Here is a 40,813-nt window from a genome sequence, read left to right as displayed (position 1 = left end):
GGAAGATGAGGCCGCAGCCCGTGCGATCATTGATGCTATCGTCTGGCCTTCCGCACAGGTGCAGTCATGACGGCGGTTGTGGGCGTCTTGCTTGACGAACTGCGCGGCCTGATGTCGGTCGAGCATGACGGCACGATCACATGGGATGAGCTTCAGGCGTTGAAAAATGAGCATTTCGGCCCTGATGCGGTTGCGATCGAAGTTTATCCACCTAACAGCCATGTCGTAAACAGCCTGCCTATGCGGCACCTGTGGAAGCTTGGCGCTGGCGAATATTGGCCCGATCTGACCGGCCAAAAGCTGGTTGGCGATCTAACCTTACGTGATCGGGAAATACTCACACGAACCGAACTGGAGTTTCTTGGCCGAAGGCCGAGCTAGGGACGGCCACGTCAATTCGTGGCAGCGGGCCGATCCGGCAAGATAGAACCCGCCCGACAGCCATCCGAGATAACCGTCGCATCCGTGCCCTTTCGGGCAATTGGTTTGTGACCGATTCTCTTAGGAACGTACATGAGCCAGAAGGCCGATTTCACTGCCGTTGTTCCAGTTTCGCCTCCCGCCGCCTATATCGGTGGGAAACGCCAGCTTGCAACGCGCATTTGCCAGAAGATCGATACTATCCCGCATTCGCTCTATGCCGAGCCGTTTGTCGGCATGGGCGGAGTGTTTTTCAGACGTAAAGCCGCGCCCCGCGCCGAGTTCATCAATGATCGTTCGAAACGACGTGGCAAACCTGTTTCGCATTCTCCAGCGTCATTATCCGCAACTGATGGACACGCTTCGGTTCCAAATTACTAGTCGCTCGGACTTCGAACGCCTGACCACTACCGATCCGAATACACTCACTGATCTGGAGCGGGCGGCACGCTTTATCTATCTTCAGCGTCTGACGTTCGGAGGCAAAGTGGCCGGACGATCATTCGGCGTCAATTACAGCGGCTCATCGCGCTTTAACCTGACGACGCTTGCCCCATTGCTTCAGGAGGTTCATGAGCGGCTTGCCTCGGTCGTCATCGAGAACCTGGACTGGCACGCTTTCATCGATCGATACGATCGGCCAGAAACGCTGTTTTATCTTGATCCGCCCTATTGGGGCACGGAAGGCGTATATGGGAAGGAACTCTTCGGCCGGGATCAGTTTGAAATTCTTGCTGAGCGCCTTGGACGCATCAAGGGACGTTTTGTCCTGTCGATCAATGATGTTCCAGAGATACGAACCATGTTCTCCGCTTTCGCTATCGAAGGTGCTGAACTGACCTATTCTGTTTCAGGAGGGAAGGGAAAACAGGCGCGGGAACTGATCATCAGCAACGCTCCTTAATCCACCCTTTAAAATGCATTTAATGAGCCTCAAGCTCAGTTCTTTGACATTGTAAAACTGTTGCCACTCGATCTTGCGCGCGCTGCCACGCGATTTTGCGCGCTACATGAAGATGTTCGAAGGGAGGATTTTATTTCTCTTTTTCCAGCAGCTTTGCGCAGGAATGGCGGGACTGCCCGTCGGTAGAGATAGAAACCGTTATGTTCGTAAAGATATGGAATATCAGCAGAAACTTTTTTCAATTGTACCTTTCCTTGTACCACCAGCGCATACAGCCAATGGGAAAACCTATTAAAATCAAGAACTTAAAATATAAAAAGCCTGACTGACTGGAGCGGGCGAAGGGATTCGAACCCTCGACCCCAACCTTGGCAAGGTTGTGCTCTACCCCTGAGCTACACCCGCTCGCGCCAGTCGTTTCCGTCAGGCAGGCGCTATATGAACTAACGCCCCGGAGATTGCAACAGGGAAATTACAGGAAAATGTCGTTTCAACGAAATTAGCTGCCGGTTAATTGATAAACATCTGTAAATATTATGCTTTCCAGAGTGTGTGTCGTGTTCTCTGCTGCGTTTTATCGTCAAAGCAAGAAAAATGAGTTTCCACGGATAATGGAATCGGCTGTCAGAGGCGTGAGCGAGGCTGGTGCGTTTTGAGCGAACAATCCAATTTGCTTTGCATGGTTTCTAAGCCCGTATCCATGGTCTATAAGCGCTGTTGCAAGTCGTCGAAGCGTGAGGAGCGCGATGACATGCTCAACATATTCAATGCCGAACAGAATGGGGTGGAATCATGCCTTTGTCGCCGAGCGAACTTCACGATTATCTTCAGAAACTCGGTATCGAAGTGAAAACTGTCGAACATCCTCCCTTGTTCACGGTCGCGGATTCCCAAAGCCTGCGTGGTGAAATCCCGGGCGGCCATACGAAAAATCTCTTCCTGAAAGACAAGAAAGACAATTTCTTTCTCGTGACAGTCGAGGAGGACGCGGTGGTCGATCTGAAGTCGATCCATCAGCTGATTGGTGCGGCGAGCCGTGTTTCGTTCGGCAAACCGGAAAAGCTGATGGAATATCTCGGTGTGATTCCGGGTGCAGTTACGGTGTTTGGCGCGGTCAACGATACTGCACATAATGTGCAGGTCATTCTTGATGCCGATCTGATGAAATATGACGTCATCAACGGCCATCCGCTGACCAATGAAGCCACGACTTCCATCAAGCGCGAAGACCTCGTCGCTTTCCTCACTTCCACCGGACATGAACCGCGCATTCTCGCCGTTTCCGAAGGTGCGAAAGCGGACACTTCGGTATAAACTGATTTTCAAAACGGGCGGCTTTCTTGCACACGGCAATTGGCAATTGAAGTGAGAGGCGGGAGCGCTAAGTTACAGCGCAACTTGCTGAATCGACCGTCTTGAAATTGGCTTTTGAAGATACGAACTGAAAGAACGACACCGGCTTGTATGCGGACCGTCGCATCGGTCGGAAAATACGAAGGAATTTCTTATGACCAGCCAGAACAATCCTTATGCCGGTGCAGGTGGCCAGATGACGGCAAATGTTTCTTTCGGTTCGGCACCAGCCGCTGCCGGAGGAACTGATCTCGTCAAGGACACGACGACGGCAGGTTTCCAGGCGGATGTAATTACCGAATCCCGCAATCAGCCCGTGCTGGTGGATTTCTGGGCGCCATGGTGCGGACCTTGCAAGCAGCTGACACCGATCATTGAAAAGGCCGTGCGGGACGCTGGTGGCGCCGTCAAACTGGTCAAGATGAATATCGACGATCATCCGGCCATTGCTGGTCAGCTTGGTATTCAGTCCATTCCGGCGGTCATTGCTTTCGTCAATGGCCAGCCGGTCGATGGTTTCATGGGGGCCGTCCCTGAATCGAAGGTGAAGGAATTCATCGCCAAAATCGGTGGGCCGAGCGACGCGGAAGCGGCGCTTGCCGAAGCCATCACAGCCGCGAATGAGCTGATCGAAGCCGGTGATTTCGTTCAGGCGTCGGAGATTTTCTCGTCCATCCTTCATGCCGTTCCAGATAATGTCGATGCGATTGTCGGTCTTGCGACCTGCCTTCTGGAATCCGGCGATGCGGAAAAGGCGCGGGAAATTCTGGCCCAGCTTCCGGCTGACAAACAGAATGCGCCTGCCGTTCGAGCGCTGGAAGCGCGCCTTGCACTGGCTGATCAGGTCAAGCTCATCGGTGATCCGATTGCGCTTGAGAAGCGAATTCAGGCTGATCCGAAGGATTATCACGCCCGGTTTGATCTTGCGCAGGTGCGTAATGCACAGGGGCGGCGTGAAGATGCGGCTAGTGAGCTGCTTTTCATCATGAAGTCCGACCGCGAATGGAATGAAGACGGCGCACGCAAGCAGCTGCTCCAGTTTTTCGAGGCATGGGGCAATGCCGATCCGGCGACGCTCGGCGCGCGGCGCAAGCTTTCGTCGCTTCTGTTCTCCTGATCGCGAGCGGTCGGGAGCATGGCGGGCAAATTATGCATTGTGCGCCATGCGGATTCCAACTGTTAGGACACATGTTTCGTGAGTCCTAATGCATGTCTCCCAAAAGTGGGAACCGGTTTTGGGATAAAGACATGCATGAAAACAAAAGCTTAAAGCGTATTGTAAGAGTACGATAAAACGCGATACGCTTTTGAGGAGGTTGTAATGCAGGTGGGCAATGCCCGTTACAGAACGGGCGCCGATATACCCGAGACCGTGCCGGTTTTCCCGTTGAAAGGGGCGCTGCTTCTGCCCGGAGGCCAGCTTCCGCTCAATATTTTCGAACCGCGCTATCTGGCGATGATCGAAAATGCCCTGGCGGGCAAGCGCATCATCGGCATGATCCAGCCGAAAATCGATGGCGACGATGACGAGACGATCGATGAGCTGGATGAAAGCCTCCGTCCGCAATTGAGTAATGTCGGCTGTCTTGGCCGTATCACGACCTTTGCCGAAACGGGTGACGGTCGCCTGCTGATTACCTTGCAGGGTATCTGCCGATTTCGCGTGCGTGAAGAAGTACATTGCCGTCAGCCTTACCGGCAATGCCGGATCATGCCGTTTCTGGCCGATCTGGAGGAGGCGCGGGATTCGTCGGAAATCGACCGGGATGCTTTGCTGGGTGCTTTCCGCGATTATCTCGAAGCGCACAATCTGGAAGCCGACTGGGACAGTATTGCACGGGCAAACAATGAAACCCTCGTCAACGCGCTCTCCATCATGTCGCCTTTTGGCCCTGCAGAAAAACAGGCCCTTCTGGAAGCGCCCGATTTGAAGACGCGTGCAGCAACTTTGATTGCCATTACCGAAATGGTATTGGCCAGAGTAAAGGACGACGATTTCGGATCGCGGCTGCAATAAACTTCGGGAATAAGATAATGGACGACAAGACGCAAACCGGCAATATCGACGTACGTCTGCTGGAACTTCTCGTATGCCCGCTTACCAAAGGGCCGTTGGAATATGACGCGGAACATGGCGAGTTGATCTCGCGCAAGGCAAAGCTTGCCTATCCGGTCCGGGGTGGAATCCCGATCATGCTGCCATCCGAAGCGCGCAGTTTGACGGAGTGACCGCAGGCCGATTTGCAGATTGTGGGAACTCTGAAACGTCGAACTGTGTCTGCTTTATCGGCTGTTATATAATTTCTGCATAAGCCTCTATCTTTTTCATAAGTTTCAGCCATGCGCATTATTGCTTGTCGGACAACAGGGCTCTATAACCCTCGCGGAACTAGATAAAGATGGTTTCGGACGGCGTCATGCCATTCGTTACTGTCGTGAATTTGAACGCAATATTCTCGGCGAAACGGCTCCCTATTCTCCCGAATATGCGAAACAAAACAGAGGCTTGGCATTATGGCATCCAGAAAACTCCTTCTCCTGCCCGGCGACGGCATCGGTCCAGAGGCGATGGCGGAAGTCCGCAAGATCATCGCTTTCCTCAACTCAGGCCTCAATCTCGGCTTTGAAACTGAAGAAGGTCTGGTTGGCGGCTGCGCTTACGACGCGCACGGTCAGGCGATTTCCGATGCTGATATGGAGAAGGCGCTGGCCGCTGATGCCACGCTGTTCGGCGCTGTCGGCGGTCCGAAGTGGGATAGCGTACCTTACGAAGTGCGCCCGGAAGCTGGTCTTCTGCGTCTGCGCAAGGACATGCAGCTTTATGCAAATCTGCGTCCGGCCATCTGCTACCCGGCGCTGGCTCATTCTTCGTCGCTGAAGCCGGAAGTGATCGAGGGTCTCGACATCCTTATCCTGCGTGAGCTGACCGGCGGCGTTTACTTCGGGGAGCCGAAGGAAATCATCGACCTCGGCAATGGCCAGAAGCGCGGTATCGATACGCAGGTCTATGACACCTACGAGATTGAGCGCATCGCCGATGTCGCCTTTGAGCTGGCGCGCACGCGCCGCAACAAGGTTACGTCGATGGAAAAGCGCAATGTGATGAAGTCGGGCGTCCTGTGGAATCAGGTCGTCACCGCGCGTCACAAGGAAAAGCACGCCGACGTTGAACTTGAGCATATGCTGGCTGACGCTGGCGGCATGCAGCTTGTGCGTTGGCCGAAGCAGTTCGACGTTATTGTGACGGACAATCTTTTCGGCGACATGCTGTCTGACGTTGCCGCAATGCTGACCGGTTCGCTCGGAATGCTGCCGTCCGCTTCGCTCGGTGCGGTCGATTCCAAAACCGGCAAGCGCAAGGCGCTTTATGAGCCGGTACACGGTTCCGCGCCGGACATCGCTGGCAAGGGCGTTGCCAATCCGATTGCAATGATTGCTTCGCTTGCCATGTGCCTGCGTTATTCGTTCAACCTCGTTGAAGAAGCGGATCGCCTGGAAGCGGCAATCGCACAGGTTCTGGATGATGGTCTGCGCACTGCCGACATCTGGTCGGAAGGTAAGACCAAGATTGGCACCGTCGAAATGGGCGATGCCATCCTCGACAAGTTTTCGAAGCTTTCCGCTCAATAAGCGTGACAAGACCGCTTGCTGAAAGCCCGCCATGCACTTCGCATGGCGGGCTTTTCTTTTTTGAATAAGTGCCCGATTTGAGGCTGTAAATTCATGCTGTGCTGCATAAGAATAGCGGCATGTTGTTCACGCTCCCAGATCAAAACAAACTCTACGACGCACTTGTCGCCCGTGATGCCGCTTATGAGGGCAGGGCCTATGTCGGTGTTGTCTCAACCGGAATTTTCTGCCGCCTGACTTGTCCGGCGCGGAAACCGAAACAGGAAAACTGCCGCTTCTTCGCATCGGTCGCCGAATGCATGGCCGACGGTTTCCGGCCCTGCAAAAGATGCCATCCGCTACAGCCCGCTGCGGAGGCGGAGCCTTCCGTCAAGAAGCTTCTCGACGCGCTTGAGGCCGATCCGGAACGGCGCTGGAGCGAAGAGGATGTTGCCCGGATGGGGCTTGATGTCTCGACTGTCCGTCGCAGTTTCCGCCGTCATTTCGGAATGACATTTCTGGAAATGGCGCGGCAGGAACGTTTGCGGCATGGTTTTCAGGCGCTTGCCGATGGTGGGCGCGTGATCGATGCCCAGATTGATGCGGGTTTTGAATCTCCCGAAGCTTTTCGCAATGCCTTTGCGCGCATTCTTGGACTTCCACCCGGCAAATTGCGGGGTGATGGCTTGTTGCGTGCCGACTGGATAAAGACACCACTTGGCACGATGATTGCGATCTGCGATGCACGAAGCCTGCATCTTCTCGAATTCGCTGATCGCAAGGCGCTATCTGCGGAACTGAAGAAGCTTTATGCTACCTGTCGCGGTGATCTGGTGATCGGTCGTTTCATTACCCATGATCTTGTCGAGCAGCAGTTGAATGCCTTCTTCGACGGCAATTCTCCGACGTTCGATTTGCCGCTGGTGCTGCATGGCAGTGCATTTACGCAAGGGGTCTGGCGTGAACTTCAGAACATCCGGGCAGGGGAGACGCGTAGCTATAGTGAACTCGCGCAGGCCATGGAAAAACCGCTTGCCGTGCGTGCAGTCGCGCGGGCCAACGGAGCGAACCAGATTGCCATCATCATTCCGTGCCATCGTGTGATCGGTGCGGACGGATCGCTGACCGGTTATGGCGGCGGTCTTTGGCGGAAGCAGAAGCTGATCGAAATCGAAGCGCAATATCGAAACAAGTAACGCTTTCTCCAGGAGTACGTGTTGGAAATGAAAACGCCGCCCTTTCGGGCGGCGTTTTGTTTCGATTAACAGGCGATTACTCAACCTTGTGCAGATCGACATCCTTGGTGTCGCGAACAAAGATCAGGCCGATAATCAGCGTCATGAGCGCGATGATGATCGGATACCAAAGACCATAGTAAATATCTCCCTTCGCCGCGCTCATTGCAAAGACGGTTGCCGGTAGCAGGCCACCGAACCAGCCATTGCCGATGTGATAAGGCAGCGACATGCCCGTGTAACGGATACGGGTCGGGAACATTTCCACCAGAATAGCAGCAATTGGACCGTAAACCATCGTCACATAGATCACGAGGATCGTCAGAATGAGGATGGTGAAAGGCCAGTTGATTTCATCCGGATGGGCAATCATCTTGAACGCACCCGCATCAGGAATGGTGAAAACCTGCTGGTCGCCAATGGTGGCGGCCTCTGCTGCGGGAATGATCTTTGCGGCAACCATTTCATCTGCTGTCATGGATGTCGCGGCACCGGCACGAACTGCAGCTGCATCCAGAGCCAGTTCCGGGTTGGCGGCGATGAATGCATCAAGTTTCGCGTCCGGAACTTTTGCCGGGCTGCGAACCAGCGGGAAACCAGCCTTTTGTAAGGCGAGATTTACATCGTGAGCAAAGGCTGGTGTGCGTACCGCAGCATCCGCCGCGGTTGCGTCATACGATGTGATGACGGAATCACCCAGCGTAATGGTTGCAGTTGAACCAGCAGGGCCTTCAACGACCGTATAAGGCACGGACGAACGCGACAGGAACGACGTTGCCACATCGCAAGACGTGGTGAACTTCGCAGTGCCGACAGGGTTGAACTGGAACGTGCAGTCACCCGGTGCAGCGGTCACGGTTGCGTTGACGGTTGCTTCGGCGCGGGCAAGCGCTGGATTGGCACTATGCGTGAGCGCTTTGAACAACGGGAAGTATGTCACGATGGCAAGGGCAAGACCCGCCATGATGATTGGCTTGCGGCCGACTTTGTCGGAGAGCCAGCCCCAGAACAGGAAGAACGGGGTGGCGATCAGAAGTGCTATCGCAATCATAATGTTCGCGGAGATGCTTTCGACCTTCAGAACGTTTTGAAGGAAGAAGAGGGTGTAGAACTGACCGGAATACCAGACAACAGCCTGACCCGCAGTAAGACCGAACAGTGCGATCAATGCGATCTTCGCATTTTTCCATTGGCCGAAAGCTTCCTTGAGTGGCGCCTTGGACTGTTTGCCTTCTTCCTTCATCCGCTTGAATGCAGGCGATTCACTCATCTGCATACGGATCCAGACGGAAATACCGAGCAGGAACACGGAAATAAGGAAAGGAATACGCCAACCCCAGCGCGCAAAATCCTCAGCCGTCATCGAATTCTGGATCAGGAGAATTACGATCAGGGACAGAAACAGACCGAAGGTAGCGGTAGTCTGAATCCACGACGTATAGAAACCACGACGACCGTTGGGCGCATGTTCCGCCACATAAGTAGCCGCGCCGCCATATTCGCCACCAAGAGCCAGACCCTGGAGCATGCGCAGGCCAACCAGAATGATCGGGGCCGCGATGCCGATGGAGGCCGAGCCGGGAAGAACACCAACGAGGAACGTCGAAAGGCCCATCACCACGATTGTGACGAGGAACGTATATTTACGACCGACAAGGTCACCGATACGCCCGAAGAAGAGTGCTCCGAACGGGCGCACAAGTAAACCGGCAGCAAAGGCCAAAAGGGCGAAGATGTTGCGGGTCGTTTCCGGATATTCGCTGAAGAAAACAGCGCCGATATAGATAGCCAGTGAACCGTAGAGATAGAAATCGTACCATTCAAAGACGGTACCCAGCGAAGATGCAAAGATAACCTTGCGCTCCTCACTCGTCATTTTAGGCGCGCGCACATCGGCGCTCGACGAAACTGCCATGAATCTGTCCTCCCAAACAGAGCTATATAGGGACGGTCATCTTTCACCGGGAAAGTGAAAACCATCCGTTGCACCTCGACAGGTTCCTCTCAACCTTCAAGGCGCTCTCCTCACACTTGTATGATGAACTGAAAAAGGGGATTCGTGCAGTAGTCTTTAGTATGAGATAGAATTGTCAGCTTGAAATACTATCAAAGACGGCAAGAGCCTTAAAAAATGCGCTTCTTGAAGAGGTAGAGAATTGACTCCATCTATAAACCGCGTAAAAGCAGTGGCGAACGAAGGAGAACCCGCGTGGATCGCGTCAACGTAGCGTCAGTTTCGCTTGGAACTGCCGGCATTTTTGCCGGGGCAGCGCGCATGCCTTCGATTTCCAAAACACTCACGGCCATTACTAAAACGACCACGAAAACGGTCTGATTCCCTTGGCCTGCTCGCCCTCTCCCCGGGTCTGGCCCGGGGGCGGAAGTCCCGCGTGGCCTGCGGGGTTCCGAATCTGGAAGCGGAGAGGGACAGGAGACGAAAAATGGGTTTCAAGGTTGCAGTTGTCGGCGCCACCGGAAATGTCGGGCGCGAAATGCTCAATATCCTCGAAGAACGCGGCTTTCCGGCTGACGAAGTTGTTGCGCTTGCATCGCGCCGCAGCCAGGGCACGGAAGTGTCCTATGGCGACCGGACGCTGAAGGTCAAGGCGCTCGACACGTATGATTTCTCCGATACGGACATCTGCCTGATGTCTGCTGGCGGCGAGATTTCCAAGGAATGGTCGCCGAAGATCGGCAAGCAGGGCTGCGTCGTCATCGATAATTCCTCGGCCTGGCGTTATGACTCGGAAGTGCCGCTGATCGTGCCGGAAGTGAACCCGGATGCAGTCGAAGGCTTCCGCAAGAAGAACATCATTGCCAATCCGAACTGCTCGACGGCTCAGCTCGTCGTGGCTCTGAAGCCTTTGCACGATGTTGCCAAGATCAAGCGCGTCGTCGTCTCGACCTATCAGTCGGTTTCGGGTGCAGGCAAGGAAGGTATGGATGAGCTGTTCGAACAGTCGCGCGCTGTTTTCGTCGCCGACCCTGTCTCAGCGAAGAAGTTCACCAAGCGCATCGCGTTCAACGTGATCCCGCATATCGATGTCTTCATGGAAGACGGCTACACCAAGGAAGAATGGAAGATGGTGGCCGAAACCAAGAAGATGCTTGATCCTAAGATCAAGCTGACGGCAACTGCCGTTCGCGTTCCGGTCTTCATCGGTCACTCCGAAGCGGTCAATATCGAGTTCGAAAACCCGATCACGCCGGAAGAAGCACGCGAGATTCTGCGCGAAGCTCCAGGCTGCCAGGTTGTCGACAAGCATGAGAACGGCGGCTACATCACGCCTTACGAATCCGCTGGCGAAGATGCGACTTATATCAGCCGTATCCGTGAAGACATCACCGTCGAGAACGGTCTGGCTCTGTGGGTTGTTTCCGACAATCTGCGCAAGGGCGCTGCTCTCAACACGATCCAGATCGCTGAATTGCTGGTCGCGCGCGGCCTTATCAAGCCAAAGGCGCTTGCTGCCTGATCTACTGTACTCAATACTGATATTAAAAAGCGCCGGTCACCCGGCGCTTTTTTGTTAGCGGGAAATGCTATCTGAAAGATTGCCGCGTATATTGAGCAATCGCGTGCGTAAATCCTGCAACTCATCGATTGGCTGACCAAGTGCGCAGAACACCTGTTCGGGGATGCTCTCGGCTTCCATGCGCAGTGCCTTGCCTTCGTCAGTCAGTGTGATGCGGACTTGTCGCTCGTCCTGCGGGTCACGCCGCCGCGTAATGCGTCCGGCGGCTTCAAGGCGCTTCAGCAGTGGGGTCAGGGTTCCTGAATCGAGATTGAGCTTTGCGCCGATCTCCGAGACCGTCCGGTCGTCTTGTTCCCAGAGCACGATCATCACCAGAAACTGCGGATAGGTCAGATCAAGTTTGCTCAGAATTGGCTGGTAGGCGCGCGTCAGTGCATTCGCGGTCGAGTAGATCGCAAAGCAGACCATGTTGGAAAGACCGAGATTGGAATCCTGATCGTCGCGCTTCATCATGATAAATCCTTGGCGAATATATACATCATGCGCAATTGGATTGCGCGTCACATAATTGTGAAATTAAATTTTGCAAAATTATATTGTGCACAATTTAATTATCTGCAAGTTTGGCTACGGAGATAAACCAAAGGAGAAGCCCAAATGCCAATTCTGTACACAACCCAATCCTCAGCAACCGGCGGCCGCACCGGCAGCGCCAAGACTGCCGACGGACGGCTCAGTGTCGTTCTCGATACGCCGAAGGAACTCGGCGGTTCGGGCGGCGAAGGCACCAATCCTGAGCAGCTTTTCGCTTCTGGCTATGCGGCATGCTTCCTGGGCGCGTTGAAATTCGTTGCCGCCAAGGAAAAGGTTGCCATTTCGGCTGATAGCACCGTGACTGCGACGGTTGGCATAGGTCCGCGTGAAGATGGCACTGGCTTCGGGCTTGATGTGGCGCTGCAAGTGGCACTTCCGGGCGTGGACAAGGCGAAGGCCGAAAAGCTTGTTCAGGCTGCACATATCGTCTGCCCATACTCGCATGCAACACGCGGCAATATCGATGTTCGTCTGAGCGTCGCTTGACAAAGAAATGCAAAAGGCGCCCGATGAGGGCGCCTTTGTTTTATGGTATCTTCCGAATTTTAGTAGGAAGTCATACGATGACTATAATGCCTGATACTCGTGAGCTTCGCTCCACTTGCGAGCAAATGGAGGAGCGCTACCTTATAAATCCGACTATAGACGCCTCGTATCGTCGACTTGCTGATCGTTTTGCTGCGGACCTTACAGTCGAACGAGACATCTTGCTCAGTCGTTGTGCCGCGCTTATGGCGATCAAATTCTTGAGCGAGGATGGGGCGCTTTAAGTCAGTTCTCTATTTCCCTCAGGTGCTCAAGTGCAGCCTCAACCTGCCCGTATGCTTCGGTTCCTAACGGCAGGATCGGACGTGGTGGCTCGATTTTCGCGAGACCGAGAAGGTCGGCAATGGCATACATGACGCGGAAACTGCTGTGGGTTTTGAACAGGTCCCAAAGCGGTGTGAAAGCTGCATTTATGCGTTCCACCTCAGTATTGTTTCCGCTTTGCGCAGCGCGCGTCAACGCCAGAGCGGGGTCGGGAAGAAGTCCCGCAACCACGCTGTACCAGGCATCGGCACCAGCCAGCAGTGCATCCGCAGCACCCCAGTCACCACTATAGCCGATCGCGAAGCTTGGCGGAGTTTCGGCACGCAGCTTTGACATTGCGCCTTCGTAATCGCCATTTGCGGGCAGAGGCATCTTGATCGCGCTGATATTCTTCACACTGGCAAGCCGTGCAATCAGTTCGTCGTTGAAGATGAACTTTGTCGTGCCGGGATTATTGTAGATGCACAGGGGAAGATCGGTCGTCTCGGCAACGGTCTTGAAGTGCTGGAAAACCTCGTCTTGCGTCAGCGGTGTATAGGAAACAGGCGCCAGCAACAGCCCGTCTGCACCGGCATCTGCGGCATCCCGCGCCAGTGCCTGCGCGTCATCCGTCCGCAACGCGCCGACGCCGACGATGATCGGTATTCTGCCGCCGATAGATCTGACGGCGGTATTGATCGTATGCAACCGCTGTTCCCGCGTGAGAAAGGCATAGCCGCCAGTGCTTCCCAGAAGACCGATAGAATCCGCTCCCGCCTCGTGAATGCGCTCAAGAAAAACGCAGAGCGTATCCTCCATGAGTTTGCCATCGGTGTCGTTTGGTGTCAGCGGAAAGGCTGAAAGACCTTTGAAGAGTTCCATTGTGCTCTTTCTCAATCAGGTTAGCGCGACAGAAGCAGGCGGATACCGGCAAGGCCGAAGACAGCCGCGAGGACGCCTTCGATCCAGCGACGCGCACGACGATAGAGGCGCACCATTGGCATAGTGGAAAATATGATGGCATAGCCGCAGAAAATGGTGATGCTGAGCACGATGCAGCCACCCAGAAACGCTGCCAGATGTGGCCATGAAGAGTTGGCGCCAAGTCCCAGCGTAACCAATGCGATCCAGGACAGGATGGATTTCGGGTTTGACAGATGCATCAGAAGACCACGGCGATAAAGCTCGCCATGGGACAGAATTGCTTTGCTGCTGGAAGCTCGCGTGGCCAATGCTTTGTCTGATGTCATGGCCGCGCGTCCGGCCTTGAAGGCAAGATAAAGCAGATAAAGTCCACCGAAGATTTTCAGGATGAACAGAGCTTCGGCAAATCGTGTGAGGATGGCCGAAACGCCGGTCGCGGCCATCACGCCCCAAAAGATGGAGCCCGTAACGACACCGGCAGCAAAGGCAAGCCCTGATTTGCGACCTTGGTCCATGGCTACGCCCATGATCCGCATCGTACTCGGACCGGGGCTGCCAGCTGCAATGATGTAAGTCACATATACGAGGAGGAGCTGGTAGATGGCGGGGGAAATGCTCATATCGCTACTCTAGTGGATTGAATTTGACGTTTGATACCCGTCCGATATAGATATCGTTTCAAACGTCAAATTCGAAAAATCCACTAGATTCATAGGGTTACTAGTGGTCTTTTTGATTTCGACATTTGCTCGGCGCTCATATCCCAAGGATGCAATGTCGGAATCAGACCGCTAGTTGCATCAAGAGAATCCATAGCATTCTCTCCATGCAATATCTGTAAGCGATTGTGCCAGAATCCGAGGAAGAACTGCCAGAACTGCCGATGGTTTTGTCGAAAACGACAAATTCGGACAGTCATCTCGGCTGTGCGGCTTTACTCTGCCTGCGCCTCGATATTTTCCATATCGTCATCGGACAAGCCGAAATGATGACCGATCTCGTGGATCAGAACATGGGTGATGATATCGCCCAGCGTTTCTTCATGTTCGGACCAATAGTCAAGGATCGCACGGCGGTAGAGCGTGATGCGGTTGGGACCTTCGCCGGTCTGCAGGCTGAAACGTTCGCCGATGCCACGACCTTCGAAAAGGCCGAGCAGATCAAAAGGCGTTTCCAGCCCCATATCCTCGATGATCTGATCGTCAGGAAAGTCGGCGATCTGGATGATGATGTCGCCGCACAACGCACGAAACTCCTGTGGCAGATGCGCAAGAGCTTCAATCGCGATGGATTCGATTTCGTCCAGCGAGGGCGAGAGACGTCCCGCCCAGTCGCCGCTTTGATCTTCTCGGGCCATTCCAGCCAATCGTGTCCTATTCACTTGTGAAGGCCACCAAACCTGCGACCGAGCATTCTGGCCGAGTATATATAGTGCATACCGACATTATGCCCAGGGACGCAATTCGGCGCGCTTGGCCTCGAATGTGTCGATGCTGCCAGCCTTTTCCATGGTCAGGCCGATATCGTCGAGACCGTTGAGCAGGCAATGGCGCTTGAAATCATCGACATCAAAGGAGATAGAGCCGCCATCCGGCCCGTGAATTTCCTTGGCTTCGAGGTCGACGGTGAGCGTCGCATTGGCGCCGCGTGAGGCGTCGTCCATCAGCTTGTCCAGATCTTCCTGGCTGACCTTGATCGGCAGAATGCCGTTCTTGAAGCAGTTATTGTAGAAGATATCGGCAAACGAGGTCGAGATCACACAACGGATGCCGAAATCGAGCAGGGCCCATGGCGCATGTTCGCGCGAGGAGCCGCAGCCGAAATTGTCGCCTGCAACGAGAATCTGTGCGTTGCGATAGCCCGGCTTGTTCAGGACGAAATCCGGGTTCTCCGTGCCGTCTTCGTTGAAGCGCATTTCGGCGAAAAGACCCTTGCTCAGACCCGTGCGCTTGATCGTCTTCAGGTAATCCTTCGGAATGATCATGTCCGTATCGATATTGACGATCGGCAGGGGGGCGGCAACGCCCGTGAGCTTGGTGAACTTATCCATGTCCTGAACCTGTCGGTTGGGAATTTGCAATTTGCAAACTGGTTTACATCAGCTTGACCGAGAGTCAACGTTTGAGGCCGAAACTGCCCAATAGGTCGCAACTCCCGACCCGTTTCGCGAAATATCCGGCGCGCTTGTCCGCACGCCGGATAGTCCGACTGTCAGGTTATGCGCATAATCCTGTCTGGAAACCGCGTCAAGTTTTCCGGATCATGCGTCGTTGACACAGTTTGCGCAATTATCAGACATTGAGGGCGACGCCACCGGTCTCGCTGCCGGTCAGGCGGCGGGATTTGCCATCTGTACCAACGACGATCGTATAACGCCTGCGCCGCATTGAGAGGTTCGGCGAAACCGCCACATCGATGGCCGGATCGAACTGAAGCGTGATGCGCCACAGTTCAGGCTTGATCGTTTCCTCAACGGCGATGATACGGGCATCGAACGGCGTCGTGTGAAACATGCCGGTGATACGCTGCCCGACACGGTAAGGCGCGGTATCGTCCTCGACGGGGGCGGTCTCCACCTTGCTGTCATTGGCGGCCAGCGTATTCCAGTCGCGTGTGCCGGACTGGCGCGCCACAAGGTCGAGTGCCTTGCCGTGGCTGATGTTGATGCCTTCCTCGCTCAAAGCCTGCCGCAGACGGCGGGCCTGATGCTTGAAGTCAGCGTTATTGGTCCCAGCGATAATAGCTGTGGTCATTGTTTTCGCTCCTGATTGTGAGCGGCGTTTTCATGAACGGGTGCCCGCATTGCCGTTTCTGCCGTCACCGGAACAAAAACGTGAAACAGGAATGCTTTACCATGGCCAAAGGCTGCGGACGGCAGGTGCATTCCAACCGAAGGCTGGAAAATAGGCGCGTCGATACAGGATTTCAAGAGCCTGCCTGCTCGCGCTCTCGGCGCTTGCGCTGCAGGATGGTTCGGTGCACAAATCGGGATATGAAAACTATTGTTCGTCCCCGTCGTTCTGTCCTTTTCGTTCCTGCCGCCAACGCTCGCGCTCTGGAAAAGTCTCTGACCCTGTCAGCGGATTGCGTGATCTATGATCTGGAGGATTCCGTCGCGCCGGAGGCGAAGGTCGCGGCGCGCGATGCGCTGGCCGCGCATTTCGCAAGCCATCCGAAGGTTGGTTTCGAGCGGATTGTACGGGTCAATATGACGGAAACGCCGTGGGGCAAGGATGATGTCGCGACGGCTGCGAAAATGGGTGCAGATGCAATCCTTTTGCCCAAGGTCGAACGCCCGCAAGACATAATCGACGCGGCCAACCGGCTTGATCGTCAGGATGCCGATCCGGCAGTTGGTGTCTGGGCGATGATCGAAACCGCGCGTGGCATTCTCAATGCCGACGAGATTGCGATTCTCGGACATCGTTCGGCGGTGCGGCTTGCCTGTTTCGTCGTCGGGCCGAACGATATTGCGCGGGAAACCGGCGTGCGTCCGCAACCGGGGCGGCCCTATCTCGTCCCATGGCTGATGCAGATCATTCTTGCAGCGCGCGCTGGCGGGATCACCGTTCTCGACGGTGTTTACAATGATTTTCGGGATAGCGTTGGCTTCGAGGCGGAATGCGCGCAAGGTGCCGCCATGGGGTTCGATGGCAAGACGCTGATTCATCCCGGCCAGATTGAAGCGGCTAACCGTGCATTCTCACCAACCGAGGACGAGGTGGCCCATGCCCGCGCTGTTGTTGAAGTCTTCGCCCGGCCTGAAAATGCCGAGAAAGGCGTTGTCTCGCTCGACGGGCAGATGGTCGAACGTCTTCATCTTGAAATGGCCGAGCGCGTGCTCGCGAAGGCGGACGTAAAGTTATAACAGAGGAAGTAACAGCATGAAGTTATATCGTTTCATCACAGGTCCGGATGATTCCGCATTCTGTCATCGCGTCACGGCGGCGCTCAACAAGGGCTGGCAGCTCTATGGTTCGCCGACCTATGCTTTCAACGCCGCAACCGGCGTCATGCATTGCGGCCAGCCGGTGGTGAAGGAAGTGGACGGCGTCGATTACACGCCGGACATCAAGCTCGGCGAATACTGATGGCCGTCCGCCGCATCGTTGCCAATATTGCAGCCGCCGATCCTGCGGCGGCAAAGCGCTTCTACGGCGACTTGCTGGGCCTTGATGTGGCGATGGATTTCGGCTGGATCGTCACCTATGCCACGGATGCGCAGGCACGGGTACAGGTGAGCATCATGAGTGAGGGCGGAGCGGGCACACCGGTGCCCGATCTTTCCATTGAGGTCGATGATGTCGATGCCGTGCTGGAGCGCGCAATCGCGCTGGGATTTCCCGTCAAATACGGTCCGGTCGATGAGGAATGGGGTGTGCGTCGCTTCTACACGCGTGACCCTTACGGTCGGCTCGTGAATATTCTAACCCACAAGAACTGACAAAGGCCGGTTTCCCGGCCTTTTGTTTTGGTTCTAGTTCAAACCGCGCTTTTCAATCATCGCGTCTGGCGTCGGCATCTTGCCACGGAATGCCTTGTAAAGTTCTTCCGGGTCGCGGCTGCCACCAGCGGCATAGATATGCTGCTTCAGCTTTGCCGCCAGTTCCGGATTGAAGGCATCGCCGGTTTCCTCGAATGCCGAGAAGGCATCCGCGTCCAGCACTTCCGACCACATGTAGGAATAGTAGCCTGCGGAATAACCGTCGCCGGAGAAGACATGGGTGAAATGCGGTGTGCGATGGCGCATGATGATCGCATCCGGCATGGAAAGCTTTTCCAGCGTCTTTACCTCGAAAGCGAGCGGATCAGCGATCTTTTCCTTACCGGTATGGAACGCCATGTCCACCAGTGCGGATGAGGTGAACTCGACCGTGTTGAAGCCTGCATTGAAAGTGCGGGCCGCAAGCACCTTGTCGAGGAGCGCCTTCGGCATGGCCTCGCCGGTGCGATAATGCACAGCGTATTTCTCGAGAACGGCCGGGACGGTCAACCAGTGTTCGTAAAGCTGCGACGGCAGTTCCACGAAATCGCGGGAAACGGCAGTGCCGGAAACGGCGGGCCATGTCACATCCGAGAGAAGCCCATGCAGTGCATGACCGAATTCGTGGAACAGCGTGCGCGCATCGTCAAGCGAGAGCAGGGCAGGTTCACCTGCCTTTGGCTTCGCAAAATTCATCACATTGTAGATGATTGGCTTCTGTCCGCCATTGAGCTTGTGGCTTGATTGCAGGGAGCTCATCCACGCACCCGAACGCTTCGAGGTGCGGGCGAAATAGTCGCCGAGGAAAAGGCCGCGTTCGCTGCCATCCGCATTGAACACCTGAAACACCCGCACATCCGGATGCCACGCAGCGATGCCCTTCTTTTCCTCGAAGCGGATGCCGAACAGGCGGTCTGCCACGTCAAAAGCGGCTTCGATGATCTTTTCGAGCTGAAGATAAGGCTTCAGTTCCGCTTCATCGAAGGCGAAGCGTTCGGCGCGCAGCTTTTCGGCATAGAAGCGCCAGTCCCATGGCGCAACCTTGTGATTGCCGCCATCGGCTGCGATCAGGCGCTCCAGTTCGACTTCTTCTTCATGGGCCTTGGCGCGCGCCTTGTCCCAGACGGGTTCCAGCAGGTCCATGACCGCCTTTGGCGTCTTGGCCATGGTGTCGTCGAGCTTGTAGGCGGCAAAGTTGGCGTAGCCGAGCAGATGTGCCTTGCGCTCGCGCAATTCCACCATTTCGCGCACGATGTCACGATTGTCGCTTTCGCCACCGTTCTCGCCGCGCTTTGCCCAGGCATTGAACGCCTGTTCGCGCAGTTCACGATTTTCGGAGAAGGAAAGGAATGGCTCGACAATTGAGCGTGATAGCGTAACCGCCCAGGCATCCGGTTTGCCGCGTTCAGCGGCGGCACTTTGCATGGCGTTCTTCAGGAAATCCGGCAGACCGGCGAGGTCGGCTTCATCGGTGATGAACAGGGCCCAGCTTGATTCATCCTTCAGCACATTCTGACCAAAGCGCGCGCCAAGTCCGGCAAGCTTTTCATTGATACCTGCAAGCTCCGTCTTGCCCGCCTCATCGAGCTTCGCACCGGAGCGGACAAAACCTTTCCATGTCTTTTCAAGAACGCGTTTGGTCTCGGTATCGAGGTCCAGCATATCGCGATTTTCATAGAGCGCGTCGATGCGGGCGAAAAGCGCCGGGTCCATCATGATGCGCGAATAATGACGCGACATTTTCGGCGCGATCTCGCGTTCGAGCGCCTGGATCGTGTCGTTGCTATGCGCACCAGCGCGCATCCAGAAAATCGATGAAACGCGGTCGAGCGCCTTGCCGGTCAGCTGGAGAGCTTTCAGCGTATTATCGATGGTCGCTTCATCGGTCGCCTTCGCGATGACTTCCACTTCTGCGAGGTCCTCAGCCAACGCGGCATCGAATGCAGACGCGAAATCGTCATCCTTGAAAGCGGTGAAATCCGGCAGGCCCAGCGGTCCGCTCCATTCAGTCAGCGCGCGATTGTAAGCGGTCTTGTCGGACATGATGAGACTCCGGTTCAGATGAATTCGATATGGATCAGACTTAGGAGTTAAGCAGCAGAGGGGCAAGGGCTGGAAGGCCGCTTTCACGGTTTCCACATCGCGGGCGTCTCGCTGCCGGGGCAGGAGCTTGGAAAAAGCGTTCGACATCGTCTCGCAGGGCTTGACTTTATTGGCGACCCAGCGCAAATCACGCTCGCAGCCGAATTTCTGCGGCAGCATTTTCAACCGGAGTTTTATTCTCTTATGCCCAGCGACAGTCACAGTCGATTGTTTCAGCCGTCAAGGCAGTTCGTGATCTGATCGCTTGCGGTCGGCTTGCACGGTCTGCCTTCGACGGCGGATCGACAGAAAGGCAAGCCCATGACCGACAACAACTTCTTCCCGGAAGTACTCAATGTTGCCGACCTCCCTGCTGCTGCCATCGCAAGCCGCATTGCGGACATGCGTACCGGCGACGCAGTGGAACTCGTTAACGAACTCGATGCCGATGATGCAGTCGCCGTCATCGCACAGCTTTCGCACGAAGATGCCATCCGTCTGCTCGACCAGCCGGAACTGCACCGTGCTACCGAAATCATCGCTACCCTGCCGCCCGGCCTCGCGAGTCTCCTGCTCGATGGTATGTCGGCGGACCGCGCAACCGACGTTTTTCAGGAACTGGAAGACGACGACCGCGCACGCCTGTTTCCCATTCTCGCGCCTGAAACCAAGGTCGCGCTCAAGAAACTGATGGGCTATCCGCCGAATACGGCGGGCTCGCTCATGACCATCGAATTCATCGCCGTGCCTTCGAACTGGAATGTTGGCCAGACGCTGGAATATATCCGCAAGGTCGAACGCACGCGCGAGACGGTTTATGCAATCTACGTGGTTGATCCGGCCAGCCGTGTTTTGTTGGGTGTGGTCAGCTTGCGCCGCCTCATCATCCGCCAGCCGGACGAGCCGATTCTGTCCATCGCCCGCGACGAAGAGCCGATCACCATTTCGCCTCTCGCAAGTCGTGAGGAAGTGGCACGCCTGTTCCGCAAGCACGACCTTCTGGCCGTACCTGTGGTGGACGAAAGCCGTCACATCATCGGCATTGTGACCGTTGATGACGTGCTCGACGCCATGACGGAAGAGGCAAGCGAGGACGCTTACCGTTTCGGCGGTATGGAGGCGCTCGACAAGCCCTATATGCGCATCGGCTTCGGCGAGATGCTGAAGAAGCGTGCGGGCTGGCTCGGTATCCTTTTCCTCGGCGAAATGCTGACCGCGAGCGCGATGCAGCATTTCGAGCTGGAGCTTGAAAAGGCTCTCGTGCTGACGCTGTTCATCCCGCTCATCATGTCATCGGGCGGTAATTCCGGCTCACAGGCGACGTCGCTGATTATCCGCGCGCTGGCCTTGCAGGAAATCAAGCTCAAGGACTGGTGGCGTGTCGCCCTGCGCGAATTGCCAACGGGCTTGGCCCTTGGCAGCTTTCTCGGCGTCATTGGCATCATTCGCATCGCCATCTGGCAGACGCTTGGCATCTACGACTATGGCGAACACTGGATTCTGGTGGCCGCGACCGTCGGTATGGCGCTGGTCTGCATCGTGACTTTCGGCTCGCTGACAGGCTCCATGCTGCCTTTCATCCTGCAAAGGCTCGGATTCGATCCGGCCAGCGCATCGGCGCCTTTCGTCGCCACACTGGTCGATGTGACCGGTCTTGTGATCTATTTCAGCGTCGCGCTGGTCATTTTGTCAGGCACGCTCTTGTAAGGCTCGGGCATGTCGCGAAAAAGTGGAAACTGGTTTTTCGATAACGACATGCCCAAAAAGAATTCAAAAAACTGTCAGAATGACAGTGTAAAAATGCAATGAAATTCGGGTTTTTCGGGTTAATTGGGGGGCAGTTTCGCGCTGCCCCTTTCTAAAATGCAAAAAAACCTGTAAGAGCGCCGCATTGTTTTTCCGCGCGGGTTTGTTGGCGCGGCTCCCAACTCATATAGAAGTGATCTCCATATGGAATTGCGTAATATCGCTATTATCGCACACGTCGATCATGGCAAAACCACTCTGGTCGATGAACTCCTGAAGCAGTCCGGCTCGTTCCGCGACAACCAGCGCGTTGCAGAACGCATGATGGATTCCAACGACATCGAAAAGGAACGCGGGATCACCATTCTCGCGAAGGCCACTTCGGTTGTCTGGAAAAACACGCGTATCAACATCGTCGACACGCCGGGCCACGCCGACTTCGGCGGCGAAGTTGAGCGTATTCTTTCGATGGTTGACGGCGCTATCGTTCTCGTTGACGCTGCTGAAGGTCCAATGCCACAGACGAAGTTCGTTGTTGGCAAGGCGCTGAAAGTTGGCCTGCGTCCGATCGTTGCGATCAACAAGATCGACCGTCCGGATGGCCGTCATGAAGAAGTCATCAACGAAGTGTTCGACCTCTTCGCCAATCTCGACGCGACCGACGAGCAGCTCGACTTCCCGATCCTGTACGGTTCAGGCCGTAACGGCTGGATGGCGCTGAACCCGGAAGGCCCACAGGACGAAGGTCTGGCTCCGCTGTTCGACCTCGTGTTGAAGCACGTTCCGGCACCGAAGGTTGCTGAAGGTCCGTTCCGCATGATCGGTACGATCCTCGAAGCCGATCCGTTCCTGGGCCGCATCATCACCGGTCGTATCCATTCCGGCTCGATCAAGCCGAACCAGGCCGTCAAGGTTCTCGGTCAGGATGGTTCGCTGCTCGAAAATGGCCGTATCTCGAAGATCCTCGCTTTCCGCGGCATCGAGCGTCAGGCCATTGACGAAGCCCATGCAGGCGACATCGTCGCTATCGCCGGTCTTTCCAAGGGCACTGTTGCCGACACCTTCTGCGATCCTTCGGTAAGCGAGCCTCTGGCTGCGCAGCCAATCGATCCGCCGACCGTGACCATGTCCTTCATCGTCAATGACAGCCCTTATGCGGGCACGGAAGGCGACAAGGTGACGAGCCGCGTTATCCGTGACCGTCTGCTCAAGGAAGCTGAAGGCAACGTTGCACTGAAGATCGAGGAATCGACCGAAAAGGATTCGTTCTTCGTTTCCGGTCGTGGCGAATTGCAGCTTGCAGTTCTGATCGAAAACATGCGCCGTGAGGGCTTCGAGCTTGGCGTTTCGCGTCCGCGCGTCGTCATGAAGGACGGCGAGAACGGCGAGAAGCTGGAGCCGGTGGAAGAAGTCGTCATCGACGTCGATGAAGAATATTCCGGCACGGTTGTGCAGAAGATGTCCGAACGCAAGGCCGAAATGGTCGAGCTGCGTCCTTCCGGCGGCAACCGCGTTCGTATGGTGTTCTACGCACCGACCCGTGGTCTGATCGGCTATCAATCGGAACTTCTGACCGATACGCGCGGCACGGCGATCATGAACCGTCTGTTCCACGACTATCAGCCATACAAGGGCGAAATCGCTGGCCGCAACAACGGCGTTCTGATCTCCAACGATCAGGGTGAAGCTGTTGCTTACGCATTGTTCAACCTTGAAGATCGCGGCCCGATGATCATCGACGCTGGTGTCAAGGTCTATCAGGGCATGCTGATCGGCATTCACAGCCGTGACAACGATCTGGAAGTCAACGTGCTCAAGGGCAAGAAGCTCACCAACATCCGCGCCGCAGGCAAGGATGAAGCCGTGAAGCTTACCCCGCCGATCAAGATGACGCTGGAACGCGCTCTGTCGTGGATTCAGGACGACGAGCTGGTTGAAGTGACGCCGAAGTCGATCCGTCTTCGCAAGCTCTACCTCGACCCGAATGAGCGCAAGCGCTTCGAAAAGAGCGGCAAGTCCAGCGCTGCTTAAGTTGACAGAATAAAGAAAACGGCGCCTTCGGGCGCCGTTTTTGTTTGCACGTTTAACGTGAACTTCAGCTCTTTGGTCGATTATGAGATCAATTGGGGGCGCTGATGATATTCTCGCGTTATGAGCGATTTGTTCTGACTGTCGTTGGTGCGTTGGGCGCAATCGACATTCTTCTGATTGCCGCGAAGGGCATTCGCGTAGACTGGACAGGCTACGGAATGATCGGGGCGATCGGTCTTGGAACGATCATGCTCGGCCTGTTTTATCGCTTCGTAAGGAATGATACCCGGATTGCGGAGACACTCATTCTGACTGCGGGCTTCATATTGTTCACACTGGTCGGGTCGGTCTTTAACTATATGTTGCTGCCGATCCATTTCCCGCGAATTGACGAATTCCTGGTCGGCGTCGATCGACTGATGGGATATGATTGGCCAAGTCTGGTCACATACATTGCGCAGTGGCCCGGTGTTTCAGCACTGTTGAAGATAGTTTACTTCACTTCCCTGCCGCAGTTGGTGATGGTTGTTCTGTTGCTCGGCTTTTCGGGGCAATCAGAAAAACTTGCTCATTTCCTGATGACTGGAATTGTAGGCGCTCTTCTCAGCATCGTGGTGTGGGCCTTTTTTCCAACATTCGGTACATCGGCTGTATGGAACCTGCCTGATGATGTTGTGAGAAGTGCAGGATTGGCTGTCGGTCCGTCCTATGGCTTGGAATTGATCCGCTTGTCGAAGGAAGGGGTAGATTATCTGACGCCAGCCAATGTGCTCGGCCTGATCGGATTCCCGTCGTTCCACACCGTCATGGCTGCCATGTCCGTGGTCTTTACATGGCGCATCGCATGGGTGCGTTTACCGGTACTCGCTCTGAATATATTCATGGTACCCGCGATCCTGCTGCACGGCGGGCACCATCTGAGCGATGTCTTTGGTGGACTGGCAGTTTTCACCATCGCATATTTCATCACGCACTATGCGATCAACGTTCTCCGCGACGATAGGGCTGCATCAGCGCCTGCGGGACACGTGCCCGCCGCGCCATCACGATGAGCGCCACAATCGACATGATATAAGGGATCATCAGGAAGAGCTGATAAGGCACCACCTTGCCGTAAACCGTCTGCAGGCGGAGCTGGAAAGCATCGAACAGCGCGAACAGCAGTGCGCCCAGAAGTGCGCGTGCAGGCTTCCATGACGCGAAAACGACGAGCGCAATACAGACCCAACCGCGCCCCTGCATCATCGTCGGGAAGAACGAGTTGAATGCAGAGAGCGTGAGGAACGCGCCGCCGACAGCCATAAGCGCGCTGCCGAACATGATCGTGAAGACGCGAACGCGGATTGGGTTGATGCCTTGCGCTTCGGCGGCATGCGGATTTTCGCCGGTCATACGGATGGCAAGGCCGAGTGGTGTGCGGAAAAGCACATAACCAAGCAGCAGTGCCAGAGGAATGGCGATCCAGGTGAGGGCCGTCTGCGTGCCAAGCACCTGTCCGATAAACGGAATATCCGCAAGCCAGGACGGATTGACCGGCTGGAATGGTGTAATCGTTGGCGGAGTTGAAGAGAGCGGCACCAGAAGACGGAACAGGAAGTAGCTGAGGCTCGACGCAAACAGCGTGATGCCAAGACCGACCACATGCTGTGACAGGCCGAGCGGGACGGTGAGCGCCGCGTGAAGCAGGCCGAACAGAGCGCCGGAAGCGGCGGCGGCAAGCACACCGACCCACAGGTCGGCACCATTATAGACTGTCAGCCAGCCGATCATCGCACCGAAGGTCATGATGCCTTCGATGCCGAGATTAAGCACACCCGCCCGTTCGCAATAAAGTGCGCCGAGCGTGCCGAAGATCAGTGGCGTTGCAATGCGCAGGACCGAGACCCAGAGGCCTGCGGAGAGCAGGATATCCATCAACTCGTTCATCGGGCGATCCTGTATTGTGTGAAGAACAGAGCAACCAGCATAGTCAGAAGCGACAGCGCCACGGTGACATCGGCGATGAAGCTCGGAATGCCAATGGCACGGCTCATGCCGTCAGCGCCGACAAACATTGCGGCTGCAAAGAGAGCTGAGAAAATAGCGCCAATTGGGTTCAGATTGGCGAGCATGGCGACAATGATGCCGGAATAGCCGAAGCCCGGCGACAGATCGGTCGTGACGTAACCCTTAACGCCCATGACCTGTATTGCGCCTGCAAGTCCTGCAAGACCACCGGAAATGCAGGCGACTTTCACCAGTGTCTTGCCAAGCGGAACGCCTGCAAAACGCGCGGCTTGCGGGTTGAGACCGGCAGCCTTGGTTTCCAGCCCGAACACGGTGCGCTTCTGCACATAGGCGATGATGAGCGCCAGAGCGATAGCGATGACTATGCCAATGTGAAGCCGCATGCCTGCCATGATTTTTGGCAGCACCGCCGCATCCGGCACAGGCTCGGATTGCGGCCAGCCAAAGGCGAGGGGGTCTTTCATCGGCCCTTCGATCATCATCGAGACGATGAGCACCGCAACGAAATTCAAAAGCAGGGTCGTCACCACTTCATCGACACCGAAGCGCAGACGAAGCCCGAGCGGAATAAGCAGGAAAATCATGCCTGCAATCGCGCCGACGATAAGCAACAGCGGAATGAGAATAGGGGCAGGAAGCTGCAATTGCGTCCCACAGGCGACCACCGCCAGCGCACCCATATAGAACTGGCCTTCGGCGCCGATATTCCAGAGTTTGGAGCGGAAGGCGACGGCAGCGGCAAGGCCGGTCAGCATCAAGGGTGTTGCGCGGGTGAGTGTTTCGGTGATCGAAAGCTTGTTACCGAAAGCGCCGATGGCTATCTGGCGGAAGGATTCCAAAACCGGCGCACCGGCAGCGGCAATGAGCAGTCCGGCAAGCACAAAGGCGGTCAAAACGGCGATAATTGGTGCGGTTGCTACCAGTGCCATGGGCCGTGTTTCGCGTCTTTCAATACGCATCAGTTCAGCCCCTTCGTGAGATTAGTCTGCCATTCCCCAGCCATCATCAGGCCCAGCCGTTGCGCATTGGCTTCTCCGGCGTCAATCGGCGGCGAGAGGCGGCCCTTGACGATGGCCTGTACGCGGTCGGCAAGGCCGATAATTTCATCCAGATCTTCCGAGATTAGCAGAACCGCTGCTCCCTTTGCCCGCGCTTCCAGAATACGGGCATGAATGGCTGCGACGGCACCTTCATCAAGGCCACGCGTCGGTTGCGCCGCGATCAGAATGCGCGGAGCCGTTTCAAGATTGCGACCCAGAATAAGCTTCTGCATGTTGCCGCCGGAAAGCAGGCGAATGCGGCTATCAGGCGTGCCGCCGCGCACATCGAAATCCTTGATGATGCGGTCGGTAAATTCACGCGCAGCCGCGCGATTGACCAGAAGACCATTGGAGAACTGGGGATCGCGCACGCGTTCAAGCACAGCATTTTCCCAAAGCGTCAGGTCACCGATTGCGCCTTCCGCATTGCGATCTTCGGGAATGCGGCCAACACCTTCGGCCACAAATTGGCGCGGGTCGAATTTGGTGACCGTTTGCCCGAACATGACAAGTGAGCCACTCGCAGGCTGGCTGAGACCCGAAACGAGACGCCCGAGCGCTGCCTGCCCATTACCCGACACGCCAATGATGCCAAGCGTTTCGCCAGCGCGAAGGTGAAAGTCGAGATCACTAAGGCGGGCCGCGCCATCTTCCACCACTGTTACATTCTTCGCTTCCAACAAGGTTTCGCCGGGCGTGGCCGCTGCACGCGAAGGGCGTGAAACGCGACGGCCAACCATCAGTTCGGCGAGTTCCTCTTTCGAGGTTTCGGAAGCCTTGCGCTCAGCGACAAGCTTTCCACCGCGCAGGACGATCACCCGGTCGGCTGCCGACATGACTTCATGCAGCTTGTGCGAGATGAAGATCAGCGACAGGCCCTGACGTGCCATTTCTTTCAGTGTCGCGAAGAGGTTTTCGGCTTCCTGCGTGGTCAGAACGGCGGTCGGCTCGTCGAGGATCAGAATGTCGGCGTCGTTATAAAGCGCTTTGAGAATTTCCACGCGCTGCTGTTCACCGACCGAAAGATCGCCAAGCCGTGCATCGGGATCAACCTGCAGGCCAAAGCGCTTGGCGATTTCCGCGATCTTGTTACACGCTGCACCGTGCGCGGATTTGAGTCTCCAGAGGCTTTCAGTGCCGGTGATGATGTTTTCCAGAACCGTGAGATTGGGCGCGAGCGTAAAATGCTGGTGCACCATGCCCACGCCCGCATCGATGGCTGCGCGGGGCTTGCCTTGCGGGATTTCAACGCCTTTCACGAAGACACGACCTTCATCCGGCACATAATGGCCGAACAGGATATTCATCAGCGTGGTTTTGCCTGCACCATTTTCGCCAAGAAAAGCGAGGATTTCGCCGCGCTCAAGCTTCAGCGAAATATCGTCATTGGCGGTAAGCGCGCCAAACCGCTTGGTGATGTTTTGCAGTTCAAGAACTGTGGTGGTCATGTGTTCAACCCCGCAACGGGAAATCTGTGCTGCCAACGCTGGTCCGCCTCCAGACGCTGGCCAAGGCTCAAAAGCAGCCGGTCCGCGCCCATCGGGGCCACAAGCTGCAAGGCGACCGGCATGTCGTCGGCGTCGGTTTCAAAGGGAAGCGAGAGTGCCGGAAAACCGGAAATATTCGCAAGCGCCGCATAAGGCGCGAAGGCATTCATCTTCTGCCAATGCGCATCGACATCGCCTTGATCCGTGGGAAAGGAACCGAGCGGCATCGGCCCGCGCGCGAGCATAGGCGTAATCAGCACGTCGATGTCGCGGAAAATCTGCCAGAGCATATGTGCGGTGCTGACGGCTCCGTTCATGGCGCGGTAAAGCGCGGTGGCTTCCATGCGCCGCCCGCGCTCTGCAACCGCACGGGTAAGCAGTTCAAGCCTGTCTTCATCAAGGGCCAGAAAGTCAATTGCAGCCGCGAGATTGACGGAAATGATGCGGTCGAAAGCGCGTGCGCTGGAAGCGATCAGCGGGCTGAATTCCGAAGCCGGGATTTCGCGGATTGTGTGCCCCTGTGCCTCAAGGAAATGCGCTGCATCTGCCACAACCTGCAGGCGCTCTGATGTGATTGGATAGTTTGCGAGATCGCCGGTCACGATGCCGATACGAAGGCGGTCCGGCAAATCGCCTGCCAGCATCGCCGGGTCGGGCAGAAAGCCTTCTGTTTTGCCTTCAACAAGCGGCAGAAGCGCTTTCGCATCACGGACCGAGCGGCAAAGCGCAAACTCGCTCGCAATGCCTGCAAGATAATTGCCGAAATGCGGACCCGCTGGCATGGCGCCACGACTTGGTTTCAGGCCGACAAGACCGCAGGTTGCGGCGGGTACGCGGATGGAACCACCAGCGTCGGTAGCGTGCGCAATTGCGACTACCCCGGCTGCGACGGCTGCTGCCGCTCCGCCGGATGACCCGCCGGGTGAAAGCATTTCATCGAAGGGATGGCGTGCAGGCGGTGCTCCCGCTGGTTCGCTCGCAAGCGCCAGACCGAATTCGGGAACGGTGGTAGTGCCGAAGAAATTCAATCCGGCTGCGCGTAGCCGGTGGCCGAGTTCGGAATCCATCTGAGGTGAGGCATTGAGGAATGCCTGCGAGCCGAGCCGGATCGGCAGACCGGCACAGGGCCCGCCCAGATCCTTGAACAGGGAGGGAACGCCCGCGAAGGCAGCTCTGGATGGCGCTGCATCGAATGCAATGGCACCGGCGCGGCCAAGATCGCGATCGAGATATGCAATGGCGCCCAAGGGGCGCCATTTTTCTGCTGCGTCGAGAGCGGCATCCATGGCCTGTTCGGCACTGAGGATTCCTTCCGCAATCGCCTGCGCGAGCGCGGTCGCATCCTGCTGGTTCATGTCGATTGCCACGATATGCTTGCCCGTCCTAAATGATTACTTCGGTTCGGCCGGGTTCGGCTTGTACTCGAACTTGCCTTCCTTCAGTTCCACACGGCGGGCTTCCATCTTGGCTTCCGCTTCGGCAGGGGCAATGCCCTTGACGTAGATGATGTCGTTGCCGCCTTCCTTCATCAGGCTGAACGGCGTGTAATCCTTGCCGGTTGCCTGGCTGGCCTTCACGTCGGCGATAGCCGCATTCAGGATCGGGCGGAAATTCCAGATCGCATTGGCGAAGACCGTGTCGGGATAGCGCGGCGTATAGTCGATCAGCGAGCCGATGGCCTTGATACCACGTTCCTTGGCCGCGTCTGCCGTGCCGATGCGCTCGCCGAACAGGATGTCCGCGCCAGAGTCGATCTGGGCAAGACCGGCTTCACGTGCTTTCGGCGGGTCAAAGAAGGTGCCGATGAACGACGCGATGAACTTCGCGTCGGGACGGGTTTCCTTCACGCCATCCTGAAAGGCATTGATGAGCATGTTGACTTCCGGGATCGGCACGGCACCGACGGAGCCGAAGGTGCCGGACTTGCTCATCGCGCCTGCCAGCATGCCCGCGAGATAGGCAGATTCAAAGTTCCATGTGCCGAAAACACCAAAATTATCGCCCTGCGGCTTGCCGGAGGAGCCCATGACGAAAGCCGTCTTTGGATAATCGCCTGCCACTTGGCGCGCTTCGCGTTCGACGGCATAGGATTCGCCGACGATCAGCTTGATGCCCTGTTCGGCATACTCGCGCATGGCGCGGGGGTAGTCGCTCGCCGAAACGCCCTCGGAGAAGACATATTCGATGACGCCGTCGTCATTTGCCTGCTTCAGTGCCTCGTGAAGGCGGGAATTCCAGGCATTCTCGACCGGCGAGGCGTGGATGCCCGCGACTTTCAGCTTTTCATCGGCCGCAAAGACCCGAGTGGTCATTGCCGTTGCGCCGAGTGCTGCAGACATTGCGAGAATGTTGCGACGGGTAAAGTTCGGTGCTTTGATGATTTTGGTCATAGGACCCCTCTTTTGTGTTTTCGGCGTGCCGGGAATGCACTGCCGGTTGCTTCGTTTTGTGTGAGCAGAATGTATGAGCAACGGTTCTATCTTTGCTCAATCTGCCTCGAATACAAGCGAATTAGGCTGCGGCCTGAAAATTAGGCATGGGGTTTCAAGCCGCGACTGTTCCGGTTCGTTCATCCGGCAATGTGCCGGGTAGGCCGAAACTGTTGATATTATTAGCCGATTGGCGCGTAATCAGCCCCGTCAACCGAAGACGGACGGCCTTCGAGATTGATGCGGCTTATGCGCTGCGGGGTTTCGGCGATGACCTTGCCGCGCTTCACGACCTTGAGGCGGTTTGCCTTGAGCCGCAGCGCTTCAATTGGATCGCGCGCCTGCAGCACCACGAAATCGGCATTGCAGCCCTTGGCAAGGCCATAGCCGTCGAGGCCCAGCGCCTTGGCGGAATTGACGGTGAGTGCATCGAAAACCTGTTTCTTGCCTTCGATGGAGGTCATCTGTGCGACATGGATCGCCATGTGGCCGACTTCCAGCATGTCGCCGGAACCCATCGAATACCAGGGGTCCATCACGCAATCGTGGCCGAAAGCGACATTGATACCGGCAGCCATCAGCTCCGGCACGCGTGTCATTCCGCGGCGCTTCGGATAGGTGTCCGCGCGGCCTTGCAGCGTGATGTTGATGAGCGGGTTCGGGATGGCGTTCATCTTTGCTTCCGCAATCAGCGGGATGAGCTTCGAGACGTAATAATTATCCATGGAATGCATGGAGGTGAGGTGCGAACCGGAAACGCGGCCCTGCAAGCCGAAACGCATTGTCTGCGCCGCCAGCGTCTCGACATGGCGCGACATCGGATCGTCGCTTTCGTCGCAATGGATATCGACCGGCAGCCCGCGTTCAGCGGCAATGCGGCAGAGTTCCTCCAGCGAGGCTGCGCCATCAGCCATGGTGCGCTCAAAATGCGGAATGCCGCCGACGACGTCGAGGCCCATATCGAGCGAGCGGTTGACGAGATCGACCGCGCCCGGCGAACGGTAGTAACCATCCTGCGGGAAGGCCACGAGCTGCAGATCGATGTAAGGCTTCACCTTCTCGCGCACTTCGATCATCGCTTCAGCAGTGAGAAGGCGCGGATCGCTGACATCGACATGGCTGCGAATGGCCAGCAGGCCCTGCGAAACGGCCAGATCGCAATAACGCAGCGCGCGCTCGACCATGGCTTCAACGGTCAGCATCGGCTTCAGTTCGCCCCAGAGCGCGATGCCTTCAAGAAGCGTACCGGAACGGTTGAGGCGTGGCAGGCCAAGCGACAGGGTCGCATCCATGTGGAAATGCGGATCGATGAAAGGCGGGGTCACGAGCCGGTCGGTTGCATCGATTTCCTGAGCCGCCTGATGCTCCCCCTTTGAAGGCACGACATCGGCAATCTTGCCGTCCTTGACCAAAATGTCCTGCTTCTCGCGACCGTCGGGGAGATTGGCGTTTCTCACGATCAAATCGAACATCGGCGGGACCTTTCATCTGGATATGCACGAACAGAGCTCAAAAATATGGGCTCATTTTTCAATTGCCTTATACCCTATATCCGGTGGGCGCAATGCCAGGGGAAGCTGGAAGGGGTCGTCATCCTCAATGGAAAATGCTAGGCCCCGCAATCATCTTTGTAGGATTGCCATGTTCACGATCAGTCGCGTCGAAACCTTTAGTCAGGAGATCAAGAAAAGTCGATTTCTGGCCATTGCTGCGCCTGTCGCAAACGAGCAGGCGGCGAAGGATTTTTTGAGCGAGCATTCCGATCTGTCGGCGAGCCATAATTGCTGGGCCTGGCGCACGGGGCAGAACTACCGTTTCAGCGACGATGGAGAGCCGAGCGGCACGGCAGGAAAGCCGATCCTGCAGGCAATCGACGGCCAGCAGCTGGACAATATTGCAGTCGTGGTTACGCGCTGGTTCGGCGGCATTCTTCTGGGAAGTGGTGGCCTGATGCGCGCCTATGGCGGCACTGCCGCTACCTGTCTGCGACAGGCTGAGAAAACAGAAGTTATCCCGCTGGTCGGATTTCAGTTCGCCTGCGATTTTTCAGATCATGCGCTGCTAAAAGCACGTCTGACGGCGGTGGAAAACCTTGCTATCGCGCAAGAGAATTTCACCGGTACCGGCGTGGAAATGGCGGGCACGATGCCCATCGCCGCGCGGGATGAACTATCCCGCCTCGTCACCGATCTGACGCGCGGCAAGACGATTATCGCATTTGATGACTAGAGCATGTCTCCCAAAAGTGGGGACCGGTTTTGGGATAAAGACATGCTTAAAAACAAAGAGATAGAGTGTTTCCAATGATTCAATCAAAACAGGAAATGCTCTAGATTGTACCGCTCGTATACTGCTGGCGCTTGTTCTCATACATCAGCAGGTCGGCGCGCTTGGCAACGGTTTCCAGCTTCTCGCCCGGCATGCTGGTTGCAGAGCCGATGGAAAGATTGAGCTTGAGTTGGGAATAATACTGGTTGTTGATATCGACCAGCCGCTGAATGTCCTCGACCATCGCCTCGGCGCCGCGCTCATCCACATAAGGCAGCACGACCGCGAATTCGTCACCGCCAATGCGTGCGGCATGGCCCGGCTGCTTCACGGCTTCATTCAGCACTTCTCCGATGCGTCGCAGCAATCCGTCGCCTGTCGCATGGCCCCATTGATCATTCGCGGCCTTGAGGCCGTTGAGATCGATGATGATGACTGAAACGGGCGTATGGCCCTTGCGCTCAAGCCGGTTAAGCTCATCGACATAATAGGCGCGATTGTGCAGCTTGGTCAGCACATCGTGCTTGCCCAGATATTCCAGATAGGCCTCGGCCTTCTTGCGCGCCGTAATGTCGGTAAGTGCGACCTGCACCAGCGACCAATCCGTCTCATGTCCCGGCAGAACAGAGAACTGCAGCAGAACATGCCGTTCGGACCCATCGAGCGCATAGTTCACCACTTCGCGACGCTGGAACAGGATCCCGTTCCACAGATCGATCAGTTGTTCGCGGAAAGAGGCTTCCATCTCATCCTTGAAGATATGCGGCAGGTTCTGCAGCAGCGTTTTCTTGTCGGATGCGAGGAAGAGGGCCGTCGTCTCGGTGTTGATTTCGAGCACGCGGATTTCGCTCATGCACTGGCGCACGAATTCTGGATGCACGTCGGTAAACACCCGAAAATCAACGATGCCGCGCTGGCGCACATCGTCCATCAATTGCTTGATGCGGCTGAAATCCTCGACCCAGAGCGACACGGGAGAATGTTCGAAAAGGCCCTGCGCGTGCTGCTTGTGGCGGTCCTGTTCGCGGCGAGCGTCCTCGCGGGCGGTAACATCCTCGATGGAAAGCAGCACTCGCTCCCACGTGTGCTCATAACCGGGCAGCACCACGCCCTTGAGCTGGATATCGAGCCGCTTGCCGCTGAGCGAATAGTTGATGGTGTCGCTTGAGAAAGTGCCGCCGCCGTTCCAGAGCTGGACCATCTCATCGATATGCGGGTCCAGCATGTCGTCGCGAAACACGCGTTCGAGGTTGGCGACCAGATGACTGACGCTGTCCGCCTCGAAAAGCGAAAGCGTCTTGCGGTTGACCTTCAGAACCCGGATATGGCTGGTGCAGATGCGCAACCGGGTCGTGTCTTCGTGCAGGAAAGCCCCGAGATCGGTAACGCCAAGCGCACGCCATTCTTCGAACTGCTTGCGCAGACCGCTATAATCCTCAAGCCACAGGGAAATTGGCGCAAGGTCAAAAATATTGGCGCTGTCGCTCAAGGCAGACTCGATATTCATGGATTTCCCGCTCTACCATTGGCTTCCCGCATTTCCGAAACTGAGGCGTTCAGGATATGCGTCCAAACCGGATTCTCTTTTCCCATCGGGAAAAGCCGCGATGGATTATTGGGAGCGCGTTATATTACGTGAGGCTCAGATAAACTAGAGGTTTTAGTGTAAAAACACTTCGCTTTTTACGAAAAATACAAAGGGCGGCCCCTTGGGGCGCCGCCCTGAATAGATATATAGGCGGCTATCAGTTCTCGATCGGCAGCCGATGGCGCACGAGCGTTGTCCAGTACGAGCAACCCCAGGCAATGACATCGTCGTTGAAGTCATATTTCGGATGATGGAGATTGGCGCTCGGGCCGTTGCCGATGTTGATCATCGCGCCCGGCACCTCGTTCAGCATGAAGGCAAAGTCTTCACCGCCAAGCGTTGCCGGCATATCCCGAGCCACGCGGTCAGCGCCCGCAACTGCATCGGCAGCGATTGCGGCCAGTTCTGTCTCGCGTTCGTGATTAACGGTGACCGGATAGCTGCGCTGATAGTCGAGCGTGGCCTTGGCGCCGAAAGCATCGGCAATGCCCTGCACGGCGCGAGCCAGCTTTTCCTCGATATGGTCGCGCACTTCCTCACGAAGCGTGCGGACCGTACCGGTCAACCGGATTTTCTGCGGAATCACGTTGAAAGCATCGCCGCCCTGAATGGTGGTGATCGAGATCACAGCGGAATCCAGCGGGTCGACGGTGCGTGCGGTCAGCGTCTGGATTGCCTGAATGAGTGCTGCCGTCACCGGGATGGGGTCGATGGTCTGGTGCGGCGAAGCTGCATGTCCGCCAACGCCCTCGATGGTGATGTCGAGAATGTCAACCGATCCCATGATCGGGCCGGAATTGATGATGAAGTGTCCGACGGGAAGATTCGGGCGGTTATGCATGCCGTAGACTTCATTGACCGGCCAGCGCTTGAACAGGCCGTCGTCGATCATCGCCTTTGCGCCTGCGCCGCCTTCTTCGGCAGGCTGGAAGATAACGATGACGGTGCCGTCGAAGGCGCGGCTTTGCGCCAGTTCGCGGGCAGCGCCCAGAAGCATGGTCGTATGGCCGTCATGGCCGCAGGCATGCATTTTCCCCGGCACTTTCGATGACCATTCGGCGCCGGTTTCTTCGAGGATCGGCAGCGCATCCATGTCGGCACGCAGGCCGATGGCGCGACCGGAACGGTTCGACTGCCCATGAATGACGCCGACGACGCCGGTGCGTCCGATGCCGGTCGCCACCTCATCGACGCCTGCGGCGCGCAGCGCTTCGGCAACTTTTTCGGCAGTCCGGTTTACATCGTAAAGCAGCTCCGGGTTTTCGTGCAGGTCACGACGGAACGCGACGAGTTCGTCCAGCTGGTTCGATGTCCAGTTTTCAACCGGCATGTCAGGCTCCTTTTGTGTTGTCTTCGGCGGTGTCGAGGCGGTAGCGGAAATCGCAATGGCTTGCGCCCTTCATGATGGTCTGCGAGCGTTCCAGCTTCATTTCGGGATTGTAGCCGATGCAGAAATCGCCATCGCGATTGCAGGAAAGCAGGTGACCGATATGGCCAAGACCCATCTCGCGGTACATTTCCGAATAGCGGCAGCGCGTAACGTTGAAATCGAAATGATCTTCGCCCTGCGAAATCACGTCGATCTCCAGTGCGTTTTCCTTCGTCCACAGCGGCTGGATATCGGCAAAGTCCTGTATCGTTGGCGTGCGGCCCAGCTCGTCGGCAAAGCTCTTGCCCTGTTCGATGGCCGAACGGCTGACTGCTTCGCCGATTGCAGCCTGCGCTTCTTCCTCACCGGAGCGCTCGCGAATAACTTCGTAAACATTCTTGAGAACCAGCGCTTCGATGCGGCGACGTTCGAGAATTGACATTTGATTCATGGACCTGACCTTTCACATGAACGTTAAATGAGCGGGACTAGAGATTTGGCTCGGTGAGATCCTTGCGCCGAAGCCATGCGAGATAGAACGGCGCGATCTTCCGCGCGACTTTATGAAAAGGCAGTGGTGCCGGTTCCGAGACGGGCAGGGCAAGTTCCTGCACAGGCTCGCCGTCGAGCGCCCGTGCGAATTCACGCCCGAGCGATGTGCCAAGCGCAACACCGCGCCCGTTGCAGCCGATCCATGCCCAGCCATTGGGGCCGAGCTGATGAACGCGCGGGAAACGATCCCATGTCATGCCGATATAACCGCTCCACACATGGGTGATTTCCGGCTCGCCAAGTGCAGGGAAAGCTTCCGCCATGTTGCGCGCCGTCTTGCGCTTGACGCGTTCTGCGATGTTGAAATTACCCATTACCACGCCGCCGGTAATCAGCCGGTTGCGGGCATCGTAGCGGAAGAAGCGCAGATCGCCGCGCGTATCGGAAACCGCCTGCCGTCCCGGCAAAATCGTCGCCCGCAGATTGTCGCTGACAGGTGCCGTCGCCATTTGCCACGAGAGTACCGGCACGATGGTGCGGGCTAGGCGCGGGGCAAGCCCTTCGCGCAACTCGCCGGTATAGGCGTTGGTGGCGAGCAGAAAGCCCTTGGCACGAACTGTGGCGCTGGCGGTCTTGACTTCCCAATAGTCGCCCACCTGGGCATAGGAGATGACCGGGCTTTGTTCGTGAATGATTGCGCCGTGGCGTTCGGCTGCGGCTGCAAGCCCGCGCGCGAAAGCCAGCGGATTGATATGGCCGCCGGTCGGGTTGAACATGCCGCCATACCAGAAATCGCTGCCCAACAGCCGCGATGTTGCGGCGCGGTCGAAAAACTCTGCCGGGAAGCCGAAACGTTTCCATGCGTCCACGCGGGTTTGCGAAAGCTTCACCCGGCCCGGCGAATGGGCAGGCTGGAACCAGCCGTTCTGTTCGGCCTCAGCGTCGATATTTTCATCACGCACGATGGAAAACAGAATGTCGGCGCTATTGCCGATCAGTCTGGCAAAACGTTCACCTGATGCGCCGTAGCGTTTGGCGATTGCATCGGGTTCCGCCGAAGTCATGGTCGGAATGACCTGTCCATTGTTGCGCCCCGATGCGCCCCAGCCGACCGCATTGCCTTCCAGCAGGATGACGCGCTTGCCGCGTTTCGCCAGATGGAGCGCTGCTGAAAGTCCCGTAAAGCCACCGCCGACGATGGCGACATCGGCTTCCGCATCATTGTTCAGCGGCTTTGCTTGTGTGCGGGCAGGGGCGGTGGCAGCCCAGATGGAGGGTGGAAAGACTATGTTCTGCATGGTGTCACGCATTTTCCAAACGAGGAGGCGTCCAGCCCTTGCCAGGAATGGAGGCAAGGAGGCGCTGTGTATATTCATGTTGCGGATTAGCGAAGACCTCAGCCGTCGGACCTGCTTCGGCGATCTCACCCTTCGACATGACGATGATGCGGTCGCAAAGCTGGGCCGCGACGCGCAGATCATGCGTTACGAAAAGCAGCGACAGGTTGAGCCGTTCGCGCAAGTCTGCGAGCAGGCGAAGAACCTGCGCCTGTACCGAGACATCGAGCGCGGAGACCGGTTCGTCGGCGACGATGATGCGAGGTTCCAGCGCCAGCGCGCGGGCGATGCCGATGCGCTGCCGCTGTCCGCCCGAGAACTCATGCGGAAATCGGTCGGCGGCAGCGGGCGAAAGCTCAACTAGTTCCAGCAGTTCGCGGGCCTTTGCATGCGCCTGTGCCTTCGGTACACCATGGACGATTAGGCCTTGTGCGATGAGGTCCACGACGCGGCGACGCGGGTTGAGCGAGGCCATCGGGTCCTGAAAAACCATCTGGATGTCCTTGCGCATGGCACGCACTTCACGCGGACTGGCGCTCAGAAAATCCCTGCCATTCACATCGACCTTGCCACTATCGGCTTCAAGCAGACGGGTGACGATGCGCGAAACGGTTGTCTTGCCCGAGCCGCTTTCGCCAACGACGCCGAGCGTTTCGCCCTGACGTAGTTCGAACGAAAGGTCCTTTACGGCGGGCACGGCGCTGCGTTTGCCGGTGAGCAAGCCACCGCGCGCCTTGAAGGTTTTGCGTAAAGCGCTCGCCTTGAGAATGATCGGTTGTGTGTTCACCGATGGCTTCGGTTCGGGCGGAGTGAGAGCTGGAACCGATGCGATCAGCGCTTTGGTATAAGCGTGCTGCGGATGGTTCAGCACTTCGTTTGCCGGGCCTTCCTCGACCAGTTCGCCAAGCCGCAAAACGGCCACGCGGTCGGCAATTTCCGCCACCACGCCGAAATCATGCGTGATGAACAGGATGCCGGTATTGTGTTCGCGTTGCAGGTCGCGGATCAGTTTCAGGATTTGTGCCTGCGTGGTCACGTCGAGCGCCGTGGTCGGCTCGTCGGCGATGATGAGGCGCGGTTTCAGGATCAGCGCCATGGCGATCATGACACGCTGGCGCTGTCCGCCCGAAATCTGGTGCGGGTAGGCGTTATAGGCGGATTCAGGGTCCGGAATTTTCACTTCCGCCAGCATGTTCAGCACGGCGGCGCGACGTTCCTTGCGACCGAGTTTCGTGTGCAGGCGCAACACTTCATCGATCTGCCAGCCGACCGTCTTCTGCGGGTTGAGCGCGGTCATCGGCTCCTGAAAGATCATGCCGATGCGGTCGCCGCGCAGCTTCTTCATGTCGGCTTCGCTGAGCGAATAGAGATCGGTGCCTTCAAGCCTGATTATGCCATTGGTCACGCGCACATGCGGTTCCGGCAAAAGGCGCATGATTGCGCCTGCCGAAAGCGATTTGCCGGAACCGCTTTCGCCGACGAGGCAGACGATTTCGCCGGGATTGATGGTCATTGTCAGGTCCTGCAAGGCGTAAGGGCGGTCGGCGCCCTTTGGCAGCGCGATCTGCAGGTTTTTGATTTCCAGAACGGGTGCAGCGGTCATTATTTCTTCTGCCTCGGATTAAGCGCGTCGTTCAGGCCTTCGCCAAGCAGGCTGAAGGAGAGAACGGTGAGCAGAATTGCGATGCCGGGAATGACCGAGCAGAACCAGTCGGTGCGCAGCACAGCACGACCCTGACCGATCATGTTGCCCCAGCTCGCATAGTTCGGGTCACCGAGACCGAGGAAAGCGAGCGCGCTTTCCATCAGGATGGAGGTGGCCATCACCACGGATGCGAAGACAATCACCGGCGGCAGGGCATTCGGCAGGATTTCACGGAAGATTATTGAGGCATTCCCGACGCCGAGATTGCGCGCTGCATCGATGAATTCGCGCTTGCGCAGCGCCAGAAATTCGGCGCGTACCATGCGGGCAGGCGCGGTCCATGACACGATGCCGATGCAGATGATGATGTTTTCAATCGATGAACCGAAGATTGCCACCAGTGTCAGAAGCAGTACGAAGCTTGGAACGGTCTGGAAGGCTTCGGTGATGCGCATCAGAACGTCATCCACCCAGCCGCCATAATAGCCGGCAAGAGCGCCGATGATGATGCCGATCACGATAGAAATCAGGGTGGCGACCACGCCGATCAGAAGCGAAATGCGCGCGCCATGGACGATGCCTGCCATGATATCGCGCCCAAGCTGGTCGGTACCAAGCGGCGTTGCAGCATTGACGAATGGCCAGACGAGCGGATCGCCTGCGCGCCGCAGCGGGTCGCCGGGCGCAATGACATCAGCCAGCAACGCGATCAGGACCACGGCGATGAAGAGGATAAGGCCTAGTACGGCGGCGCGGTTGCGGCTGAAGCGCTGCCACAGAACTTTCGTGCGGGAGACCTGCGGGCGGGTGAGGGAGATGTCCTGTGAAGTCATGACAGTTCGATCCTGGAATCAAGCCGCGCATAGATGAGGTCGGTGATGAAATTCACGATCACCACCAGCACCGAGCACAGAAAGATGATGCCCATCAGCGTGTTGAGGTCGCGCTTGATCACGGAAGTGTAGGCAAGCTGACCGAGGCCGGGCAGCGAGAAGATTGTCTCGATCACGACGGAGCCGCCAAGCACAGTCGAGAACTGTAGTCCGAGCAGCGTAACGACAGGCAGGAATGCGTTGCGCATGATGTGATGAAACATCAGCCTTGCACCGCTGGCGCCCTTGGCTCGTGCGGTACGAACATAATCGAGGTCGGCCACTTCCAGCACGCTGGTGCGCATCAGGCGCATGTAGAAGGCGAGATAGATGAGCGAAAGCGCCGTCGTCGGCATGACGAGGTGCACGGCAATATCCCAGACATTCTTCCAGCCGGTGTAAAACCCGGCAATCGTCTTGTAACCGCCGACCGGCAGCCAGCCGAGCTTGACGGAAAAGATGAACATCAAGATGAGGCTGAGAAAGAAGCTAGGCATTGCATAGAAGACAAGGCCGAGCGTGGAAATCGCATTGTCGGTCAGCGAATAGGCGCGCCGCGCGGCGAAAGCTCCGAGCGCGATGCCGAAAATGAAGGCCACCGAAAGCGAGGAAACCATGAGCAGGAGCGTCGGC

At 56.8% G+C, this 40,813-nt stretch carries 37 protein-coding genes, 1 tRNA gene and 1 pseudogene (1 of these 39 running past the window's edge); 17 read left to right on the top strand and 22 right to left on the bottom strand.

Annotation, left to right across the window (positions count from 1 at the left end; all coding sequences use genetic code 11):
• The first annotated feature begins 66 nt into the window (after positions 1-66).
• Positions 67-381: a hypothetical protein gene (locus KWJ32_RS04700; RefSeq protein ID WP_256885951.1), complete on the top strand. Its 315-nt coding sequence runs from the start codon at positions 67-69 to the stop codon at positions 379-381.
• Positions 382-513: 132 nt separating this feature from the next.
• Positions 514-1,324 (top strand): annotated as a pseudogene (locus KWJ32_RS04695) (DNA adenine methylase).
• Between the two features lie 330 nt (positions 1,325-1,654).
• On the opposite strand, the gene KWJ32_RS04690 reads toward KWJ32_RS04695, so the two are convergent.
• Positions 1,655-1,729: transfer RNA gene (locus KWJ32_RS04690), tRNA-Gly, on the bottom strand.
• Positions 1,730-2,116: 387 nt separating this feature from the next.
• Between KWJ32_RS04690 and KWJ32_RS04685 the strand changes: the two genes are divergently transcribed.
• The 6 genes from KWJ32_RS04685 to KWJ32_RS04660 all read left to right on the top strand — a co-directional run bounded on the left by KWJ32_RS04685 (position 2,117) and on the right by KWJ32_RS04660 (position 7,482).
• Positions 2,117-2,638: a prolyl-tRNA synthetase associated domain-containing protein gene (locus KWJ32_RS04685; RefSeq protein WP_125301360.1), complete on the top strand. Its 522-nt coding sequence runs from the start codon at positions 2,117-2,119 to the stop codon at positions 2,636-2,638.
• Positions 2,639-2,831: 193 nt separating this feature from the next.
• A complete protein-coding gene (gene trxA, locus KWJ32_RS04680) occupies positions 2,832-3,794 on the top strand; it encodes a thioredoxin (protein WP_012092725.1) in 963 nt (320 codons plus the stop codon).
• Positions 3,795-3,998: 204 nt separating this feature from the next.
• On the top strand, positions 3,999-4,694 hold the full coding sequence (locus tag KWJ32_RS04675) for an LON peptidase substrate-binding domain-containing protein (protein ID WP_012092726.1): 696 nt from the start codon (positions 3,999-4,001) through the stop codon (positions 4,692-4,694).
• Positions 4,695-4,711: 17 nt separating this feature from the next.
• On the top strand, positions 4,712-4,906 hold the full coding sequence (locus KWJ32_RS04670) for a Trm112 family protein (RefSeq protein WP_010658483.1): 195 nt from the start codon (positions 4,712-4,714) through the stop codon (positions 4,904-4,906).
• 285 nt (positions 4,907-5,191) lie between these two features.
• A complete protein-coding gene (gene leuB / locus KWJ32_RS04665; protein ID WP_012092727.1) occupies positions 5,192-6,307 on the top strand; it encodes a 3-isopropylmalate dehydrogenase in 1,116 nt (371 codons plus the stop codon).
• Between the two features lie 119 nt (positions 6,308-6,426).
• Positions 6,427-7,482, top strand: coding sequence for a trifunctional transcriptional activator/DNA repair protein Ada/methylated-DNA--[protein]-cysteine S-methyltransferase (locus tag KWJ32_RS04660; protein ID WP_012092728.1), 1,056 nt, complete (start codon positions 6,427-6,429; stop codon positions 7,480-7,482).
• A 76-nt stretch (positions 7,483-7,558) separates the two neighbouring features.
• On the opposite strand, the gene KWJ32_RS04655 is transcribed toward KWJ32_RS04660, so the two are convergent.
• Positions 7,559-9,436 carry an MFS transporter gene (locus KWJ32_RS04655; protein WP_256885950.1) on the bottom strand — a complete coding sequence of 626 codons (1,878 nt, stop codon included), beginning with the start codon at positions 9,434-9,436 and terminating at the stop codon, positions 7,559-7,561.
• Positions 9,437-9,962: 526 nt separating this feature from the next.
• Here KWJ32_RS04655 and KWJ32_RS04650 point away from each other — a divergent pair.
• A complete protein-coding gene (locus tag KWJ32_RS04650) occupies positions 9,963-10,997 on the top strand; it encodes an aspartate-semialdehyde dehydrogenase (RefSeq protein WP_010658488.1) in 1,035 nt (344 codons plus the stop codon).
• Between the two features lie 54 nt (positions 10,998-11,051).
• On the opposite strand, the gene KWJ32_RS04645 is transcribed toward KWJ32_RS04650, so the two are convergent.
• Positions 11,052-11,507, bottom strand: coding sequence for a MarR family transcriptional regulator (locus KWJ32_RS04645; RefSeq protein WP_040128728.1), 456 nt, complete (start codon positions 11,505-11,507; stop codon positions 11,052-11,054).
• 147 nt (positions 11,508-11,654) lie between these two features.
• Here KWJ32_RS04645 and KWJ32_RS04640 point away from each other — a divergent pair, with 147 nt between their 5' ends.
• Positions 11,655-12,077: an organic hydroperoxide resistance protein gene (locus tag KWJ32_RS04640; RefSeq protein ID WP_012092731.1), complete on the top strand. Its 423-nt coding sequence runs from the start codon at positions 11,655-11,657 to the stop codon at positions 12,075-12,077.
• A 285-nt stretch (positions 12,078-12,362) separates the two neighbouring features.
• Here KWJ32_RS04640 and KWJ32_RS04635 read toward each other — a convergent pair whose 3' ends face one another.
• The 5 genes from KWJ32_RS04635 to KWJ32_RS04615 all read right to left on the bottom strand — a co-directional run bounded on the left by KWJ32_RS04635 (position 12,363) and on the right by KWJ32_RS04615 (position 16,057).
• Entirely contained in the window at positions 12,363-13,262 is a 900-nt protein-coding gene (locus tag KWJ32_RS04635) for a dihydrodipicolinate synthase family protein (protein ID WP_012092732.1), read from the bottom strand.
• A gap of 20 nt (positions 13,263-13,282) precedes the next feature.
• Positions 13,283-13,918: a LysE family translocator gene (locus tag KWJ32_RS04630; protein ID WP_040128726.1), complete on the bottom strand. Its 636-nt coding sequence runs from the start codon at positions 13,916-13,918 to the stop codon at positions 13,283-13,285.
• Between the two features lie 320 nt (positions 13,919-14,238).
• Positions 14,239-14,661 carry a metallopeptidase family protein gene (locus KWJ32_RS04625; protein WP_012092734.1) on the bottom strand — a complete coding sequence of 141 codons (423 nt, stop codon included), beginning with the start codon at positions 14,659-14,661 and terminating at the stop codon, positions 14,239-14,241.
• A gap of 87 nt (positions 14,662-14,748) precedes the next feature.
• Entirely contained in the window at positions 14,749-15,354 is a 606-nt protein-coding gene (gene leuD, locus KWJ32_RS04620) for a 3-isopropylmalate dehydratase small subunit (RefSeq protein ID WP_010658495.1), read from the bottom strand.
• Positions 15,355-15,595: 241 nt separating this feature from the next.
• The gene (locus KWJ32_RS04615; RefSeq protein ID WP_012092736.1) at positions 15,596-16,057 is read right to left on the bottom strand and encodes a glyoxalase superfamily protein; all 462 of its coding nucleotides are present in this window, start codon (positions 16,055-16,057) and stop codon (positions 15,596-15,598) included.
• Positions 16,058-16,296: 239 nt separating this feature from the next.
• Between KWJ32_RS04615 and KWJ32_RS04610 the strand changes: the two genes are divergently transcribed.
• From KWJ32_RS04610 to KWJ32_RS04600, 3 genes are read left to right on the top strand one after another with little or no spacing between them, the layout of a single operon-like run.
• Entirely contained in the window at positions 16,297-17,172 is an 876-nt protein-coding gene (locus KWJ32_RS04610; protein WP_151609577.1) for a CoA ester lyase, read from the top strand.
• A 16-nt stretch (positions 17,173-17,188) separates the two neighbouring features.
• Positions 17,189-17,395, top strand: coding sequence for a DUF1737 domain-containing protein (locus KWJ32_RS04605; RefSeq protein ID WP_002965766.1), 207 nt, complete (start codon positions 17,189-17,191; stop codon positions 17,393-17,395).
• Positions 17,395-17,748: a VOC family protein gene (locus KWJ32_RS04600; RefSeq protein ID WP_125334161.1), complete on the top strand. Its 354-nt coding sequence runs from the start codon at positions 17,395-17,397 to the stop codon at positions 17,746-17,748. The genes KWJ32_RS04605 and KWJ32_RS04600 overlap by 1 nt, the downstream gene beginning before the upstream one ends.
• Before the next feature lie 33 nt (positions 17,749-17,781).
• Here KWJ32_RS04600 and KWJ32_RS04595 read toward each other — a convergent pair whose 3' ends face one another.
• The gene (locus tag KWJ32_RS04595; RefSeq protein ID WP_125301340.1) at positions 17,782-19,830 is read right to left on the bottom strand and encodes a M3 family metallopeptidase; all 2,049 of its coding nucleotides are present in this window, start codon (positions 19,828-19,830) and stop codon (positions 17,782-17,784) included.
• 360 nt (positions 19,831-20,190) lie between these two features.
• Between KWJ32_RS04595 and mgtE the strand changes: the two genes are divergently transcribed.
• The 3 genes from mgtE to KWJ32_RS04580 all read left to right on the top strand — a co-directional run bounded on the left by mgtE (position 20,191) and on the right by KWJ32_RS04580 (position 24,698).
• Positions 20,191-21,576: a magnesium transporter gene (gene mgtE, locus KWJ32_RS04590; RefSeq protein WP_010658501.1), complete on the top strand. Its 1,386-nt coding sequence runs from the start codon at positions 20,191-20,193 to the stop codon at positions 21,574-21,576.
• A gap of 243 nt (positions 21,577-21,819) precedes the next feature.
• Positions 21,820-23,646 carry a translational GTPase TypA gene (gene typA, locus KWJ32_RS04585; RefSeq protein WP_010658502.1) on the top strand — a complete coding sequence of 609 codons (1,827 nt, stop codon included), beginning with the start codon at positions 21,820-21,822 and terminating at the stop codon, positions 23,644-23,646.
• Between the two features lie 104 nt (positions 23,647-23,750).
• Positions 23,751-24,698: a phosphatase PAP2 family protein gene (locus tag KWJ32_RS04580; RefSeq protein ID WP_012092740.1), complete on the top strand. Its 948-nt coding sequence runs from the start codon at positions 23,751-23,753 to the stop codon at positions 24,696-24,698.
• Here KWJ32_RS04580 and KWJ32_RS04575 read toward each other — a convergent pair.
• The 6 genes from KWJ32_RS04575 to KWJ32_RS04550 form a co-directional block, all read right to left on the bottom strand.
• Positions 24,628-25,572, bottom strand: a complete 945-nt coding sequence (locus KWJ32_RS04575) for an ABC transporter permease (RefSeq protein ID WP_012092741.1) — start codon at positions 25,570-25,572, stop codon at positions 24,628-24,630. The genes KWJ32_RS04580 and KWJ32_RS04575 overlap by 71 nt on opposite strands.
• Positions 25,569-26,612 carry an ABC transporter permease gene (locus KWJ32_RS04570; protein WP_012092742.1) on the bottom strand — a complete coding sequence of 348 codons (1,044 nt, stop codon included), beginning with the start codon at positions 26,610-26,612 and terminating at the stop codon, positions 25,569-25,571. Before KWJ32_RS04570 ends, KWJ32_RS04575 begins: the two co-directional genes overlap by 4 nt.
• Positions 26,612-28,141, bottom strand: a complete 1,530-nt coding sequence (locus tag KWJ32_RS04565; RefSeq protein ID WP_012092743.1) for an ABC transporter ATP-binding protein — start codon at positions 28,139-28,141, stop codon at positions 26,612-26,614. Before KWJ32_RS04565 ends, KWJ32_RS04570 begins: the two co-directional genes overlap by 1 nt.
• Positions 28,138-29,535 (bottom strand): amidase, encoded by a 1,398-nt coding sequence (locus KWJ32_RS04560; protein WP_125334156.1) that lies wholly within the window; start codon positions 29,533-29,535, stop codon positions 28,138-28,140. The genes KWJ32_RS04565 and KWJ32_RS04560 overlap by 4 nt, the downstream gene beginning before the upstream one ends.
• Positions 29,536-29,571: 36 nt before the next feature.
• Positions 29,572-30,570 carry a BMP family protein gene (locus tag KWJ32_RS04555; RefSeq protein WP_151609575.1) on the bottom strand — a complete coding sequence of 333 codons (999 nt, stop codon included), beginning with the start codon at positions 30,568-30,570 and terminating at the stop codon, positions 29,572-29,574.
• Between the two features lie 221 nt (positions 30,571-30,791).
• A complete protein-coding gene (locus KWJ32_RS04550) occupies positions 30,792-32,081 on the bottom strand; it encodes an amidohydrolase family protein (RefSeq protein ID WP_151609573.1) in 1,290 nt (429 codons plus the stop codon).
• 169 nt (positions 32,082-32,250) lie between these two features.
• Here KWJ32_RS04550 and KWJ32_RS04545 point away from each other — a divergent pair, with 169 nt between their 5' ends.
• Positions 32,251-32,838: a YigZ family protein gene (locus KWJ32_RS04545; protein WP_151609571.1), complete on the top strand. Its 588-nt coding sequence runs from the start codon at positions 32,251-32,253 to the stop codon at positions 32,836-32,838.
• 100 nt (positions 32,839-32,938) lie between these two features.
• Here KWJ32_RS04545 and KWJ32_RS04540 read toward each other — a convergent pair whose 3' ends face one another.
• The 7 genes from KWJ32_RS04540 to KWJ32_RS04510 form a co-directional block, all read right to left on the bottom strand.
• Positions 32,939-34,384, bottom strand: coding sequence for a GGDEF domain-containing protein (locus KWJ32_RS04540; protein WP_151609569.1), 1,446 nt, complete (start codon positions 34,382-34,384; stop codon positions 32,939-32,941).
• Between the two features lie 238 nt (positions 34,385-34,622).
• Positions 34,623-35,795, bottom strand: a complete 1,173-nt coding sequence (locus tag KWJ32_RS04535) for a M20 aminoacylase family protein (RefSeq protein WP_125334151.1) — start codon at positions 35,793-35,795, stop codon at positions 34,623-34,625.
• A 1-nt stretch (position 35,796) separates the two neighbouring features.
• Entirely contained in the window at positions 35,797-36,285 is a 489-nt protein-coding gene (locus tag KWJ32_RS04530) for an L-2-amino-thiazoline-4-carboxylic acid hydrolase (protein ID WP_012092750.1), read from the bottom strand.
• Positions 36,286-36,322: 37 nt separating this feature from the next.
• Positions 36,323-37,624: an FAD-binding oxidoreductase gene (locus tag KWJ32_RS04525; protein ID WP_012092751.1), complete on the bottom strand. Its 1,302-nt coding sequence runs from the start codon at positions 37,622-37,624 to the stop codon at positions 36,323-36,325.
• Positions 37,625-37,628: 4 nt separating this feature from the next.
• Positions 37,629-39,266, bottom strand: a complete 1,638-nt coding sequence (locus tag KWJ32_RS04520; protein WP_151609568.1) for an ABC transporter ATP-binding protein — start codon at positions 39,264-39,266, stop codon at positions 37,629-37,631.
• Positions 39,266-40,141 (bottom strand): ABC transporter permease, encoded by an 876-nt coding sequence (locus KWJ32_RS04515; RefSeq protein ID WP_012092753.1) that lies wholly within the window; start codon positions 40,139-40,141, stop codon positions 39,266-39,268. The genes KWJ32_RS04520 and KWJ32_RS04515 overlap by 1 nt, the downstream gene beginning before the upstream one ends.
• A protein-coding gene (locus KWJ32_RS04510; RefSeq protein WP_012092754.1) for an ABC transporter permease crosses the window boundary here: on the bottom strand, positions 40,138-40,813 show its 3' portion. It continues 308 nt past the right edge of the window; the window shows 676 of its 984 coding nt (coding positions 309-984); the start codon falls outside the window, past its right edge — the gene reads right to left on this strand; its stop codon occupies positions 40,138-40,140. The genes KWJ32_RS04515 and KWJ32_RS04510 overlap by 4 nt, the downstream gene beginning before the upstream one ends.

The sequence above is a fragment of the Ochrobactrum sp. BTU2 genome, assembly GCF_024539785.1.
In the GTDB taxonomy this organism is placed as follows: Bacteria; Pseudomonadota; Alphaproteobacteria; order Rhizobiales; family Rhizobiaceae; genus Brucella; species Brucella anthropi.
Note: the sequence above shows the minus strand (reverse complement) of the source record. Positions and strands in the feature narration are given on the sequence as shown.

Excerpts from the sequence above, each read along its gene's own strand:
- KWJ32_RS04700 (WP_256885951.1), top strand. The coding sequence starts at position 67 with ATGACGGCGGTTGTGGGCGTCTTGCTTGACGAACTGCGCGGCCTGATG.
- KWJ32_RS04685 (WP_125301360.1), top strand. The coding sequence starts at position 2,117 with ATGCCTTTGTCGCCGAGCGAACTTCACGATTATCTTCAGAAACTCGGT.
- trxA (WP_012092725.1), top strand. The coding sequence starts at position 2,832 with ATGACCAGCCAGAACAATCCTTATGCCGGTGCAGGTGGCCAGATGACG.
- KWJ32_RS04675 (WP_012092726.1), top strand. The coding sequence starts at position 3,999 with ATGCAGGTGGGCAATGCCCGTTACAGAACGGGCGCCGATATACCCGAG.
- KWJ32_RS04670 (WP_010658483.1), top strand. The coding sequence starts at position 4,712 with ATGGACGACAAGACGCAAACCGGCAATATCGACGTACGTCTGCTGGAA.
- leuB (WP_012092727.1), top strand. The coding sequence starts at position 5,192 with ATGGCATCCAGAAAACTCCTTCTCCTGCCCGGCGACGGCATCGGTCCA.
- KWJ32_RS04660 (WP_012092728.1), top strand. The coding sequence starts at position 6,427 with ATGTTGTTCACGCTCCCAGATCAAAACAAACTCTACGACGCACTTGTC.
- KWJ32_RS04655 (WP_256885950.1), bottom strand. The coding sequence starts at position 9,436 with ATGGCAGTTTCGTCGAGCGCCGATGTGCGCGCGCCTAAAATGACGAGT.
- KWJ32_RS04650 (WP_010658488.1), top strand. The coding sequence starts at position 9,963 with ATGGGTTTCAAGGTTGCAGTTGTCGGCGCCACCGGAAATGTCGGGCGC.
- KWJ32_RS04645 (WP_040128728.1), bottom strand. The coding sequence starts at position 11,507 with ATGAAGCGCGACGATCAGGATTCCAATCTCGGTCTTTCCAACATGGTC.
- KWJ32_RS04640 (WP_012092731.1), top strand. The coding sequence starts at position 11,655 with ATGCCAATTCTGTACACAACCCAATCCTCAGCAACCGGCGGCCGCACC.
- KWJ32_RS04635 (WP_012092732.1), bottom strand. The coding sequence starts at position 13,262 with ATGGAACTCTTCAAAGGTCTTTCAGCCTTTCCGCTGACACCAAACGAC.
- KWJ32_RS04625 (WP_012092734.1), bottom strand. The coding sequence starts at position 14,661 with ATGGCCCGAGAAGATCAAAGCGGCGACTGGGCGGGACGTCTCTCGCCC.
- leuD (WP_010658495.1), bottom strand. The coding sequence starts at position 15,354 with ATGGATAAGTTCACCAAGCTCACGGGCGTTGCCGCCCCCCTGCCGATC.
- KWJ32_RS04615 (WP_012092736.1), bottom strand. The coding sequence starts at position 16,057 with ATGACCACAGCTATTATCGCTGGGACCAATAACGCTGACTTCAAGCAT.
- KWJ32_RS04610 (WP_151609577.1), top strand. The coding sequence starts at position 16,297 with ATGAAAACTATTGTTCGTCCCCGTCGTTCTGTCCTTTTCGTTCCTGCC.
- KWJ32_RS04605 (WP_002965766.1), top strand. The coding sequence starts at position 17,189 with ATGAAGTTATATCGTTTCATCACAGGTCCGGATGATTCCGCATTCTGT.
- KWJ32_RS04600 (WP_125334161.1), top strand. The coding sequence starts at position 17,395 with ATGGCCGTCCGCCGCATCGTTGCCAATATTGCAGCCGCCGATCCTGCG.
- KWJ32_RS04595 (WP_125301340.1), bottom strand. The coding sequence starts at position 19,830 with ATGTCCGACAAGACCGCTTACAATCGCGCGCTGACTGAATGGAGCGGA.
- mgtE (WP_010658501.1), top strand. The coding sequence starts at position 20,191 with ATGACCGACAACAACTTCTTCCCGGAAGTACTCAATGTTGCCGACCTC.
- typA (WP_010658502.1), top strand. The coding sequence starts at position 21,820 with ATGGAATTGCGTAATATCGCTATTATCGCACACGTCGATCATGGCAAA.
- KWJ32_RS04580 (WP_012092740.1), top strand. The coding sequence starts at position 23,751 with ATGATATTCTCGCGTTATGAGCGATTTGTTCTGACTGTCGTTGGTGCG.
- KWJ32_RS04575 (WP_012092741.1), bottom strand. The coding sequence starts at position 25,572 with ATGAACGAGTTGATGGATATCCTGCTCTCCGCAGGCCTCTGGGTCTCG.
- KWJ32_RS04570 (WP_012092742.1), bottom strand. The coding sequence starts at position 26,612 with ATGCGTATTGAAAGACGCGAAACACGGCCCATGGCACTGGTAGCAACC.
- KWJ32_RS04565 (WP_012092743.1), bottom strand. The coding sequence starts at position 28,141 with ATGACCACCACAGTTCTTGAACTGCAAAACATCACCAAGCGGTTTGGC.
- KWJ32_RS04560 (WP_125334156.1), bottom strand. The coding sequence starts at position 29,535 with ATGAACCAGCAGGATGCGACCGCGCTCGCGCAGGCGATTGCGGAAGGA.
- KWJ32_RS04555 (WP_151609575.1), bottom strand. The coding sequence starts at position 30,570 with ATGACCAAAATCATCAAAGCACCGAACTTTACCCGTCGCAACATTCTC.
- KWJ32_RS04550 (WP_151609573.1), bottom strand. The coding sequence starts at position 32,081 with ATGTTCGATTTGATCGTGAGAAACGCCAATCTCCCCGACGGTCGCGAG.
- KWJ32_RS04545 (WP_151609571.1), top strand. The coding sequence starts at position 32,251 with ATGTTCACGATCAGTCGCGTCGAAACCTTTAGTCAGGAGATCAAGAAA.
- KWJ32_RS04540 (WP_151609569.1), bottom strand. The coding sequence starts at position 34,384 with ATGAATATCGAGTCTGCCTTGAGCGACAGCGCCAATATTTTTGACCTT.
- KWJ32_RS04535 (WP_125334151.1), bottom strand. The coding sequence starts at position 35,795 with ATGCCGGTTGAAAACTGGACATCGAACCAGCTGGACGAACTCGTCGCG.
- KWJ32_RS04530 (WP_012092750.1), bottom strand. The coding sequence starts at position 36,285 with ATGAATCAAATGTCAATTCTCGAACGTCGCCGCATCGAAGCGCTGGTT.
- KWJ32_RS04525 (WP_012092751.1), bottom strand. The coding sequence starts at position 37,624 with ATGCAGAACATAGTCTTTCCACCCTCCATCTGGGCTGCCACCGCCCCT.
- KWJ32_RS04520 (WP_151609568.1), bottom strand. The coding sequence starts at position 39,266 with ATGACCGCTGCACCCGTTCTGGAAATCAAAAACCTGCAGATCGCGCTG.
- KWJ32_RS04515 (WP_012092753.1), bottom strand. The coding sequence starts at position 40,141 with ATGACTTCACAGGACATCTCCCTCACCCGCCCGCAGGTCTCCCGCACG.